48 protein-coding genes (1 of these 48 cut by a window edge) are annotated in these 44,226 nt (G+C 63.5%); 17 read left to right on the top strand and 31 right to left on the bottom strand.

Annotated elements, in window-relative coordinates:
• The 7 genes from VLT15_10855 to VLT15_10825 form a co-directional block, all read right to left on the bottom strand.
• Nucleotides 1-860, bottom strand: an 860-nt coding sequence (locus tag VLT15_10855; protein ID HSR45708.1) for a lyase family protein, incomplete at its 3' end; no start/stop codon positions are given.
• A 187-nt stretch (nt 861-1,047) separates the two neighbouring features.
• Nucleotides 1,048-2,163, bottom strand: a complete 1,116-nt coding sequence (locus VLT15_10850) for a M20/M25/M40 family metallo-hydrolase (protein HSR45707.1) — start codon at nt 2,161-2,163, stop codon at nt 1,048-1,050.
• A 30-nt stretch (nt 2,164-2,193) separates the two neighbouring features.
• A complete protein-coding gene (locus VLT15_10845) occupies nt 2,194-2,952 on the bottom strand; it encodes an alpha/beta hydrolase (GenBank protein HSR45706.1) in 759 nt (252 codons plus the stop codon).
• 14 nt (nt 2,953-2,966) lie between these two features.
• Nucleotides 2,967-3,773 carry a Fe-S cluster assembly ATPase SufC gene (gene sufC / locus VLT15_10840; GenBank protein ID HSR45705.1) on the bottom strand — a complete coding sequence of 269 codons (807 nt, stop codon included), beginning with the start codon at nt 3,771-3,773 and terminating at the stop codon, nt 2,967-2,969.
• Nucleotides 3,770-4,090: a non-heme iron oxygenase ferredoxin subunit gene (locus VLT15_10835; GenBank protein ID HSR45704.1), complete on the bottom strand. Its 321-nt coding sequence runs from the start codon at nt 4,088-4,090 to the stop codon at nt 3,770-3,772. The genes sufC and VLT15_10835 overlap by 4 nt, the downstream gene beginning before the upstream one ends.
• The gene (sufD, locus tag VLT15_10830; protein ID HSR45703.1) at nt 4,090-5,370 is read right to left on the bottom strand and encodes a Fe-S cluster assembly protein SufD; all 1,281 of its coding nucleotides are present in this window, start codon (nt 5,368-5,370) and stop codon (nt 4,090-4,092) included. Before sufD ends, VLT15_10835 begins: the two co-directional genes overlap by 1 nt.
• 76 nt (nt 5,371-5,446) lie before the next feature.
• The gene (locus VLT15_10825; GenBank protein ID HSR45702.1) at nt 5,447-6,133 is read right to left on the bottom strand and encodes a uracil-DNA glycosylase; all 687 of its coding nucleotides are present in this window, start codon (nt 6,131-6,133) and stop codon (nt 5,447-5,449) included.
• A gap of 121 nt (nt 6,134-6,254) precedes the next feature.
• Here VLT15_10825 and VLT15_10820 point away from each other — a divergent pair, with 121 nt between their 5' ends.
• On the top strand, nt 6,255-7,061 hold the full coding sequence (locus VLT15_10820) for a DUF6159 family protein (GenBank protein ID HSR45701.1): 807 nt from the start codon (nt 6,255-6,257) through the stop codon (nt 7,059-7,061).
• Between the two features lie 18 nt (nt 7,062-7,079).
• Here the strand turns inward: VLT15_10820 and VLT15_10815 are convergent, their stop codons facing one another.
• The gene (locus VLT15_10815; GenBank protein HSR45700.1) at nt 7,080-8,591 is read right to left on the bottom strand and encodes a putative glycoside hydrolase; all 1,512 of its coding nucleotides are present in this window, start codon (nt 8,589-8,591) and stop codon (nt 7,080-7,082) included.
• Between the two features lie 95 nt (nt 8,592-8,686).
• Here VLT15_10815 and VLT15_10810 point away from each other — a divergent pair, with 95 nt between their 5' ends.
• From VLT15_10810 to VLT15_10795, 4 genes are read left to right on the top strand one after another with little or no spacing between them, the layout of a single operon-like run.
• Complete coding sequence (locus tag VLT15_10810; GenBank protein HSR45699.1) at nt 8,687-9,643, top strand: sigma-70 family RNA polymerase sigma factor; 957 nt, start codon at nt 8,687-8,689, stop codon at nt 9,641-9,643.
• 4 nt (nt 9,644-9,647) lie between these two features.
• The gene (locus tag VLT15_10805) at nt 9,648-9,914 is read left to right on the top strand and encodes a hypothetical protein (protein HSR45698.1); all 267 of its coding nucleotides are present in this window, start codon (nt 9,648-9,650) and stop codon (nt 9,912-9,914) included.
• A gap of 41 nt (nt 9,915-9,955) precedes the next feature.
• Nucleotides 9,956-10,225, top strand: a complete 270-nt coding sequence (locus tag VLT15_10800; protein ID HSR45697.1) for a GlsB/YeaQ/YmgE family stress response membrane protein — start codon at nt 9,956-9,958, stop codon at nt 10,223-10,225.
• 38 nt (nt 10,226-10,263) lie between these two features.
• The gene (locus tag VLT15_10795; GenBank protein ID HSR45696.1) at nt 10,264-11,034 is read left to right on the top strand and encodes an AMP nucleosidase; all 771 of its coding nucleotides are present in this window, start codon (nt 10,264-10,266) and stop codon (nt 11,032-11,034) included.
• Between the two features lie 39 nt (nt 11,035-11,073).
• On the opposite strand, the gene sufB is transcribed toward VLT15_10795, so the two are convergent.
• Nucleotides 11,074-12,486, bottom strand: coding sequence for a Fe-S cluster assembly protein SufB (sufB, locus tag VLT15_10790; protein HSR45695.1), 1,413 nt, complete (start codon nt 12,484-12,486; stop codon nt 11,074-11,076).
• A gap of 168 nt (nt 12,487-12,654) precedes the next feature.
• Here sufB and VLT15_10785 point away from each other — a divergent pair, with 168 nt between their 5' ends.
• Entirely contained in the window at nt 12,655-13,107 is a 453-nt protein-coding gene (locus tag VLT15_10785) for an NAD(P)H-binding protein (GenBank protein HSR45694.1), read from the top strand.
• Here VLT15_10785 and VLT15_10780 read toward each other — a convergent pair whose 3' ends face one another.
• The 3 genes from VLT15_10780 to VLT15_10770 form a co-directional block, all read right to left on the bottom strand.
• Nucleotides 13,108-13,695 (bottom strand): M23 family metallopeptidase, encoded by a 588-nt coding sequence (locus VLT15_10780; GenBank protein ID HSR45693.1) that lies wholly within the window; start codon nt 13,693-13,695, stop codon nt 13,108-13,110. It abuts the gene before it with no gap.
• Nucleotides 13,696-13,825: 130 nt separating this feature from the next.
• The gene (locus VLT15_10775; protein ID HSR45692.1) at nt 13,826-14,440 is read right to left on the bottom strand and encodes a hypothetical protein; all 615 of its coding nucleotides are present in this window, start codon (nt 14,438-14,440) and stop codon (nt 13,826-13,828) included.
• Between the two features lie 118 nt (nt 14,441-14,558).
• Nucleotides 14,559-15,482: a YihY/virulence factor BrkB family protein gene (locus VLT15_10770; protein HSR45691.1), complete on the bottom strand. Its 924-nt coding sequence runs from the start codon at nt 15,480-15,482 to the stop codon at nt 14,559-14,561.
• 84 nt (nt 15,483-15,566) lie between these two features.
• On the opposite strand from VLT15_10770, the gene VLT15_10765 reads away from it, so the two are divergent.
• Nucleotides 15,567-17,108 (top strand): PQQ-binding-like beta-propeller repeat protein, encoded by a 1,542-nt coding sequence (locus tag VLT15_10765; GenBank protein HSR45690.1) that lies wholly within the window; start codon nt 15,567-15,569, stop codon nt 17,106-17,108.
• A gap of 28 nt (nt 17,109-17,136) precedes the next feature.
• Here the strand turns inward: VLT15_10765 and VLT15_10760 are convergent, their stop codons facing one another.
• From VLT15_10760 to VLT15_10750, 3 genes are read right to left on the bottom strand one after another with little or no spacing between them, the layout of a single operon-like run.
• Entirely contained in the window at nt 17,137-17,751 is a 615-nt protein-coding gene (locus VLT15_10760) for an HAD family phosphatase (GenBank protein HSR45689.1), read from the bottom strand.
• Nucleotides 17,748-18,365: an LON peptidase substrate-binding domain-containing protein gene (locus tag VLT15_10755; protein HSR45688.1), complete on the bottom strand. Its 618-nt coding sequence runs from the start codon at nt 18,363-18,365 to the stop codon at nt 17,748-17,750. Before VLT15_10755 ends, VLT15_10760 begins: the two co-directional genes overlap by 4 nt.
• Nucleotides 18,366-18,371: 6 nt before the next feature.
• Nucleotides 18,372-18,854, bottom strand: coding sequence for a hypothetical protein (locus VLT15_10750; protein ID HSR45687.1), 483 nt, complete (start codon nt 18,852-18,854; stop codon nt 18,372-18,374).
• Nucleotides 18,855-18,920: 66 nt separating this feature from the next.
• On the opposite strand from VLT15_10750, the gene treS reads away from it, so the two are divergent.
• A complete protein-coding gene (treS, locus tag VLT15_10745) occupies nt 18,921-20,513 on the top strand; it encodes a maltose alpha-D-glucosyltransferase (protein ID HSR45686.1) in 1,593 nt (530 codons plus the stop codon).
• A gap of 35 nt (nt 20,514-20,548) precedes the next feature.
• On the opposite strand, the gene VLT15_10740 is transcribed toward treS, so the two are convergent.
• Nucleotides 20,549-22,165, bottom strand: a complete 1,617-nt coding sequence (locus tag VLT15_10740) for an alpha-amylase family glycosyl hydrolase (protein HSR45685.1) — start codon at nt 22,163-22,165, stop codon at nt 20,549-20,551.
• Nucleotides 22,166-22,305: 140 nt separating this feature from the next.
• Entirely contained in the window at nt 22,306-24,147 is a 1,842-nt protein-coding gene (locus VLT15_10735) for a long-chain fatty acid--CoA ligase (GenBank protein ID HSR45684.1), read from the bottom strand.
• A gap of 157 nt (nt 24,148-24,304) precedes the next feature.
• Between VLT15_10735 and VLT15_10730 the strand changes: the two genes are divergently transcribed.
• Entirely contained in the window at nt 24,305-25,492 is a 1,188-nt protein-coding gene (locus VLT15_10730) for a hypothetical protein (protein ID HSR45683.1), read from the top strand.
• On the opposite strand, the gene arfB is transcribed toward VLT15_10730, so the two are convergent.
• Together arfB and VLT15_10720 are read right to left on the bottom strand one after the other, a co-directional pair.
• Nucleotides 25,489-25,917, bottom strand: coding sequence for an alternative ribosome rescue aminoacyl-tRNA hydrolase ArfB (arfB, locus tag VLT15_10725; protein ID HSR45682.1), 429 nt, complete (start codon nt 25,915-25,917; stop codon nt 25,489-25,491). The two genes, VLT15_10730 and arfB, sit on opposite strands and share 4 nt — an antisense overlap.
• Nucleotides 25,914-27,344, bottom strand: coding sequence for an AMP-binding protein (locus tag VLT15_10720; GenBank protein HSR45681.1), 1,431 nt, complete (start codon nt 27,342-27,344; stop codon nt 25,914-25,916). The genes arfB and VLT15_10720 overlap by 4 nt, the downstream gene beginning before the upstream one ends.
• A 42-nt stretch (nt 27,345-27,386) precedes the next feature.
• On the opposite strand from VLT15_10720, the gene VLT15_10715 reads away from it, so the two are divergent.
• Together VLT15_10715 and VLT15_10710 are read left to right on the top strand one after the other, a co-directional pair.
• Nucleotides 27,387-28,265, top strand: coding sequence for a 1,4-dihydroxy-2-naphthoyl-CoA synthase (locus VLT15_10715; GenBank protein HSR45680.1), 879 nt, complete (start codon nt 27,387-27,389; stop codon nt 28,263-28,265).
• Nucleotides 28,265-29,152: a 1,4-dihydroxy-2-naphthoate polyprenyltransferase gene (locus tag VLT15_10710; protein ID HSR45679.1), complete on the top strand. Its 888-nt coding sequence runs from the start codon at nt 28,265-28,267 to the stop codon at nt 29,150-29,152. Before VLT15_10715 ends, VLT15_10710 begins: the two co-directional genes overlap by 1 nt.
• On the opposite strand, the gene VLT15_10705 is transcribed toward VLT15_10710, so the two are convergent.
• Nucleotides 29,149-29,934, bottom strand: coding sequence for an alpha/beta fold hydrolase (locus VLT15_10705; GenBank protein ID HSR45678.1), 786 nt, complete (start codon nt 29,932-29,934; stop codon nt 29,149-29,151). The genes VLT15_10710 and VLT15_10705 overlap by 4 nt on opposite strands.
• Before the next feature lie 52 nt (nt 29,935-29,986).
• Here VLT15_10705 and menD point away from each other — a divergent pair, with 52 nt between their 5' ends.
• A complete protein-coding gene (gene menD, locus VLT15_10700) occupies nt 29,987-31,693 on the top strand; it encodes a 2-succinyl-5-enolpyruvyl-6-hydroxy-3-cyclohexene-1-carboxylic-acid synthase (GenBank protein HSR45677.1) in 1,707 nt (568 codons plus the stop codon).
• A gap of 59 nt (nt 31,694-31,752) precedes the next feature.
• Here the strand turns inward: menD and VLT15_10695 are convergent, their stop codons facing one another.
• From VLT15_10695 to VLT15_10675, 5 genes are all read right to left on the bottom strand, one after another.
• On the bottom strand, nt 31,753-33,060 hold the full coding sequence (locus VLT15_10695; GenBank protein HSR45676.1) for an isochorismate synthase: 1,308 nt from the start codon (nt 33,058-33,060) through the stop codon (nt 31,753-31,755).
• Nucleotides 33,061-33,098: 38 nt separating this feature from the next.
• Nucleotides 33,099-33,944 (bottom strand): alpha/beta hydrolase, encoded by an 846-nt coding sequence (locus VLT15_10690; GenBank protein ID HSR45675.1) that lies wholly within the window; start codon nt 33,942-33,944, stop codon nt 33,099-33,101.
• Entirely contained in the window at nt 33,937-34,548 is a 612-nt protein-coding gene (locus VLT15_10685; protein ID HSR45674.1) for a DUF3105 domain-containing protein, read from the bottom strand. Before VLT15_10685 ends, VLT15_10690 begins: the two co-directional genes overlap by 8 nt.
• A 60-nt stretch (nt 34,549-34,608) precedes the next feature.
• Nucleotides 34,609-35,262, bottom strand: coding sequence for a CBS domain-containing protein (locus VLT15_10680; GenBank protein ID HSR45673.1), 654 nt, complete (start codon nt 35,260-35,262; stop codon nt 34,609-34,611).
• A 113-nt stretch (nt 35,263-35,375) separates the two neighbouring features.
• A complete protein-coding gene (locus VLT15_10675) occupies nt 35,376-36,044 on the bottom strand; it encodes a response regulator transcription factor (protein ID HSR45672.1) in 669 nt (222 codons plus the stop codon).
• A 125-nt stretch (nt 36,045-36,169) separates the two neighbouring features.
• Between VLT15_10675 and VLT15_10670 the strand changes: the two genes are divergently transcribed.
• Entirely contained in the window at nt 36,170-37,285 is a 1,116-nt protein-coding gene (locus tag VLT15_10670; protein HSR45671.1) for a GAF domain-containing sensor histidine kinase, read from the top strand.
• Nucleotides 37,286-37,349: 64 nt separating this feature from the next.
• On the opposite strand, the gene VLT15_10665 is transcribed toward VLT15_10670, so the two are convergent.
• Nucleotides 37,350-37,838 (bottom strand): hypothetical protein, encoded by a 489-nt coding sequence (locus VLT15_10665; GenBank protein ID HSR45670.1) that lies wholly within the window; start codon nt 37,836-37,838, stop codon nt 37,350-37,352.
• A 161-nt stretch (nt 37,839-37,999) separates the two neighbouring features.
• Between VLT15_10665 and VLT15_10660 the strand changes: the two genes are divergently transcribed.
• The gene (locus VLT15_10660) at nt 38,000-38,398 is read left to right on the top strand and encodes a DUF302 domain-containing protein (protein HSR45669.1); all 399 of its coding nucleotides are present in this window, start codon (nt 38,000-38,002) and stop codon (nt 38,396-38,398) included.
• A 401-nt stretch (nt 38,399-38,799) separates the two neighbouring features.
• Here VLT15_10660 and VLT15_10655 read toward each other — a convergent pair whose 3' ends face one another.
• The 5 genes from VLT15_10655 to VLT15_10635 are packed head-to-tail and all read right to left on the bottom strand — an operon-like array spanning nt 38,800 to nt 42,392.
• Nucleotides 38,800-39,303, bottom strand: a complete 504-nt coding sequence (locus VLT15_10655) for a DsrE/DsrF/DrsH-like family protein (GenBank protein ID HSR45668.1) — start codon at nt 39,301-39,303, stop codon at nt 38,800-38,802.
• 24 nt (nt 39,304-39,327) lie between these two features.
• A complete protein-coding gene (locus VLT15_10650; GenBank protein HSR45667.1) occupies nt 39,328-39,645 on the bottom strand; it encodes a TusE/DsrC/DsvC family sulfur relay protein in 318 nt (105 codons plus the stop codon).
• Nucleotides 39,646-39,650: 5 nt separating this feature from the next.
• Nucleotides 39,651-40,361, bottom strand: coding sequence for a DUF1641 domain-containing protein (locus VLT15_10645; protein HSR45666.1), 711 nt, complete (start codon nt 40,359-40,361; stop codon nt 39,651-39,653).
• A 4-nt stretch (nt 40,362-40,365) separates the two neighbouring features.
• Nucleotides 40,366-41,604, bottom strand: coding sequence for an FAD/NAD(P)-binding oxidoreductase (locus VLT15_10640; protein ID HSR45665.1), 1,239 nt, complete (start codon nt 41,602-41,604; stop codon nt 40,366-40,368).
• Nucleotides 41,601-42,392, bottom strand: coding sequence for a PocR ligand-binding domain-containing protein (locus VLT15_10635; GenBank protein HSR45664.1), 792 nt, complete (start codon nt 42,390-42,392; stop codon nt 41,601-41,603). Before VLT15_10635 ends, VLT15_10640 begins: the two co-directional genes overlap by 4 nt.
• Before the next feature lie 260 nt (nt 42,393-42,652).
• Here VLT15_10635 and VLT15_10630 point away from each other — a divergent pair, with 260 nt between their 5' ends.
• The 3 genes in view from VLT15_10630 to VLT15_10620 are tightly spaced (at most 53 nt apart) and all read left to right on the top strand, a layout consistent with a single transcriptional unit that may run on beyond the window.
• On the top strand, nt 42,653-43,588 hold the full coding sequence (locus tag VLT15_10630; GenBank protein HSR45663.1) for a hypothetical protein: 936 nt from the start codon (nt 42,653-42,655) through the stop codon (nt 43,586-43,588).
• Nucleotides 43,589-43,641: 53 nt separating this feature from the next.
• Complete coding sequence (locus tag VLT15_10625; GenBank protein ID HSR45662.1) at nt 43,642-43,830, top strand: PLD nuclease N-terminal domain-containing protein; 189 nt, start codon at nt 43,642-43,644, stop codon at nt 43,828-43,830.
• Nucleotides 43,827-44,226, top strand: the beginning of a protein-coding gene (locus tag VLT15_10620; protein HSR45661.1) for an ABC transporter ATP-binding protein. The gene runs 479 nt beyond the window's last position; the window shows 400 of its 879 coding nt (coding positions 1-400); its start codon is at nt 43,827-43,829; its stop codon lies beyond the right edge, outside the window. The genes VLT15_10625 and VLT15_10620 overlap by 4 nt, the downstream gene beginning before the upstream one ends.

The following is a 44,226-nucleotide window of genomic DNA, read 5'->3' as shown; positions in this document are numbered from 1 at the left end:
AGCCAGCGCAGGTCGTTGACGACCTTGAACAGGGACTGGGCGATCGTCTTCAGAACGCCGGACGTCGCGACCACTGCGTCTTTGGCAGCCTGGGCTTCAGAGTGGTTGTCGGCCTCGCGGAACGGGAAACCGGTCTTGTCGGCCATCACCGCGATCACCTTGGCTGCGAACCCTTCCGGGCAGTTGATGCCGGTCCCGACGGCGGTACCGCCGAGAGGGAGTTCCGCTAGTTCCGGAAGCACCTTCTCCACCCGTTCGGCGGCCTTGCGCATCTGCGCCGCCCAGCCCGAGAACTCCTGGCCGAGCGTGACGGGAACCGCATCCATCAGGTGCGTGCGTCCGGATTTCACGACATCGGCGAACTCGACCGCCTTCGTCTCGAGCGAGCCGGCCAGCAGATCGAGCGCCGGAAGGAGCCCGGACTTGAGGGCCTCCACCGCGGCGAGGTGCATCGCAGTCGGGAACGTGTCGTTCGACGACTGACCGAAGTTCACGTGGTCGTTCGGATGAACCAGCTTCGAGCCCGGTTCGCCGCCGAGGATCTCGGTGGCCTTGGTAGCGATGACCTCGTTCGAGTTCGTGTTCGTCGACGTGCCGGACCCGGTCTGGAAGACATCCACCGGGAACTGGTCGTCGAGGGCTCCCGACATGACGAGGTCGGCGGCTTGCTGGATGGCATCGGCCTTGTCGGCATCGACGTAGCCGTCGGGTCCGGAGACTGCAGCTACCGAGCCCTTCATGAGTCCAAAAGCCCAAATCAGTCGACGGCCGACGGTCAACCCCGAGATCGGAAAGTTATCCACTGCGCGCTGAGTCGATGCTCCGTAGAGGGCATCCGCCGGTACCAGGACCTCGCCCATCGAGTCACGTTCGGTGCGGTATTCCACGCCCGTTCCTCCTGTTGACAGTTCGTTTTCAGAGTAGGTCGGCGATGCACAGGCCGTGCGGGCCGAAAGTCACAACGTTTCGAGTTTTCTCAGCAATGCTGTTGCTCCCCAGGCACCTCAGTATTGCTGAGAAAACAGTGTGAGGTTGTGACGCCGTCCGTCAGTCGAGGACCAGCCGCTCCGATTCGTAGATCGCGTCGAGCCGTTCCAGCAGCGAGGCCTCTCCCGCCTCGCCGAGGCGAGGGGCGACGTGGGCGAGCAACTCGACGAGTCCGTGAAAGTCATCCAGGGAAACGAACTCGGGGGCCACCCGGGCGGGGCGGCTTCCGTCCAGAACGCCGCCGATATCGACCATGTTGTGATAGTTGCCGAGCGGCAGGCTCAGCGATGTCGCCCGATATCCGTAGGCCCCAAATGCAGTCGCTTCACAGGAGCCTCCGTCCATCAGTTTGCGCTGCCAGCGGGCACCCGGGCGGCCGTCGGCGTAGGACCGGACCAGCCGGGTCAACTGGTTGGTCAGCTCTCGATCGAAGACCGTCGATGCATCTCCCACCCGGACCACCGGCCCGTTCCCGACCGGATACGCGGCAAATGCCCGCGAGTTCTCAACGACGATCAGTTCTGCTCGTTCCGGGATCGTCCCCGCCTTGCAGGCGGCGATTGCCCCGATGAAGCCAACCTCCTCGGCTCTGGTCAGAAGAACCCGCACCTGCGGAGCGTTCTTCCGCACCTCGTCGAAGGCCGCCAGCACGGCGGCGGCGCCCGCCAGATCATCACAGCCTGCGGCATGCAGCCTTCCGTTGCGTACCCCGAGCGACCTGGACCCGAACGCCCATCTTCCGATGTCCCCCGCCGCCAGCGAACCCGAACGCCGGTCGAGGCGAACGGCGCCGGTCGAAGTCCTGTGATCGAAATCGGTCACAGTCCCGCGATGCACCCGATCGTCGCCGTCGAACAGATCCACACGGGCATCGTCGAAGTAGGGAGCGTGAACACCGCCCCGAAACTCCACCCCTACCCGCCGCGACCGGTCGACGGATGTCACGACGAATCCGGGATGGTCGATGTGGGCAGTCAGGAACACGGGGGTCTTGCGGGTGCGCACTGTGGATTTCAACAGCACATTGCCGGCGGAATCCCTGGACATCCGCACGTCCCGGCGCCGCGCCGCCCACCGCTCGATCCACTCGACAACCCGGTCCTCGTGACCGGCGACGGTGGGCAAGGCGGTCAGCTCGACCAGCCATTGCTCGTGGCGATCAGTCTTGACACTCATACACAGATGGTAGGAGGACCGGCGCCGCGATCACGGCAAGAAGTCGACCACCCGCGCCCAGAACGAGTCGAACTCATCACGATGCATCGAATGCGAACTGCCGGGAATCTGATGGAAGGTCAGGTTCGGGTTCATTCCCGCCAGGTAGCGGCCGAACTCGGCGGGGACGACCGGTTGGATCTCGGCACCCAGAATCAACGTCGGAACCTCCAGGGCAACAACCTCTTCAACCAGGTTCCAGGGGACGTTTTGGCGAATGGTCTGCTCAACCATCACCGGGCGCGACTCGATGATCGCCGACACCTTGATCCGGCAGTCCTCGGTGTTCCAGGTCGGGTTTCGCCGCGCCACCTCCTCTTGGGAGATCGGTGCCGTGTACGACTTCAAGAGGCTCTCGATCGCCAACTCCGGAGCCGGGATGGCTATGGCCGGATCTTCCAGAATGAGGACCGGCGTCAGGCCCGGCCGCTCCTTCAGAGCCAGCACGGCAACAGCTCCGCCGAGCGAATGGCCGAGGATCAGATCCCACCCGGGGCGGATCGCCAGCACGTCGGCTGTGTACGAAGCGAGTGTCAGGTCGGCCGAGGTGGGGCTCATCCCATGGCCCCGGAGATCCGGGGCCGTCACGGTGTATCCGAGTTCGGCGAGCGCCGGGCCGACTCTCCACCATCCTTCGGCGTTGGAGGAAATACCGTGAAGCAGGAGAGCGTGCCTGGGACCTGCGCCCCAGGAGCGAATAGAGAGATCCAGGGACGAAGCCCGCGGTTCCAGGTTCCAGGTTCTGACCAACCCGCGACTCGCGACTAGAGGTCGAACGGGGTCTCGGTGAAGAAATCCGCCGGGCGTTTCTCGGCAACTCCCTGAACCGGCGCCTCGATGCCCAGTCTCTCGCGAATGCCCTCGTACCCTTCCTCTTCCAGGCGGGCCGACAACTCGGGCCCCCCGGACTCAACGATCCGACCACCGATCATGACGTGGATCCGATCCGGCGTCACGTATCGAAGGATCCGGCTGTAGTGGGTGATCATCAGCACACCCACCTCAGGCCCGCGCATCCGCTCTATGCCTTCGGCAACCTCACGCACCGCGTCGATGTCCAGCCCGGAGTCGATCTCGTCGAGCACTGCGACCTTCGGTCTCAGAACTGCCATCTGGAATACCTCGGAACGCTTCTTCTCGCCTCCGGACAGGTCGTTGTTGACAGACCGGTCGAGGAATCGATCCATGTCGTATTGCTCGCCCGCTTCAGCTATCCGTGCATCGATCTCGTCGGAGTCCCATCCACGTTCCTCGCCGCATTCGCGCATCAGAGTGGCGAGAGCCACACCGGGCACCTCGACCGGGTATTGGAACGCCTGCATCAATCCCATCCTCGATCGGGCGTCGACCGCCTTGTCGAGCAGCGGTTCACCGTCGATGAGAGCCTCTCCGGAAACCGTGTACTCGGAACGGCCGGTGAGTACGTGACAAAGCGTCGATTTGCCCGATCCGTTCGGACCCATGATGGCATGCACCTCACCGAACGGAACCTCCAGGTCGAGACCCTTGAGGATCTCGATTGTCCCAACCGAGGCTTCGAGATTGTTGATGTCGAGGGCGAGTCTGCTCACGATGCCTCCTGGAGGGCGAGATATACGTCGCCGTCTGTGATTCTGACTTCGTACTTCTTCTGGGGTTTCGTCGCCGGCAAGGTGCGGGCCTGCCCGGTTGCGAGTTCGAACGTCGCGCCGTGGCGCGGGCACTCGACCTCATCGTCGAAGACCTCACCTTCGGCCAGCGACGCCTCCGCGTGGCTGCATCGATCGGCCAGGGCGTAGACGGCTTCACCGATACGGAAGAGGGCGATCCGATTCCCCAGAGCTTCGACACGCACCCCTCTGCCGTCCGGCAACTCCTCGAGGGGGGCGATTCGGACCCACTCGTTCATCACAATCGGCCTTCCGACTGGGCACCGACGAACTTGGCGGTGACCGCGTCCCGAACAGGAACTTCGAGGCCGGATACCGGAAGTCGCTGAATCATCTCGTCGAAGAACCCCCGGATGAGCACCCGCTGAGCACGTTCGTGGGAGAGTCCGCGGCTCATCAAGTAGTACAGGTGCTCTTCCTCCAGCGGACCAACGGTGGAACCGTGGCCGCAGACGACGTCGTCACACAGGATCTCGAGGTTCGGAACCGAATGTGCCTTGGCCCCGTCGGAGAGAACGAGGTTGCGATTGGTCTCAAATGTCGAGGTTCGAGTGGCATCGGGCCAGATCTTCAGCAGTCCGGAAAACACGGACTCGGCTTCGTCCTCGACGGCACCCTTCAGGAAGACATCGGAGCGGGTGTTCTTTCCATGATGATTCACGACGACTCGATAATCGAAGATCTGTTGTCTGTCGCCGAAGTACAGGCCGACGAGCTCCGAACTGGAGCCGTTGCCGATCAAGTCGACCGTCAGGTCGAGCCGGCCGAGTTTGGCGCCGAGGCCGACCTCGCCGAGCCGGCCGGTCGAATCCCTGCCGAGCACCATCTTCTGGTGGGCTATGGCGGTGGTTCCATCTCCCCAGTGCTGCGACGTGACGAGGTTGAGGCGGGCCCCGTCACCGACCGACAACTCGAGCTGCGGCACAACGACGTTGCGTTGTCCGTCCGGCGAGCGCATTACGACGATGACCGAAGCCTCCGAGTTGCTTTCCATGACAACGCTGAGATGCGGGAAGGCGATGGTGTCGGCCTGAGTCACCTGCATGTCGACGACGATCGGCCGATCGAGGGCAATACCACGGCCGAGGTGCAAGAGAAGGCCGTCGGTGGCGAACGCCTGGTGAGCAGCCGCGAAGATGTCGACATCCGGCTTGATCACCCTGCCGATCGACTGCTCCAAGAGCGAGTCGTCGTCGACCCGGCCGGCGAGCCCGACAAGCGTGACACCGGGCGTATCGCAGAAGGTGTCGACCACGAACCCGTCGACCAAGCGGGCGATACCTGCGTAGTCGGTCAGTGCGGAGAGATCCGAGTCACCAACTATGGGGACGCCGGCGACGTCGGGCACCCCGAAAGCGGCGATGTCGAAATCAAGATCGACGTAGCGCCATTCCTCTTCGGCACCGGTCGGCATCGACAACTTGTCGAAGTACTCGAATCCATTCTGACGGAGGTCCGCCAGCCACGAGGGTGCCGTTTCCGCGGCAAGTTCAACAGTCGTGTGGTCGAGGGGTCGCACAGTGAAAGTCTCCTGGAGAACGCGGTCGAGACATCGTATTACCACTACGGAGATAGGGCGAATTATCCGGGTTCGATCAGACGGGGAACAGCCCCGACGCTCGCGCAAACACATCATCGAGCATCTGCTCTGTCAGGCGGCCGGTGAATGTGTTCTGCTGGCTGGGGTGGTAGCTGGCCAGTATGACGGGACCGCCCGGACCCAGATCCACCTCCGCACCGTGACCGAACCTCGGCCGCGGCTTTGGAACCGGAAGTCCCCGATCGGAGTAGACCCGCAGGAGTTGCGTGAATGCCAGGCCGCCGAGCGGGACGACCACTCGCACACGGTCCAGAAGGTCGATCTCTGCTTCGAGCCAGGGCCGGCACAAGGCAAGTTCCTCGCCGGTCGGCTTGTTGGCTGGAGGTGCGCAGCGGCCGATGGCCGTGACGAAAGCATCGGTGAGCACGAGTCCGTCGCCACGGGAGATCGACTCCGGTTGTGAAGCGAACCCGGCTCTGTGCAGCGCGGCGAAGAGCCAGTCCCCCGACCGGTCACCGGTGAACATCCGTCCTGTTCGATTGGCACCGTGGGCGGCCGGGGCAAGGCCGACGACCAAGAGCCGCGCTCGCGGATCGCCGAACCCCGGGACCGGCCGGCCCCAATACTCGGAGTCTCGGAAGGCGGCCCGCTTCTCCACGGCAACGCGCTCGCGCCACTCCACGAGCCTCTCACACCGCCGGCAACCGCTGATTTCTGAGCTGAGCTTCTCGATCTCCTCCACGGCGGGGAGCGTAGCTCACCCGTTCTTGCATCGACGATGCCCCGAACGGGACCGCATCGACATCGGGGCTCCGGCGGGAGGTCCTTCCCGTTTCGGGGAGAAACGTCGATACTGAATCGGCATGGGACGAATCAGCAACACCGTGACCCTCGCCAGACAATCCTGGGAAGTCCTCAAGGCAGACAAGGAGCTCCTGGCACTTCCGATCCTGTCGTTTGTCGCCAGCACCATCGTGGCCGCCAGTTTCGTTGTCCCCATGTTCTTCATCGGAGACGACCCGGGGGCGATCGGATACGTCTTCATGTTCGCCATGTATGTGGCGCTCGCCTTCGTCACGATCTACTTCAACACCGCCCTCGTCTCCGCCGCCGACGAACGCCTCCAAGGGGGCGATCCGACCATTGGGAGCGCTCTGGCCGGGGCCAACCGGCTCGTCGGCCGCATACTCCCCTGGGCCGTGATCTCGGCGACGGTTTCGATCGCTCTGCGGGCGGTCGAGGAACGGGGCGGCATGCTGGGCCGCATCGCATCCGGCATCGCCGGACTCGCCTGGACCCTGGTGACCTTCCTGGTGATCCCCATCTTCGTCGTCGAGGGTCTGACCGTCGGCGCCGCCGTCAAGAGATCGGCGGAGCTGTTCAAGAGGACCTGGGGCGAGAACATGGCGGCCCAGTTCGGATTCGGGATCCTCGGCTTCCTGATGAGTCTCCCGGCGATCCTGGTCATCGTGCTGGGAGCGGTTGCCGGCAGCGGTGTCGCCCTGGGTATCGCCATACTGGTCGGCGTCGTATGGATTGTGGCAGTCGCTGTGACCCTTGCCGCGCTCAATGCGATCTTTCAGACCGCTCTGTTTCATTACGCGGCCGGCGGGCAGACTCTCGGCCCGTTCGGGCATGGTGCACTGGCGACGGCGTTCCGGCGCAAGTAGGCGGAGAAGCAACCCCGGTCAGTCGGCGGGCAGCAGCGCGCCGTCCGTGAAACGGCTGCGAGCATTCCACAGCATCCAGCCCAGGCCGCGCTCCTCCGCCGCGTCGATCTCTGCTCGCACCTGCGCGGCGTTGTAGTAGAAGTCCTGTATCCAGGGTCGGAAGATCGCCGTCGAGTCGAGCCTCTCGAGCCCGTCGTCGAGAGCCCGACCGACCACCTCTCCCGGATGGTCGTTCGGAACGTCGAAACCGAACCAGCCCTCGGAGTAATGGCTTGGGTACAGCATCGGTGACAGCACATCGACGACCGGGCCCAGATCCTCCAACTGCTGACCGATTCCACCATCCCCCGATGTTGAAGTTATGAATCCGAATATGTCGGCGGCTACCGCGCACCCGGCGGGTCTGAGAACGGCCGATGCTTCCGCCAGGAAGTCACGGATGATGCTCGGGCGAACCTCCGGACCCGATCCCGCGTCGAACAGTGCGGAAGCGCCGAACCCATCGGGATAACGTACGTAGTCGAACTGAATCTCGTCGAAGCCGGCCGCACATGCTTCGGCGGCCAGTTCGAGCGCATAGCCGCGAGCCTCCGGATCGGTGGGATCGAGGAAGTACTGCCCGTTCTTTCGAAACGGCCCACCGGTCGAGGAATCCCAAACGGCGATCTCAGGCAAAGCCCGGGCCGCGATCGGATCCTGGAATGTCACGATTCGACCGATCAGATAGAGCCCTCTCCGGGCGGCGGCGGCGACGACCCCGTCGAGTTCGAACTCGGGGTTGATAGCGCCGACTTCTCCGGCCAGAGGAACGGTGGTCGGGTAGAACACGAGTCCTGATTCGTCCTTCAGGTCGACGACCAGCGCATTGATCTCGGTAGCAGCGGCCAGGGCGAGAATGCGCTGCCAGTGGTCGGCATTCCCGACAGCCCATCCCGAGATGTGCAGCCCCCGGACGATGATCGGCTCCAACTCGATCGGAACCCAGCCGTCGCTCCCCAACCACTCGACCTCTGCCGGCGCCCAACCCGGCGCATCGACGCGAATAGCCGACCCGGTCGGAGCAATGAACTCAAACCAGCCGGAGCCGTCGGTGAGAACCTCGAGTCCGCCGAGTGCAACCGGCACCCCTTCCAGGCCGTCACCCGCCGAGGTTCGCACCATGCCCCGCACGATGACGGGTTCGAGGGTCACCTGAACCTCGCCTTCCTGCCAATCGGACACGAATCGGGAGACGTAGCCATCTGCATCCAGCGTCACGCCGCCGATCGGTGTCCGGAAGACGAGCCGACCGCCGGCGTCGGTGTGTCCGAAGTCCCCGACGCTCACCCCGGCAATCGGAGCGGCTTCCGCATCGACGACCACGAGGGCGGTGACGGGACCGGCGATCGTGGTCGTCGTACTCGACGTCGACGGAGCAGCAGATGGGTCCGCCTGCGAAGGGCCGGCCGGCAGCGGCTCGGCCTGCCAGGAGACGCATGCCGAAAGCAGCAGAGAGGCCGATAGCAGCAGTGTGGAAGCCTTCCGAACCATGCCTGCAGCGTAACGGGCCGCACGTCACATCCGGTTTGGCAAAAAACCCCATTGCGCCGATCCGGTGCCGGTGATACGTTGGGCTGCGCGGGTTCATGGAGTTAGGGGTAAAGACCAACGTGGGCAAGCGAAACCGTGACCAGGCCTCCATCGCCGACACCGTCGGCATCTATCTGGAGGAGGTTTCGTCGCATACGCTGTTGACGGCGGATGATGAAGTAGCGCTGGCACGGGCGATGGAGTCCGGCCGGAAGGCGCAGCGCCGCCTGGAGGCCGCCGACGACCTCACACCCGAGCAACGCGCGACTCTCTACCGCCTCATCCACGAGGGCGACGAGGCCAAGATGGAGTTCATCCGGGCCAACCTCCGTCTCGTGATCTCGATCGCCAAGCGCTACGCCGGCCGGGGACTGGATCTCCTGGACCTAATCCAGGAGGGCAATCTGGGCCTGATCCGGGCCGTCGAGAAGTTCGACTGGCGCAAAGGCTTCAAGTTCTCAACCTATGCGACGTGGTGGATAAGGCAGGCGATCACACGCGGACTGGGCAATCAGGCCCGCACCATCCGGCTTCCCGTTCACATGGTCGATGTCGTCCGCTCGGTACAGGAGACCCGCCAGAACCTCGCAGATGAGCTGCGGCGGGCGCCCACATTGGAGGAGATCGCAGCCGTCAGCGGGCTCGATGTGGAGCGCGTCGAGGCAGCGCTCTCTGCGCCGTCGGACACTGTTTCACTGGACCGGCCGGTCGGTGAAGAGGGCGATGCCGAACTCCAGGATTTCGTGGAAGACGAACGAATGCCGGATCCGTTCCGTCACGCCGCCGAAGTCCTCCGTCAGCGTCACGTGCAGGATGCGCTGGAAGTGCTCGACAGGGAAGAACAGCAGATCATCGCGCTTCGATTCGGATTGGACGGCGGCGAGCCGCGCACATTGTCCGATGTCGGACGGATATACGACCTGACCCGCGAACGAGTTCGCCAGATCGAGGCCCGGGCGCTGGCCAAACTGCGCCATCCGTCGTCGGCATTCGAACTCGAGTCGCTACTCTGACACCGTGATCGAAACCACTGCGACCAATTCACTGTTGATAGTCGGCGCCGTCGCCGGATTCGGAGGGCTCGCCGGCGGCATGCTGTCGGGTCGGCGGGCCACCGTTATCGGGTCGATTCTCATGGGGATAATCGGCGGACTGGTTACCACCGTGATCCTCTCGGCCCTCGAGAGCGTGCCCAACTACCTGGCCGTCGGTGACTACTCCGCAGTCTGGGCTCTGGCCGGCGGAGCCGCCATCTCGTTCATGGTCGGTTATACGAACCGGTGACGCGACTCGGGTTGCCGGGCCGAGAGCGTTAGCCTGGGCACGTGTTCGAATTCTTCCTTCTCCTGATCATTGCCTCGCTGGCCGGATCGATCGGTGCATCCCTCGCCGGCCGTAAAGGGCTCGGCTGCCTGACGTCTCTGGCGCTCGGATTCGTGGGTGCGTTGCTGGGCCGCTGGATCGCCGAGCAGCTCGACCTCCCGCTCCTGTGGACCATCCGCGATTTCCCGGTCATCTGGTCGGTCATCGGCGCCGCGCTCTTCGTCGCTCTACTCAATCTCTTGAGCGGCCGGGGCCGTCCTCGTGATCAGTGATCCTCGCTCCGAGTCACACGGCCGATAGGCTGCTCACCATGGAGAAACTCGAGATCGCCCGCAACTGGCTCCCCCGCTACACGGGGATGCCGCTCGAAGAGTTCGGTGACTACATCCTCCTCACCAACTTCAGCGACTACCTGGCCCGGTTCGCGGAACGGTCCGGCTGTTCGATCCGCGGCGAAGGCAACTACATGCAGGCCGCCACCAACGACGACGGCTTGACCATGATCAACTTCGGCATCGGCACTGCCAACGCGGCAACGATCATGGACCTCCTCGTGGCGGTGCAACCCAAAGGGGTTCTGCTACTGGGGAAGTGCGGAGGCCTCAAGGCCTCGACCGAGATCGGTCACTTCATTTTGCCGATCGCGGCCATACGCGGCGAGGGCACGAGCAACGACTACTTCCCGCCCGAGGTGCCGGCACTGCCGTCGTTCAAGTTGCACAAGTTCGTTTCCGAGAAGATCGTGGGGCGCGGACTCGACTACCGGACCGGGGTCGTCTACACGAGCAACCGGCGGGTGTGGGAACACGACGAGGTATTCATCGAGCATCTCCGGAATCTCACCGCGCTTGCCATCGACATGGAAACCGCCACGATCTTCGTGGTCGGCCACCACAACGAGATTGCCCGGGGGGCGCTGCTCCTGGTCTCCGACGTGCCGATCACGCCGGAGGGCGTGAAGACCGAAGAGAGCGATGCGGCGGTCACCCGCGACTGGGCAGACATACATCTCGATCTGGGGATAGAGGCGATGACCGAGATCGCAACGCAGGGCGAGGCGATCAAGCACTTCCGCTTCTGAGCGTTTCGCCGGGCAACGGGCCCCGGATGGGCTATTCGCTCAACCGACTGCGCCGGCCTCGATCATGTTCAGCTCGATGAGGCGGTTCATCTCGACCGCGTACTCCATCGGGAGTTCCTTGACGATCGGTTCGATGAACCCGGCGACGATCATCGACGTCGCTTCCTCCTCGGAGAGGCCGCGGCTCATCAGGTAGAACAGCTGCTCCTCACCGACTTTCGACACCGTCGCCTCATGGCCGATCTCGGCGTCTGCCTCCTCGATCTCCATGTACGGATAGGTATCGGACCGGGAGTCCGCGTCGAGAATGAGGGCGTCGCACCGAACGAATGATTTCACTCCGGTCGCACCCGGCTCGACGCGTACCAGGCCGCGATATCCCGCCCGGCCGCCGTCCTTGCAGATCGACTTGGAAACGATCGTCGACGTCGTGTCCGGTGCGGCATGAACCATCTTGGCGCCGGCGTCCTGATGCTGCCCGTCACCGGCGAAGGCGATTGAGAGAACCTCGCCGTGAGCCCCGGGCTCCATCAGCCACACGGCCGGGTACTTCATCGTCAGCTTGGAACCAAGGTTCCCGTCTACCCACTCCATCGTGGCGTCTGCATAGGCTGCAGCTCGCTTGGTCACCAGGTTGTAGACGTTGTTGGACCAGTTCTGAATCGTCGAATAACGGCAGCGGCCGCCTCGCTTGACGATGATCTCGACCACGGCCGAGTGCAGGGAATCGGTGGACCAGATCGGAGCCGAACATCCCTCTACGTAGTGAACGTAGGCGTCCTCGTCGACGATGATCAGGGTCCGCTCGAACTGACCCATGTTCTCCGAGTTGATTCGGAAGTAAGCCTGAAGAGGCTGGTCGAGATGCACGCCCGGCGGCACGTAGATGAACGAACCCCCCGACCAGACGGCCGAGTTGAGTGCTGCGAACTTGTTGTCGTTGGGGGGGATGACCGTCCCGAAGTATTCCTTGACGATCTCCGGGTACTCCCGTACGGCGGTGTCCATGTCGGTGAAGAGGACGCCCAGCTTCTCCAGATCATCGCGATTGCGGTGGTACACCACCTCGGATTCGTACTGTGCGGTCACACCGGCCAGGTACTTGCGCTCGGCTTCAGGAATGCCGAGCTTTTCGTAGGTGGCCTTGATCTCCTCGGGAACCATGTCCCAGTCTTTGGACTGCCCTTCGGTCGGCTTGATGTAGTAGTAGATGTCATCGAAGTCGATGTCGTCGAGCGCGCCGCCGCCACCCCAGGTCGGCATCGGGCGGCGCAAGAAGCGTTTGTAGGCCTTGAGCCTGAAGTCGAGCATCCAGTGCGGCTCGCCCTTCATCTTGGACATCTCGCGGATGATGTCTTCGTTCAATCCTTTGCGCGGCTTGAAGACATAACCCTCTTCTGAGTCATGCCATCCCAGTTGATAAGCGCCGAGGTCGAGTTCGACAGTGGCCATAGGTCACCCCTGAATAATTAGCACTATCCGGATAGGTGATAGTAGCAGTGATTCGGTGTACGCACTCAACCCGGCATGGAACCGAGGTCGGGGCAAAGCGACGGCAACTCCCTGCCACCGGCCGCCAACCCGGCACAGCCGACCGGCGGGACGTGATAGTTTCGCGGCGTGCCGGTCATCGTCGTTGGAGCAGACACCCCCATAGGGGCCGAGATAATCGCCGAACTCGCGGGCTATGCGGGCGAAGTGCGGGCATTCATCACCGACCCCGCGCCGGCAGACCGATTCCGCCGTATGGGATGCAAGGTGGCGATGGGCGACTTGTCAGACGGGTCGCACCTGGAAATCGCCGCCTTCGAATGCTTCACGGCCGTGCTGATCGCCGAGGCTGCCGGCGACCGGCGCGAACGATCGTTTGCCGATACTCCGGAGCGAGTGGCGGCCGCCTGGATGGAGGCCGTGCGGGATGCCGGCGTTGCCCGTCTGATATGGATCGGATCCGACTCGCTGCCCGAACCGCCGGATCCGGCAGTATGCCCGGAGGTCGCCGTTCTGGCAGCCGGCGAGCGAGGCGTTCCACAGGAGGTTGCCCGTCTCAATGAACTCGAGACGTTGGACTGATCAGCGAAACGGGACTTCTTCGCGCTCGACCTGAAGCTCGAGCTGCCAGCGCTCCCAGGCTGCCTGCAGGTACCTGTACGGATTGATGATCCGGCCGTTGTGATGCAACTCGAAGTGGGTGTGGTGGGTGGTCCCTTCTGCATTGCCACTGTCACCGGCGAATCCGAGTTGTTGCCCGGCCACCACCCGGTCCCCGACCGCCAGGCCGACCATGAAGGTGTACTCGGGAGCGCCGAGCCCGTCGTCGGTTCCCGGTGTGTCGTTGTTCAGGTGCATGTACCAGGTCTCGTAGCCGTCCTGGTGGCTGATCACGATGTAGTAGCCGGAGCGAGGGCCGTATCCGAACTTCTCGATCACCCCGTCGGCTGCCGCCACCACCGGCGCCATCTGCGGGCCGAGGATGTCGGTGCCCTGATGGCTTCGACCGCCCGACCGGTCGTTGCCCCAGGTGTTGGAGAACTCGGTCGCCTCGCTCGGCTGCGGGAACACGATCGTGAACTCACCGTCGTCCGCGTCGGCCGGCACCGCGAACACCGCCGCCGAGAGGACGACGACGAGAAAGAACGCGCGCAGAGTTTTTGGCTTCATGGGGAAGGTTCCAATAGAAAAGCCTCGGTCGTGCCGAGGCGTAGACCTGAACCCTACCGATCGATTGGGATAATGCAAAAGGGCGGGGTGCCGAACACCCCGCCCTCTGCGGATCTAAGCGTTGTCGGAGCTACTTGTTCTTCTTCGGCTTCTTCGAGTTCTCGTTGGGGCCGTGATCGTCGTCTTCGACATCGTCGGCGTCCAATGTGGTCGGTTCGGTCGACCCGAGTTCTTCGTTGGCCTTGACCTTCAGATCACCTTTGCCGATGTCTCCATCATGCTTGATCTCTTTTAGGAATTGACCGAAAGGACCGAAGGCTTCCTTGTCATAACTCTTCTTGAGCTCGTGAACCATGGTCGAAACAAACTGGCCGTGGTTGACCTGTCCGTTGGGACCTTCGATAAGAACAGGGATGCAGTCTGCGGACAATTCGAACGGAGGATCGGCCGCACCCGGATCGGTCACTTTGACTTCAGTGATCTCCCCCTCGTCGCCGAATACGACTTCCAGCGTGGCGTCGTCTGGAATCTCACAATCCAGGTCAGCGGACTCATCAGCCCCGATTCCGTAGAAGACGACGTGCGAATCTTCGTCGTAGCCGTAGGTCAGATAGGGAACTTCCTGGTCCACCGTAACCTCGGCAGTCTCGGGCTCGTCGCCTATCAGTGCCTGCGCCGCTGCCGGAAGCACAAACAAGGCCAGCACCAGACCCACTACCACGAGGGTGATCGTTCTTCGTCGCATCAATCCACTCCTACTCTCACTCCATAGGCAGGTCTCGCCACCACACAAAGCGTTACACGGCACTTACAGTGACCGTATCGACGGACGGCGCGAAACCTTGAGACCGACCCCCCTCCCGCTACCTGCGAAAATCGGCTATCTCCGACTCCATGGTCTCGAGACCCAACGAAAGCTCTGCGGTCCCGTTCCCGTTTGCCCTCCTCTTCACCCACCCGCGCGACACCGAAGCGCCGAAGGCCGCCGACAGAATGATGACGTACGACATGAGCAGCAGCCAAAGCAGCAGCACGGCCACCGTGGCGAAGGCCTGGAAGGTGACCCCGAGCCCACCCGAGTTCTCGAAAAAGAGACGGAACCCGAGGCTCACGGTGATCGTCCCCACTGCGCCGAAACCCGCCGCAATCCAGAATCCGGGCAGGCGTTGCGGAGGGCCCCACCGGTAGAGCGCAGTGAGAAAGGCGAACAAGCCGAGGGCGCCCACGGGGAGCGAAAGGCGCTCCCAGGCCGTCACGATCCACTCGATGTCGGTCAGTTGCGCAAGCCACTCCGCCACTCCGGCCCCGGCGACGATCAAGACGACGGTCAACAAGAGCATCCCGCCCGCCCCGAGGCTCAAGGCGATGGCGACCAGCCTGCGCCGCCACCAGGCGCGACCGTCGGTCATACGCTCGATCCGAGCCAGCACCCGCATGATCGTGTTCACCCCGCGCGAAGCGGCCCACACCGAAACAACCAGGCTGACCACGACCACGACCCCGTGCGCTCCTTCTACGGAAGCCCAGGCAACGGCCAGCGCATCGGAGATCGACGATGCGGTGTCCGCCGGCAAGACCTGCTCGAGAAAGTCGACCATCTGCTCCTTCGCTTCGGCATTGCGGCCGAAGAAAGAGGCGGCCATCACCAAAGTGATGGCGGCGGGCACCAGCGCGAAGAACAGGTTGAAGGCAACGGCGGCGGCGAGTACACCGGGACCGGCGGCGGCGAACCTACGCCAGAAGCGTATCGGGCTCGAGTTGGCGATGGTTTGCAGCGGGTCGACCACGAGAACTCAGGTTAGGAGCGAACGCCCGGTGATCGGCGGCACCCGAACACTCTCGAAGTGCCCGGCCGCGCATACACTGCCCGAATGCGCCGGACCCTGGCCATCGCGATCGTTACGCTCGCCGGAGCTTCGGTGCTCGTCGGCCTGTATGTGGCGGGCTCTTCGGGTGCGGAACCGGTAACCGCGCAGGCGACCTCCCCGTCGACCACCACCTCAGCGGCGCCGCCGACCACAACAGCTCCGAGCACGACAACCACGACAACCACGACAACACCCTTCGCCCGGTTCGTCGACCCCAGGACGGTTGGTACCGCCTGGGGAGTCACGGAGGGCGTGCTTCAGTTCAGGGGCAACCCAACGCGCACCTGGTATGGGCCGAGCCGGCTCCCGGACAATCCCCGGAGGCTGTGGAGGTTCCCCGATTCAGGAATGTGCGGCTCGTCTTCGGTGGGGGGCGAGACGACCAACTGGTGCGGCACCGGCTGGACCGGCCAACCCGCCGTCTGGATCCGCCCGGACGGGATCACCGAAGTTGTGTTCGGCGCCTACGACAAGGCAGTGCATTTCCTCGACGCATCGACCGGCGAACGAACCCGCCCCGACTTCCAGGTAGGCGACCTCATCAAGGGATCGGTCACCATCGACCCCGACGGCTACCCGCTCCTCTATTTCGGGTCACGCGACAACAAGCTGCGGGTCGTTGCCCTCGACCGGGAGCAGCCGACCGAACTCTGGGCGATCGACGCATCCGAACATCCCGGCGTCTGGAACAACGACTGGGATGGGAACCCGTCGATCGTCGAAGACATCATGTTCGAAGGAGGCGAGAACGGGATCCTCTTCGCCACCAAGCTGAACCGCAGCTACGACCCGAACGGGAAGGTCCGGGTGGACCCGGTGATTCTCGTGAAGGTCGAGGGATGGAATGATGAGCTGTTCAGATCGGTCGGGGACAGAAACGCCTCGATCGAGAGTTCGGTGGCGATCCTGAACGGCCGGCTCTACTTCACGAACTCGGGAGGCCGGGTAGTCGGCCTGGACATAACGAACGTTGAGGCCGGCGAGGCTCCGATCGTCTTCGATTTCTGGGCAGGCGACGACATCGACGCTTCACCGGTGATAGACGCCGACGGGATGCTCTACCTGGCCATCGAACTCGAACGGCGCCTCCCGCGCTCCGCCGAAGTGGGGCAAATCATCAAACTCGACCCGTTTGCCCCCGATGACCCGCTCGTGTGGAGCGTTGCCGTTCCTGCCCTCAACTCGCAGAGCGACGGAGGAGCGTGGGCGACTCCGGCACTCGGCGACGGGGTCTTGTACGTTGCCACACACACCGGTGAGGTGCTGGCCATCGACGCGGTGACCGGTGACGTCTCATGGCGTGACGACATCGGGTTCCACGCATGGTCTTCACCGTTGGTGATCGACGGTCATCTCCTTCTCGCGGTCGACTGCGAGGCAGGTGGAGGTCTGCGCGCCTACTCGCTCGCCGATCCACGGCAGCCAAGCGAAGTGTGGGAGATGAATCACGGCGGCGGCTGCATCGAGAGCACGCCAACGGTCTGGGACGGGACGATATTCGTGGGCAGCCGAGACGGCTACTTCTACGCGTTCGGTGACCGGTAGCCCTACTGCAACAGCCGGACCTACCCCTTCACAACTCGATTCCCAGCAAGTTTCCCAGCTCGGCGAGGGCCGCTTCCGGATCGGTCACTTTGATCGTCGTCATGCCCAGTTCACGAGCGGTCTTCAGGTTCCGACCGATGTCGTCGAGAAACACGCACTCACCGGCCGCGGCACCCAACCTCTCGAGCAACCGCAAGTAGATCGCAGGGTCGGGTTTTCGCACCCCCTCGACCCACGACTCGACGAAGACATCGAACAACGCCTGGAATCCGGCGACGTCCCAATCAGCTGCGGGAGACTCCCAGTTGTTGGTGAGGGCAGCCGTCCGCAACCCGATCGCCCGCAGCCGGCGGATCGCCTCGACCATCCTCGGCCGGGCCTGCGCGTAGGTCTCAATGGCGTCGAGCAGCTCCCCGGCATCGATTCTTCCTCCGCGCTGCCCGCACTCCTCCTCGAACTGTGTGATGAACTCTTCCCGCGCAAGGACCCCCGTTTCGTGCAGGGCCCAGGCCCCGGCGGCACGGGAGGCCACCCGGTTGAAGAACCCCTGCTCGAGACCGGCTGCCCTCTCGGCGTCGGCGATGACGTCCATCGGCGAATCGAGCACTACCCCGCCCAGATCGAAGACAATCGTGTTGATCATCCTTCTGACAGACGCAACTGGATCAGCTCGACCTCGTCGTTGAGGTAATCGATGATCTGCCGGAGACGCACCGATGCCGAATCCTGCTCGAGCAGTTGCTGAGCGTCCAGCGGACCGATAGGGATCATCTGGGCGAGGTGGAACCCGGCAACCACCGGATCATCCGACATCTGGGGAACGAAGTTGGCCGTGTCGGCTCCGAGTTCGGCGGCCACGGCGAGAAGGCGGTGGAGTCCCTTGGTCGCTTCGATGAGGAGGTCCCCATCTCCGGGACCTGCATCATCCTCGTCGAGAATCGTTACCTCGGCCACCGGATACGGATCATCCGATATCCAGCGGTCGACCCGGAGCCTTTGCAGGCCGGCCGCAACAACGGCCTTGTGCCCGCCGTCGAGTTCGGAGACGGCACGAACCTCCGCAAGGGTTCCCACATCAAACCGAACATCGCCGCCACCAACCTCGCTCCCGCGCTCAATGAGGACGACTCCGAAACGGCCGTCGCCGCCCTGCACATCATCGAGCAATCGAAGATAACGCTCTTCGAAGAGGCGCAGCGGGATAACCGAGTAGGGAAAGTGAACTCCGCCGAGCGGAAACATGGGAAGGGTGGTCATGGGAATCTACTCAACCGGACGGGGATGCTGGAAGACGTTGAACCGCAGGCGATCGACCTCTTGTTCGTTGAGCGAGATCGCGAACGCGTATCCACCGGCGCTGGGAAACGGGACGTGGTTGAACGTGAAAGCCCTGACGAGACCGATGTCGCTCCCTTCGGGAGCGCCTTGCGGTCTCCCCACCTCGAAACCGTGACGCAGTGGACCCGACGTGAACAGGCTGCCCCCATCCTCGTCCTGCAAGTCGATCGAAAGGGTCATCGGTCGGCCCGTCCACGTCCACGGAATGCGAACCCGCAGGCCGATGGCCATCGTGTGATGGCGGGCCGGAAAGCCTCCGACGCGCAGCGTGTCCCAACCGCCGCCAAGGAGAAAGAGCTTGCCTGAGATGGCCTGCGCAGCATCGGCCAGAATCGCAAAATCGACCGACGGCTGGAAGGCCGGGCCGTCGAACGCAGACGAATCGAACTCTTGCGGGTCGAAATCCATGGGCCCACTCTAGAAGTCTGTTCCCCCAGCGCCGGAAACCCGCTTCCGCCGATCTACGATGTCTCGATGGTGAGAACTCACGATTGGTACAAGGATGCCGTCTTCTACGAAGTGCCGATTCGTTCCTTCTGTGATGGCGACGGGGACGGGTTCGGGGACTTCGACGGACTGATATCGAAACTCGACTACATCGCCGACCTGGGCGTTACCGCCGTCTGGGTATTGCCGTTCTACCCATCTCCCCTGCGGGACGACGGCTACGACATCGCCGACTATCACTCGGTCGATCCCCGCTACGGCGGCATGGAGGATTTCCGCCGGTTCGTCACCGAGGCACACGAGCGGAACCTGAAGGTCGTAACCGAACTGGTCATCAACCACACATCGGTGGATCACGCCTGGTTCCAACGGGCCCGAATGGCCCCGAAAGGCTCGAATGAGCGCAACTTCTACGTGTGGAGCGACACAGCCGATCGATTCCCCGACGCGCGAATAATCTTCACCTTCACCGAGGACTCGAACTGGGCATGGGACGAGACCGCCGGAGCCTTCTACTGGCACCGATTCTTCTCCCACCAACCCGATCTCAACTACGACAACCCGGCGGTGCACGCTGCGGTGTTCGAGATCCTCGACTACTGGCTCTCGATGGGGGTGGACGGACTGCGCCTCGACGCTGTGCCCTACCTCTACGTTCGTGACGGCACCAACGGTGAGAACCTCCCAGAAACGCACGCCTTCCTGAAGAAACTGCGGTCGTATGTCGACGAGCGCCACCCGGGCACGATGTTGCTGGCTGAGGCAAACCAATGGCCGGAAGACGCGGTTGCGTATTTCGGCGACGGGGACGAGAGCCACATGAACTACCACTTCCCGCTGATGCCGCGACTCTTCATGGCGGTGGCTCTCGGCGACCGCAAACCGGTCCGGGAGATCCTGGCCGGAACGCCGGCCCTCCCCGACGGCGCCCAGTGGGGAATCTTCGTGCGCAACCATGACGAGTTGACCCTCGAGATGGTCACCGACCAAGAGCGGGCTCTCATGCTGGAGACGTACGCCAAAGACCCGAGAGCCCCGATGAACGTCGGCATCCGGCGCCGCCTGGCACCGTTGATGGAGAACGATCCACGCAAGATCCGGTTGATGCTCTCACTCCTCTTCTCGCTCCCCGGATCGCCTTTTCTCTACTACGGCGACGAGATCGGCATGGGTGACGACCTCGACCTGCCCGACCGCGACGGCGTCCGCACGCCGATGCAATGGGACGCATCCGACAACGCCGGGTTCTCGACCGGCGCCTCTTCGGCACTGTACGCACCACCGATATCAGATGAGATCTACGGCTACGCGTCGGTCAACGTGGCGGCGCAGGAAGCCGACCCCGGTTCGCTGCTCAACTGGGTTCGCCAGATCATCGCGGTCCGCAGTCGATACGCGGCGTTCGGAAGAGGAACCGTCGAGTGGCTCGACGCAGCAGACTCCGCGGTGCTGGCGTTCCGGCTGAGTCACGGAGAGACGTCGGTTCACGTGGCGATCAATCTCGCCGACAGACCGGCGGAGTGCGACCTGCCGGCCGGCTTCGATGCGTTCACGGGCGGAGCCGTAGCCGGACCGACCGTGCTCGAGGGATACGAATTCCGCTGGGTGACGGCTCGATAGGTTTTCTCGGCAATACTGTTGATCTCCACGCGCCACTACATTGCCGAGAAACTCTCCAACCTGATGACGACCCCTTCATTCGGCCTGAGAATCAACCGCCGACGAATCGATCCGTCACGATCGAGACCGGTCGACAAGAGGACCTCCCCACGGCCCGTACTCACCACCCTTTCCTCGTCGGTGAAGTTCAAAGCGACCAGAAGCTGATCGGCGCCGAGAGTCCGCGAATAGGCGAAAACCCCTTCCGCGGTGGTCGCGGACTGGTAGTCGCCGACCCGGAGCGACTCGTGGTCCCGCCGGAGCCGAAGAAGCTGCCTGTACAGCTCCAGGATCGAACGGGGGTCTTCGAGCTGGGCGGCCACGCTTGCAGCCCGGTGCTCCTCCGGGATCGGCAGCCACGGATCGGCTGAGTCCGGCGGCGAGAACCCGGCCGTCGGAGAACCATCCCACGGCATAGGGGTCCGGCAGCCGTCCCGGGACTCCACGGCGGGCTCCTGCAGAGCCCACGGATCCTGCTGGAGGTCTCTGGGAATGTCGACGTTCGTGAGCCCGAGCTCATCGCCGTAGTACAAGGTAGGCGTACCTCTCAGCGTCAGCAGGAGCATTGCCGCGACCCGGGCCTGCCGCCTTCCGTATCTCCCGACCAGCCGCCGCTCGTCGTGATTACCGAGGACGTAGTTCGGCCAGCCGGCGTCCGGTACGGCTGCCTCAACGGCGCCCACCAGCTCGCGAAACCGCCCGGCGTCCCACGGTGCCCAGACCAGCGAAAAGTTGAAGGGCATGTGCAGCTCGTCGAGGTTCTTCCCGTAGTACTCAGCCCATTCGTCCAGATCGAATACATGGATCTCACCGACCGAGAATCGATCGCCTTCGTAGCCGTCCAGGAGAGCCCGAAAATCCCTGAAGACCCGATGTGCGTCCGCATGGCCTTTGTCGTGCAAGTGCAGCTGCGAGTCGTACTCGCCCATCGACTTGAACGAGTCATCCGCAGTGACGGAAGGAGGGTTGTCGCGCCACTCGGGATCTTTCATGATGAAGTGGGCTACGTCGAGACGGAACCCGTCCACTCCCCGATCGAGCCAGAACCGCACGACATCGAACATCGCCTCCTGAACCTCGGGATTGCGCCAATTGAGATCCGGCTGTGATGTGAGGAATGAGTGAAGGTAGTACTGCCCGGTCTCTCCATCGAGTTCCCACGCCTCACCGCCGAAAGCGGAGAGCCAGTTGTTGGGCGGTGATCCGTCGGGCTTGGGATCCCGCCAGCAATACCAGTCGCGTTTGGGATTCGCGGGCGAGGACCGCGACTCCACGAACCACGGATGTTGATCGGAGGTGTGGTTGGGAACCAGGTCGATGATCATCCGCATACCGCGCTCGTGGACCGCGGCGAGCAGATGGTCGAAGTCGTCGAGCGACCCGAAGACGGGGTCGACGTCGCAGTAGTCGGAGACGTCGTAACCGAAATCCTTCATCGGCGACGGGTAGAACGGAGACAGCCAGATAGCGTCTACGCCGAGCGTGTCGGATAGGTAGTCGATCCGTCCGGCAATGCCACGCAAGTCGCCGACTCCATCACCGTTGGAGTCGGCGAAGCTCCGCGGGTAGATCTGATAGATGACGGCGGTTTGCCACCACGGCAGATTGCTCATCGAACGAGGCTTCCTGATGGTTTCTCAGCAATGTAGTTGCGCGTGGAGAGCAACAGTATTGCCGAGAAATCCTTCGTCAGTTTCTTAGCAATGCTGTTGCGCGTGGGGGACAACAGCATTGCTGAGAAAACCCTCGAGGCTCAGGTGTAGAGCGACTCGATCTCTGCCTCGTACCTCTCGTGAATCACCCGCCGCTTGATCTTCAGCGTCGGCGTCAACTCGTCGGTTTCCGGGGTCCATTCATTCGGTAGAACGGTGAAGCGCTTGATCTGCTCGACCCGGGCCACATGCTCGTTGGCATCATCGACTGCCTTCTGTACTTCAGCCTGAATCTCAGGCAACTGAGAGAAGGACCCCATATCGGTGAAGGCGATCCCCTGACGCTCTGCCCAGGCCGGCGCCATGTCGCCGTCGAGCACGATCAGCGCAGCCAGGTACTTCCGTCGATCACCGATCACGCAGACCTGACCGATCAACGGGTGGTTCTTTATCAAACCTTCGAGTTTCGTCGGAGCAATGTTCTTACCGCCGGCGGTGATGATGATCTCTTTCTTGCGGTCGACGATCGACACGAATCCGTCCTCGTCGATCTCCGCGATATCTCCGGTCAAGACCCATCCATCCTGGAATGTCTCGGCCGTCTCATCCGGCATCTTGAAGTACCCGGAGGTGACGTTGCCACCGGCGAACATCAACTCGCCGTCATCGCCCAGCTTGACCTCCGAACCGGCAATCGCGCGACCGACGGTGCCGATCTTGTTGGCTCCGGGCACGTTGGTCGTTCCGGGGCCACTCAACTCACTCATACCCCATAGCTCGAACAACGGAAGCCCGATGGCCTGGAAGAACTCGAGCAACTCCGGGGCGATCGGGGCGGCGGTCGATATGGCCACCGTCACCTCACCCAGCCCCAGTCCGTCGAGGATCTTGGACAACACGATCTTCTCGAGCACCTTGTTCTGCAAACCGATCAGGAAGGGAATCGGCTTGCCCTGCTGCCGCAGCCGCACGACCTCCTGGCCGTTCTTGATTGCGGCCATGGCCAGGGTGCGCTTCAGCCCCTCTTGCGCCTCCAGTCGGGCCATCAGCCCGGCCTGAAAACGCTCGTAGACACGTGGGGCAGCCACGAAGGCACTCGGCTTGGCCTCCTGCACGTACTCGAGGACCTGGGTCATGTCGGGGCAGTACCAGACCTCTCCCACATACCACATGCCCAGGTAGTGGCTCGCCACCCGCTCTGCGATGTGAGCGAGCGGGAGAAACGACACGAGCCGGGGATGTCGCGGGATGGAAAGCGTCCGCTCCATCGATTCGACCGTCCACAACACGTTGTAGTGAGTTATCACCACGCCCTTGGGTGTGCCGGTCGTCCCTGACGTGTAGATGAGGGTGGCGATGTCGCCCGGGGTCAACTCAGAGCTGCGCGCATCCACAACATCCGGATCCGCGGCCAGCCGCGCCTTGCCACGGGCGACCAGGTCATCCCAGGACAGGACCCAGTCGGTCGTGGCGTAGTCCTCGGCGCCCTCCATCAGGACAACGTATTCGAGGTTGGGCAGCTGCGGTTTTGCCTCTTCCCACCGCTTCATGAACTCGACGTTCTCGAGGATCGCCACCCGCGCCTCGCAGTGGCCCCCGATGTAGGCAACCTGCGGGGTGGCAAGCGTCGAATAGAGCGTCACCGGAGTGGCGGCGGCGTGCATGGCTCCCAGGTCGGCGATCAGGTGCTCCGGCCGGTTGGCGGCCATCAGGGCCACGAAATCCCCCCGGCCCACTCCCAGATCGATCAGACCGGCGGATACTTCGACCACCTGCGCCCGGTACTGCGACCAGGTGAGCTCTTTCCACTCGTCGCCCGAACGCCAGTGGACGGCCGGGACCGACGGATGCTCGCGCGCGTTTCTGGCGAACACGTCGACGACTGTACGCCCTTCAACCGCGGCGTCGATATCGGCTCTCTCTTTGGCAGCACTGCCGGCCATGATCTTCCTCCTGAGGCGGGCGCCTTCGGCGACGGCCCACTATGTCGCGACCCTAATTGCCCGGATCGAGTAACCGACACGATACCGGAGGTAACCTCCGGCAAGACAACTGGACGAGCACCGGGCGTGATCCGTCATGGTGCATTCGGAGGGCATGGTGAAGACACGTGTGGTCGTCGTAGCACTGAGCCTCGTTGCAGGCGCCTGCGGATCTGCTGCCCCAACGACGTCGACGGCCGTTCCGGCGGCTCCGACGACCATGACAACCGGCTCAATCAGTACGACAACCCTCGTCGAACAGATCGAACCCGCTCCCTGGATGGGCCCGGCACTGGACCTCTCCGATGTCGAACAAGTCCTGGCCGACCAATGGAACAGCGCCGCGAATCGCCGGTGGTGCTCGGCGCTCTTTCCCGCCGACGTGGGCGCAGTCGACACCGGCGCCAGGATAAGGCCCGCCAACTTCAGCGGCGGATGGGCCGTCGCCTGGGACCGCGACGCCGGCCCGGGACGCGAGCCATCGGGCGACTACTGCTCTGACTGTGGACGGGGAGCTTTCGGCATCGCCGGCGCCGGTCTGCGGGCATCAGGCGACGAGGCGTCGATAGGTCCGGAGACTCTCGTCTGGGCGGATGGGAGCACCGGCGGGTTTGGACCCGAAGGGGGCCCGGATGCACCGAGCGGAGCCCCCATCTCGATGACACTGCTCGTCAACGGCGAGGGTTGCGTCTACAACGTTTGGTCGTTCTTGGGTGAAGAGCACCTGCTGTCGCTGACCCGGCAGCTCCGGTTTGTGGAGACCCTCCGGGGAGAACCCACCCTGTGGACCCGGGATCTGCCCGCCGTAGAGGTCGTGTCGATGGGGTCCCCGCCGTGGGATGAACCGCCGCTGCCGCGCGCGGCCCTTCCCGAAGAGGCCTACCTCGAGTGGGCGGAAGAAGCCGGTGCGCCACCGGCATGCCCCGTTCTCTACTTCGCCGACCTGGGGGCCGCTGAGGGCGCGGCAGTCAGGAGAGCGTCGAACGCAGGTGAGATGCTCGTCGCCTGGGACCTCCCGGCCGGCCCGGGTCATGAAGGATCCGGCGAACCTTGCAACGACTGCGGGCGGGGAGTGATCGGCCTGGGCACCTTCCAGGGGGATACCCGGGCCGCCGGCATTCCGGCCGTCTACGAGTGGGATGACGGCAGCTTCGCCTGGACCATTGCCGAGACCTACTCCTACGGAATCGAGGCGATGGTGAGAGTCACCGGATTCGATTGCAGCTACTGGCTCTGGTCACACCTCGGCAGGGAGCATCTGGAGTACCTGTTGGGACAGCTTCGCAGGGTCGACGGGCTTCCCTAGTCGGGCTCCGGTTTCCCGCGCAATCGTTTCGTCTCACCCCGCCGGCGCTTCGACTCGAGCCGCCGCCGCCTCGCCGCCCGTGATGGCTTGGTCGCGCGTCGTTCCGGCGCAGGAGGCCGGGCCGAATCGTCGAGCAAGTCGGCCAGGCGACGCCTGGCCAGAGCCCGGTTCCTCCACTGTGAGCGTGTGTCGTCGGCAACAACGATCAGTACACCGTGCACGAGCCGGCTCCCCAGTCGGTCCACCATGCGAGTCTTGAGGGCAGGGTCGATCGAGGCAGTGGCTTCGAGATCGAAACGCAGCTCAACCCGGGTATTGGACCGATTCGCATGCTGGCCGCCGGGTCCTCCCGACGTGCTGAAGGTCCACTGCAGCTCATCGCCCGGTACAACGATCTGCGGACTCACCACTATGTCTTCGGTCATCGCTCCGGTCCCCCGTCGGTGAACCACTCCACGACCTCGGAACGCGCCACCTTTCCAAGAGAGTTACGCGGCAACTCATCCACGAACCGCCAGCGCCGCGGCACCTTGAAGCCGGCCAGATGTAGCCGCACGTGGGCTTCGAGGTCCCTCACCTTGGGGCCTGCGGATCCCACGACCGCTCCGGCCACGATCTCCCCCCACTCCGGATCCGGCAAGCCGACCACGACGACGTCGTCCACGTCCGGATGGTCCAGCAGAATCTGCTCGACCTCGACCGGATGGATGTTCTCACCGCCGCTGATGATGATGTCGTCGGTCCTGCCGATGACGGTCAACCGGCCGTCCGCGTCGATTCGCCCGAAGTCCCCGGTGTGAAACCAGTGGGAGGGCAGATGCGCCGGTTCGCCCAAGTACCCGGCCGACACCATCGGCCCGTGAACCTCGATGGAGCCCAGCTCGTTGGCCCGCAGGCGGTTGCCTGCTCCCGAGACCACCCGCAACCGGACGTTGTCGAGAGGCGGGAGCTCCAGCGTCGGTTCCAGCCCTTCGGCGAGCGGCAGAGTGGCAACCTGTGAAGCCGTCTCGGTCATTCCGTAGGTAGGTAGAACTGGTAGCCGTGCTCGTGCGGACCGATCGAGCAGATCCTGAGTACTTGGACCTCCACCGAGCAATACGGCCCGAACACCCCAGTACGGTCCCGGCTCGATGTCGAGGATCCGCTCGAGCATCATCGTCACCAACGACACGAGAGTGACCCTTCCCTCGCGCATCAGCAGACCGGCGCGGGCGCTTTCGAAGCGAGGCTCGAGAACGACGGCGCTCCCCTCCCGGGCGGAGCGCACGATGATCGACCAGCCCCCGACATGAAACACGGGCAACACAGCCAACCAACGATCCTCACGGGTATGGCCGAGATGCCGCGCCGAAGCTGCAGCAGAAGCTTCCAGGTTCGCTCGACTCAACCTCACGCACTTCGGTTGCCCCGTCGTTCCCGAGGTGAACATCAGCATGAATCCATCATGTGGAACAACCTCACATCGCCGGTCGGCGGGGCCCCCGGCCAGCGCCTTCAAAGGCAACGTCTCCAATCCGAGCTTCGGAGCATGGGCCGAGGAGAGAACCTTCGTCACCCCGGCACGTTTGACAAGCGCCTCGACTTCTTCTTCGGCCAGGCGCGTATTCAGCGGGAGGACCAGCGCACCCGTCCGCGGGACTGCCAGCATTCCCACAACGGTATCGACATCGTTCTCACCCCAGACGGCGACGATTTCGCCCCTCTTCACGCCCAAGCGCCGCAAAGCGCCGACGGCGCGGCAGACGAGCTCCTCCACCTCGCCAAACGACCACGTTTGTGCAGGGGTTATCAGGAACGGATCGGCAGGCGCCCGTTCGGCGCTCGCCGTCAACCAATCGCCCATCTGGTTCATTAGGCCTTAGAGTATCGGCGGTTGCCGAGGAGATGACCAACCATGGTTTCAGAACTATTCGATGCTTCCGTGTGGGAACCGGTTCCGGAGTTCGACTTCTCCGATATCACCTACCACCGCGCGCGCCAGGGTGGGACCGTTCGCGTCGCCTTCGATCGGCCGGAAGTACGCAACGCCTTCCGGCCGCAGACGGTCGATGAGCTCTATCGCGCGCTCGATCACGCTCGAACGACCCCGGCGGTCGGCACCGTTCTCCTGACCGGCAACGGGCCGTCCCCGAAGGATGGCCGGTGGGCTTTCTGCTCCGGCGGCGATCAGAGGATCCGCGGGAAGGACGGCTACCGGTACGAGGACGGCACCACCAGCCCGGGTCGCTTGCACATACTCGAGGTCCAACGGCTGATCCGCTTCATGCCCAAGCCGGTCATTGCCGTGGTTCCCGGCTGGGCGGTGGGCGGCGGTCACTCACTCCACGTCGTGTGCGATCTCACCATCGCGAGCAGGGAACATGCGATCTTCAAACAGACCGACGCCGACGTGGCCAGCTTCGATGCCGGCTACGGGTCGGCGTACCTCGCCAATCAAGTAGGCCAGAAGCGCGCCAGGGAGATCTTCTTTCTCGGTCGGGATTACTCGGCGGACGAAGCGGTGGCGATGGGAGCGGCCAACGCTTCGGTGCCGCACGCCGACCTCGAGCGGACTGCCCTCGAGTGGGCCGAGGAGATCAACGCCAAGAGCCCGACCGCCATCATGATGCTCAAGTATGCGTTCAACCTCCCCGACGACGGTCTGGTAGGCCAGCAACTGTTCGCCGGTGAGGCGACGCGGTTGGCCTACGGCACCGAGGAGGGCAGGGAGGGCCGGGACGCCTTCCTGGAGAAGCGGGATCCCGACTACACGAAGTATCCCCGCCACTTCTGATGAGCAGACGTCGAGCCTGGTGGCAGGCGGCCCGACCCCACACACTCCCGGCGGCGGCAACTCCGGTGCTGGTCGGCGGTGGCCTGGCAATAGGAGACGGAGTGTTCCGCTGGGGTCCGTTCCTGGCTGCGATGATCGGAGCGCTGGCCATCCAGGTGGCGGCCAACTACACGAATGACCTGTCGGATGCCAGAAAAGGCGCCGACACCGAGCAGCGGATCGGGCCGCAGCGAATGGTGGCCAGCGGGGTCATCTCCGAACGGCAGATGGCCCTGGCAACGGTTGCCGCGTTCGCCGCGGCGTCGGTCGCCGGTGTCTATCTGATCGTCGAGGCCGGCTGGGTCATTGCCGTTGTCGGGATCACCTCGATCGCCGCAACGGTCGGATACGTCGGCGGGCCGCGCCCCTACGGTTACCGGGGCCTCGGCGAGGTTTTCGTTTTCGTCTTCTTCGGGCTCGTGGCGACGGTCGGAAGCCGCTACGTTCACGACCGGACCGCCCCGCTCGATGCCTGGCTGCTGGCCGTCCCGATCGGACTCCTCGTTACCGCCATCCTCGTTGCCAACAATGTTCGGGATATCGAGACGGACGCCTCTGCCGGTAAACGCACGCTGGCGGTGATCATCGGCAGGGAGCGGACGAGAACCCTCTTCGCGCTGCTCGTGTTCGGCTCTTTTCTCTCAACCGCATTGTTCGGAGTGGCCGGATGGACGGCGACCCCAACGATGTTCGCAATCTTCCTGATGCCGTTCGGTGCCGGGCTGGTCAGAACGGTGTACTCGAAAACGGAAGGGCCCGCCCTCATCCGGGTACTCAAGGGCACGGCCAGACTCCACCTATTGGTCGGAGTGGTGCTTGCGGCCGGAGCTGCAGTGGGGGCCGCTTAGGTCCGGGCCCGCTCGATCCCGCCGGCCCGCAGGAAGGCCCCGATCAGATCGGCCAGCACCCCGGGAGCTTCTCCGACGACGGCGTGGCCGGCACCAGGCACGACTCTCAGGACACCGTGCGGGGCCAGGCCGTGCATCTGCTCCGCGTACTCGACGTATCGCCGATCCTCACCACCGGCAATGAACAAAGCAGGGGTGGAAAGCCGGACGAGCTGCGCTCCCAGGTACGGCTGAGCTCCCTGGCCCATCCCGCGCAGAGCCCCGGCAAGGCCGGCCGCGGTGTTCTCGAGGCGCAACTCCCTGTCGTGCGCCCGCCATCCCGCCGGCCGGCGGCCGAGCCCCGCAAACATGTCCAGGGCCAGCCACTCGTCGACGAAGGCAGCCAGACCGATCTCCTCGATCCGCCCGGCCAGGGCGTCATCGGCCGCCCGACGGGCCGCACGAACTGCCGGATCCTCAATGCCCGGCGAAGTCGAAATGAGCACCAGTTTCTCGATCAAGTCGGGTCTGGCCAGAGCAACTCCCAGGGCAACCCGACCGCCCTGGGAGTATCCGACCAGACTCGCCTTCGACGGCCGGGACTCGAGAACCGCGACGACCACATCGACTGCGACGGCAAAGGTCGCCGGTTGAGCGTCCGTCGACCCGTGTCCGGGCAGGTCGGGAGCGAGAACGGAGATTCCGAGGCAGGAGGCCAGCTCTTCGAAGGCCGCACCGTGCTGGGTGAATCCGTGCAGAGCGACGAGGTTGGCCGGTTCGGTGCCGTGGAGCCTGAGGCTCACCGGGCCGTGCTCAGTTTGTGTTTGCTTCACAAGCGTTAGTGTGGCCGTGTTGATGCACACTTCCAACCGCAACTATGCAGCCACAGTGCCGTTCGTTGCCGCCCTGGCAAATCTGGGCCTCCGGCACGTCGCGATCACTCCCGGTTCTCGTAATACTCCGCTGACCTTCGCGTTCGCGGCCCACCCCGACATCGAGGACTCTTCGCACCACGATGAGAGGTCGGCAGCCTTCTTCGCCCTCGGGATGGCCAAGGCCACCCGGATACCGGTTGCGCTGGTGTGCACCTCCGGCACTGCGGCCGCTGAATACTTCCCGGCGATCGTCGAAGCCCGATTCGCCAGAGTGCCTCTGATCGTGATGACCGCCGATCGTCCGCAGGAGGCTCGCGATGTTGGCGCACCCCAGGCGATCGATCAACAAGGCATGTACGGCCGTGCAGTCAAATGGTCCTACGAGGCTCCTATTCCGGAAGCGCGGCCCGACGTCCTGGCCGCCTTCACGGCCCTTGCGGCACGCGCCTGGTCTGCAGCTCTGGAAACACCAATGGGCCCCGTCCATCTCAATCTTCCGTTCCGGGAGCCGCTGGCGCCGATCGATGTCCCCGGAGATGTCCCGGAGAACCTGCCGGCTCCCACTCTCCCATCGTTCACGGGGGCACCTCCGGTGGCTCCGGTCGCCGAACTGGTCGAACGGATCTTCACGATGGTCCAGGCCCACCCGACGATGGTGGTGGCCGGCCCGAACGATGACCCTGCCTTTCCGGAAGCGGCCGCCAATCTCGCAATCAGGGCGCGGATTCCGCTGATCGCCGACCCGCTTTCCGGCCTGCGTGCGGGGCCGCATCACCCGGCCAACGTGATCACAACCGGCGACTGGCTGGCGCGACGCGGCGACCTCGACGACGAACTGCGTCCTGAGTTCATCATCCGGTTCGGAGCGCCGCCGACGTCCAAGGGAATCAACCGCTGGCTGTCGGAGAACTCGCACATCAGCCAGGTGCTATTCGATGAGTCTGGGTGGCGGGACCCCGGCGCCTCTGCGACTCATCTCATCAGGAGCGATACTGCTTCTGCGGCGGCGGTCCTTGCCGCCCGCATGAACGAACCCGGCTCCGAAGCGTGGGTGGAGCGCTGGCGGCGGGCGGATGCTGCGATCATGCCGTTGCTCGAGATCCCCTTCCCGTCGGAGCCGGCCGTGGCCCTGGCGCTGCGAGACAACCTGCCGGCCGGTGCCGGGCTGTATGTGGGATCGTCGATGCCGATCAGGATCATCGATGCCTTCTTCACGACCGTCGACCGCCGGATCTCCTTCTTCGGCAACCGTGGAGCCAACGGCATAGACGGACTGATCTCCTCCGCCCTCGGAGCGGCAGTCGGGTCCGGGGCACCGATGTACGCCTACCTGGGTGATCTGTCGTTGCTCCACGATCTCACCGCACTGACAACCGCACGGCGACTCGGTGTGCCGCTGACGATCGTTCTCGCGAACAACGACGGCGGAGGCATCTTCAGCCTTCTCCCTCAGGCGGACTTCCCTGGATATTTCGAACGCCATCTGGGAACTCCGCACGGGCTCGATTTCGCAGGAATCGTCCGTGCCTTCGGTGTCGAGCACCATCTGCCGGCAACAGTCGAGGAACTGGGCGGGCTGATAGCCGCCCCGACCGACGGTCCGCGCGTCATCGAGGTGCGCACCAATCGATCGGAAAGCGCCGCGCTTCTGCGCTCGATGTGGGAGCGTGTGGCGGCCGGCCGCTAGACATCACGAGCCGGCGACGACAGGGGCTCGGGCGCCGAACGCCCCCCGGGTTCGGACTCTCACGCCTCGGTCAGCAGGGAAAGCATCGGGCCGAACTTGAGTCGCGTTTCCTCCAGCTCGGATTGAGCATCGGATCCGGCAACTATCCCTGCTCCGGCGAAGAGCCGTGCGGTGGATCCCCTCAGCAAGGCGCATCTCAACGCGACGGCCACATCACCATCGCCATCGGGTCCGATCCAGCCGATTCCACCTGAATACCAGCCCCGATCCATCATCTCGAGTTTGGCGATCGCGGCGAGAGCCTCATCGGCCGGCGATCCTCCGATGGCGGGTGTTGGGTGCAGTGCTTCGACAACATCGAGTATGCCGATACCGGCATGTAGCACTCCCCGGATTCGCGTCGAGAGGTGCTGAATGTTGGTCATGCGGCGCAGCATCGGCGTCGATGGGATCTCCAGGTGATCCGTGAGATCGTCGAGCCGCCTCACGATGTCGTCGATGACGATGCGGTGCTCATGCCGATTCTTGGAACTGGCCATCAGCTGCTCACCCAGTGTTCGATCGTCGTCTTCGCCCTCGCCGCGAGCCGTGGTTCCCGCCAACGGTTCGGAGAAGACGCCCGTTCCTCGCACGGAAGCCAGCAACTCGGGTGACGCACCTACGAATGAACCCGACCCGGTCTCCCATGCATAGGTGAAGCATCCCGGGTATCCGGACCGCAGTCGGACGGCCAGGTCGAAAGGGTCGGTTGCCACGTCGGAGGAGACGACAACCGACCGGGCAAGCACGACTTTCTCGAGAGGCCCGCGTCCGATGGCGGCAACGGCCTCTTCGACCGAATCCATCCACTCGCCCGGGGCGGGCACCGACTCGATCGACCGGACGGCGGCATGGCGCCGCCGCCGCAGTCCGGCAGGCCGGAGAGATCGCAGCAGGGGAACTACCCCGGAGGCAGGATCGCCGTCGACCGCCACGACCAGTTTCGTTGAGCCTCCCTCGCGCACCACGGCTGCGCTGGGGAGAACCAGCCTGACGGGTCCGTAGTCCGCCCATTCCGCCCCGGTTGGACCGTCGGCCTCGAACGAGTACCCGAGCAGGAACCGGGCGCCGGGCAGGTCTGGAACCTGTGCGGCAAGCCGGCGCAGACGACCATCACCCGAAGCCACAGCGGCTTCCCAGACCGACCCGATGGCGCCGATCTCGAATCCGCCGGGCCGGCCGAAGAACACCGACGACGAGGCAGAGTCGTGTGCAGCGCGGACGAACTCGAGCGGATCGACATCTACGCCGACCGACGCGAGACGCAAGCCCGCGGTGCCCGCGAGCCCCTTTTCCAATTCGTCGAGAACATGGTCGGGAAACAGCACGAATCGTTGATTCTACGGCCGTCCGGGCGAGGGCACCGTCACGTGAGCCGGGAAGTGAAGTCGAGGATCAACTCGGCGACCGTTGCCGGCTTCTCCATCGGAAGGAAGTGTCCGGCGTCCGGCACGATGACCGCCGAACCGGAGACGAGTTGGGACAACAGAATCTCGACGAGGTCCTCGTCGTGAGTCGTCGAGTGTTCTCCCGCCAGCAGGAGAACGGGTATCCCGATTTCTCCGAGGCGATCGAATGCTCCGTGGGCAGAGCCTCCCCTGTACACCTCGGCCTCATGGTGCGGGCTGCAGGAAAGAAGCCAGGCATCGTCGACGACCCTGAGGCCACCCCGGATGTAGGCCTCCATTGCTCTGGAATCCCATGCAGAAAACGCAGCCTTGCCGGCGAAGTTTGAATGTGCTTCCTCCGGGGAGGCAAAGAACGAACGCCGCTTGCGCGCGACCTCCGCCATCATGTTGTCGAACCGCCCGAACGGCGGGGGAAACACGATCGGCTCGATCAGAACCAGACCGTCGAATGTACCCGGTCGCAGGATTTCGGCCATCGCCAGCGCCGCACCGCCCATCGAGTGTCCGACTCCGACGCGGATTCCGAGGTCGATCGAGTCGACTACCTCGAGAGCGTCCCGCCCGAAATCCCACCAGTCGAAGGGAGGGGTGCCCGCCGACGAAGCCCCGTGAGCGCGACCGTCCCACGCCACGATCGACCCCGCGATGTAAGGACGAAGGTGGGCAACGACCGGCTCCCACACCTCCTTGCAAAACCCAGTCGCATGGGCGAGGAAGAGACCGGTCGCCCCGTCGCCCGGCCACGTGATCGTCGCGAGATCTCCTACTCCGCCGGGCAGCGAGACGGATGCGGCGTCAGGCACCGACGTGGTTGTTGATTCCCTCGAAGCTGTCGATGAATGCTCGGAGGTCTTTCTCGGTTTCGGGGTCGGAGAAGTCGTCGAAGTAGAAGACACGTCCCCACGCTACCGCGGCGCCGGTGCGTGCAACACCGTCGGGGTCGACGACGTCGTCGTAGGGGAACATGAGGACGCTGTCGTTCTGGTAATCGGCCAGCACAGATCGAAGAGTGCCGACAACACCGTCGCATCCCTCCGGGCAGTTGTACGTGAGTGCCACCCCACCGTCCTCCAGGTTATGCACAAAGGCTTCCGGCGGGATCTGTTCGGAATGCTCCTCCCATCCGACGAGACCCCCTATGTGAGGGCCGGACGAAGGAGGAGAGCTGTTGTAGGCGACGTGAGGGTCGCCGATGGCTTCGATGTGATCGTTTCCGACGCTGTCGAAAGCGATCCAGGGGGGTCCCGGAGCGAGGAAGATCCAGCCGACTCCCAGAGCCAGCGTGGCGACGGCGGCGGCGGCGATCACCAGCATGCGCCGGCGTTCGGCGGAACGTTTGCGTTCCTGCTGCTCGGCTTCTTTTCGCTGGCGCTCCTGAATGAGACGTTTTCCACGCGCCTGTGCCATGAGGTCCCCTCGTCTTCGATCGGTGTGAAAGCGTACCCGATCCTGGTGGTTGTGTGCCGGCTAATCGACCGGCCGCTGGTCGTCGACCTCATAGGCGACATCGCTCTTGAGCCGCACTACCCCGTCGAGCCGCCTGGTGAGCTCCTCCAGGAGACGGGCATCGCTCTTGGTCGGCACCGATCCAGACAACGTGACGACCCCATCGACCACGGACACGTTCACCGCCACCTCCTCGAGGAAGAGTATCCGGCGAATCACGTCCTCACGGATTTCATCCTCGATGACGTCGTCGGGGCGAGTGAATGCGGCGACGACGTCGGCACGGCTTATGACGCCGCGCAGGTTGCCGTCCGCGTCGACAACGGGCAAACGCTTCACGCCGTGATTCACCATCACACGGGCCGCTTCGGTCAGGCTTGCCTCCGGGTAAATGACGACCGGATCGTGTGTCATGACCTGTTCGACTGTCTCCGCCTCAGCCACCTGCGGCGCGCTGAATAAAGCGTCCAGAAGTCTTCTCTGGCGTGGCTCGACACGGCCGGCTTCGCGAGCAAGGAAGTCTGCTTCGGTGATGATGCCGACGAGTCGTTCGTTCTCGTCGAGCACGGGGATTCCACTCACGCCGATATCGGTCATCAGGCGCGCCGCTTCTTTGAGGCTCACATCGGGAGTAACCGTTGCTACCTCGGTTGTCATGAGGTCGAGAACCCGCATGTCATGCTCCCTTCAGCGCCGGGAAGAAGCGTTCGAGAGTCGCCTCCGCGAACGGCATCCGACCCGACAAAGCCGGATCCTACATCAGCGTAATCGCCGGAACCGACGGGCACTCACTTGCCCGCCCAGACCTCCGGCGGGTAATCCTGATCGCGACGCGCCGAGAGTCGAGCCGCGTAGGCGGCAGCCTCGCTTCGCCGGCTCATCTCCAACTTGGCAAGCAGGTTCGACACGTAGTTCTTCACCGTCTTCTCGGCGAGGAACATCTCCTCAGAAATCTCGCGGTTGGTCAGACCTTCGGCGATGTGGTCCAGGATCTTGCGCTCCTGGGGAGTGAGACGAGCCAGCAACGGATCATCAGGCTCGTCACCGCGCAGCTTCCGGAACAGGCGATCCGTCATCTCGCCGTCGAGTAGAGACTCTCCGGCGGCCACTCGGCGCAGGTTGTTGACGAGATCGTGCGAGTCGATTCGTTTGAGAACGTAGCCGGAGGCGCCGGCGACGATCGCCGACATCAAAGCCTCCTCGTCTGCGTAGGAGGTCAGCATGAGTACCTTGACGCTCGGCCAGCGAGACCTGATCTCACGACAAGCCTCAACGCCCGAACCGTCCGGCAGCCGGACGTCCATGACGACCACATCCGGAGATTCGTAGCCCACCCTTCGAACGGCTTCGGCGACCGAACCGGCCTCACCGACAACACTGAAATCCTCCTCGGCTTCGAGCAGGGCTTTCAGACCTTGGCGAACGATCTCATGATCATCCACAACCACGATTCGCATAAATGGCTTCTCCCAGACCTCAGAGTAACCGGAATGTGACTTTCGCCTCTGGACCTTCCGCCCCGAAGAACACCGACGAAGGTCCCGAGTTCGGCAGTATCGAAATTCTCGGATATCCTTTCGCCATGGTCGACGCAAAGCTCCCGGCGAGCAGACTCGCCCAAATGGTCGAAGGCGCAGCCGCGGTCGCAGGGCAGACCGACCTGACGGCCGTCCTCTGGACCACCGTCGAGACGGCAATGGACCTCACCGGGGCCAAATACGGCGCCCTCGGCGTCATCGGCGAGCACAGCACCCTCATCCAGTTCCTTCATGTGGGAATCGACCCCGACCTCGCCGCCAAGATGGGCGATCCACCGCGCGGCCGCGGAGTTCTGGGCACGATTACGCGCGTGGCGACCACGATGCGCCTCGACCGCCTCTCCGATCATCCGGATTACATTGGTTTTCCAGATCACCACCCACCCATGGAGTCGTTTCTCGGAGTTCCGATCAGGATCGGCGACGCGGTCTTCGGCAACCTCTACCTGACGGAGAAGAAGAGCGGATTCACAATCGACGATGAGGCTCTCGTGGAGGCGCTGGCAGTCATAGCGGGCTCGGCGATTTCGACGGCGCGGCTGCAGCGAAGGCTTCGCCGGGTTGCGGTGGTCGAAGACCGGGAGCGCATCGCCAGAGATCTGCACGATGCGATCATCCAGGATCTCTTCGCGGTTGGTTTGTCTCTGCAAGCGCTCGGTCACAACATCAAGGACGAGGCCGTTCACTCCGGACTGGACGAGGCGGTCGGCCGGCTCGATGAGTCGATCGCGGCACTTCGACGCTACATATTCGACCTGCGCCCGCCCGTATGGACCCGTCGCAATCTGCGCCTCGAGCTCGCCGACCTGGTCGGCCAGCTGGCCGGACCGTACGGAGCCGATGTCGATGTTCATGTCAGCAAGGAGGCAGCCGAGCTACCCGGAACGGCGGTCGACGACGCCCTGCAGATGATCCGCGAGGCGCTCAGTAATGCCCTGCGCCATTCCGGAGCGACGAAGATCTCCGTGACGATCGAAGAGGGTGCCGACTGTGTCCTGATCTCGGTCACCGATGACGGCGACGGATTCGATCCCTCCACCGTTTCCAAGGGTATGGGACTCGATAATCTCCGATCGCGGGCCGACAAAGCCCGGGGTTCCACGACGATCAACACATCACCCGGCCAGGGTACGACCGTCCTGATAAGCCTGCCGCTCTAGGCCCTGCCGGGCCGGTTGGGCACTTCGCACGCGGTTTTCCGCGCCGGCCGAGCGCCGACTGCGATCAGCTGCCGACTATCTCCCTCTCGGAGTTCGCCGGACCATCGGCATCACTCAGCGCAGACGCGATTCGATCCATGAAAGCCTTGACACTGGCCTCGGCGACGCGATGCAGCAAAGCCCGATCGAGAACTTCACCGACGGGTCCGAGTGGTGGGTCGTAGGAACCCCTGAAGGTCAGCTGAGCCCTCGATGAGCCGAGCGGGGCGACAATGAGGTCGGCCAGCATCCTCGGGAACAGGCCCGGTGAACCGGTGGCGTCCCACATCAACGGCAGGGTGGTGTGGGCATGCGCTCGAATGGGCTCACCAACGTGGAGCGAGACCTCCTTCGCCAGCAAAGGCGACTTGCCGACGGCCATTCTCGCCCGGATATTCTCCCCATCCCGGTAGGCCTCCGAAGCCCACACGTCCAACTCCTCGAATCGATCGAGAAGTTCTCGCTCGACCTTCCGGAACGGTCGGTCGACGTAGACGAAGTAATAGACAAACAACCTGCTCTACGCCTCTCACCTAGTGTGGAAACCATCCCACGCCGCGGAGAAAACGACTAGGGGCCAACGTCCCCGACTGACCGCCGAACCGCACGCCTGGGCGGCGGCAACCGAGATATACTCCGGGGGGTATCAATGGCCCATCGGGGGAAAGAGGAGCAATGGAGCAAAGGCCCTATGGACTGAGAGTGATTCTCGAAGTCGGAGTAGAGGAAGCAGAGACCCGGACGCGCGCCGCCCTGGCGGTGGAGGGATTCGGGGTCCTGACCGAGATCGACGTGCAGGCAACGCTCAAAGAGAAGATAGGCGTCGATCGGCCCGCCTATAAGATTCTGGGCGCCTGCAACCCGGTTCTGGCCAATCGAGCCCTGGGCGCTGAAGAGGAAATCGGCCTGCTGCTCCCCTGCAATGTCGTCGTGTACGAGAGCGAATCGGGCACGATCGTGGAAGCGCTGGACCCCGGAATCATGAACTCGGTCACCGACGCGCCCGAGATGGAGATCATTGCCGCGGAGGCTCGCGAGAAGCTGGCAAGAGCGATGGAGATGCTGGAAGCGTGAGTAGCGGGCGGTAGGCGGTAGGCAGTAGGAGCAGGCAATTGGCAATTGGCCCCGCCAGACCTGGGGGATTCGCGTTTCTCCCCCCGCCACCGGCGGGGGGAGTGCCCGAGTCTTCGAGGGCGAGGGGGGCTGTCTTGCGCCTGCCCCCACCGCTCCCAGTCCTTCGGACCCGCAACCACCTCCCCCATCAGGCGCCCGGAGAGGAAAGCAAACCTGTTTCTCCCCCCGCCGCCGGCGGGGGGAGTGCCCGAGTCTTCGAGGGCGAGGGGGGCTGTCTTGCGCTTGCCCCCTCTCCCTTCGAAGACTCAGGGATCTCCCCCGCTCGTGCGGGGGAGAAAACGCGATTGGGCCGCCCTCGTGGGCGGCCCAAGTCGTTGCCAGTCGTACGAGGTACGTTTTCCTCAGATGAAAATGATCTGTGCGCCTTCGGAGAGCTCCATGAAGTCGGTAGCCGAAATCACATCTTCGACCCCATCCCAGAGATCCTCCCGAGTCAGCTTAAGCATGTCGTAGGTCAACCGACACGCCCAGAAATGGGCGCCGGAGTCGTGGACCATCTGCATGAACTCGCGATGCGGGGGCACATCGAGAGCCTTCATCTCCTTGGCCATCATGTTCGATGCAAATGCCGTCATGCCCGGCAGGCCGGCCAGCATGTTGGCCATCCCGATATCGGTGCCCGGGATCTTCATCGATGGGTTGGCCACCGGGGAGATCTTGAGCTTGTCCATACGGCGATCGACGATGGCGTCCAGGCCCCAGAAGGTGAAGAACACGTGCAGTTCGATGCCCTCACCGATCGCGGCGTTGCCGAGAACCATGGCGGCCGTCGACCATTCCATGGTCCCCTTGCTCACGATGATGCAGAGTTTCCGATCGCCGCCGTCGTCGTCAAATTTCGGCACTAGTTGTGCTCCTTCCCTCTTCCACTACACGCAGCCGGTCGGCTTCTGCAACCCGGCGACATACGACATCTTCTTGGCGGGCTTCTTCGGGAAGAGCTTGTAGAGATCCTTTGTCGGAACGCCGGCCATCGTCGAAACACGCCGCAGCGTGGCCGTCTCGCCCTGAGCTTCGAAATCGGAACGCAGGAAGCGAATTACCTTCCAGTGCTCGTCGGTCAGCTCATCGATACCGATCTCCTTGCCGAGCGCAGGAGCGAGTTCCTCACTCCACTGACTCGGATCAGTCATGAAGCCTTCGTCGTCGACTTCGAGTTCGATGCCACCGATCAGTTCGGTTGCCATGGTTTCTACCTTTCTGAGCCTTGTTGCCCTTGTTGTTCTGAGAAATCGCCCGAAACGGACCGCAGCGCGCTGAGCGCCCTGGACAGCCCTCGCTTCACTGCCGGGTCGCGCATCTGCTTGATGAGGGCGAACAGTGAAACGTCTTCGGGTACCGGTTGCTCCCGGACGGTCGTCGCCGTGTTGCGAAGCATGGTCATCACTTCGGGCTGGGTCATTTCCCGCACCGCCTGAAGAATCAGGACCACGTTATCGCCGAGTGCATTGACGTCCTCCGTCGTAAACGACGTGACTACGTTGTCGATGACACCGAGCGACCCTTTCGCGAAGGCGAAGTAGCCCCGTTGCTCCAGGCCGTTGAGAACCTCCATCAGCTTGTAGACGGCGTCGCCGGTGAGCGGCGAAAGAGTGCCGATCAGGTCGGATGCGCTCTCCAGTTGCTCGAGCAAAGCCTCCAGAGTGCCTGCGTTGCGCATCAAACGCTTGAGCAGATGGGCGATCTGCTCGAGCGACACATCGTGCTCGACCTCGGCCAGTTCCCGCGCGGCATACGAGTACATCTCACCCAACAGCGGAGTGACGTCTGCTTTCAACTCGTCCCACTCCTGCCGCCGTCTCCGTGCCTCGATCGCCTCATCGGCAAGAAACTCGACCTGCGCGGTGAGCCGGTCGATCTTGTCGTTCAACTCGGCGATGGTGATGTCGGTCGCGGTGGTCATGTGCTCAGCTCCACTTGCCGGCCATCGACATGAGCGCCGGGACGGGCATCTCCTTGCCTTTGAGCAGGATGTTCCAGTAGATCCAGCGGAACATCATCTTGCCCCAGTGGTTCATCTCGGATTCCTGCAGGAGCGAGAAGGGCCCGACTCCCGGAAGCGGGTACTTGCCCGGCAGCGGCTCTGTTTCGTAGTTGAAGTCGATCAAGAGGCCCTTGCCGTGGCCGCTCTCGATGAAGCAGTTGGCATGACCGTCGAACTCCTCCACCATCTCGAGTCCGTCTATGTAGCGCAGGAAGTTCTCGGTCCAGATGTCGACGGCGAAGTGGGCAACCGATCCTGCCTTTGAGGTCGGGATGTTCGAGGCGTCACCGAGCGCAAAGATGTTGTCGTAGTGAGTCGAGAGGAAATTGCCCTTGTCGACCGGCACGTGGTTGAGTTCGTCGCCCAGACCCGACCTGCCGACGAAGTCGGCGCCCATGTTGACGGGAACCGTGACCAACAGGTCGTATTCGACCTCCTCCTCGTCGAAGGCCACGAGCTTGTTGTTCTCAGCGTCCACGCGCTCCACCATGAAGTCCGCTACGAGGGACACCTTGCGTTCGTCGAGCATCCCGCCCAGAGCTCTCGATGCAACCGGTTTGGTGAAAGCCCCGGGCAGCGGGGTCACATACTCGATTTCCACCCGGTCGCGCATGCCCTGTTCTGAGAACCACCAGTCGGCCAGAAACGTGAACTCGAGCGGGGCGACGGGGCACTTGAAGGGCATCTCCATGATGTTCATCACCATCTTGCCGCCCTCCCAGCTGCGCAGGTACTTCTGCAGACGGCAGGCACCCTCGAGGGTGTAGAACGTGTGAACGTTGTCAGGCATGGTCCCGTCTTCGTTTTGAAGTCCGGGAGTCTCTTCGAGACGCGGGTGCGTCCCGGTGGCGATTACCAGGTAGTCGTAGTCGAGCCAGCGGTCGCCTTCTACGATCTTGACGCGGTTGTTCTCGGGTTCGACGATCTCGATCGCCGAGGTGATCATCTTGACGCCGGCGGGCATGAAGTCCCGCTTGGCCTTGATCACATCATTTCGTCCGTAGATCCCAAACGGGATGAACAAGAAACCCGGCTGGTAGTAGTGGGTCTCGTCTTGATCGACGATCGTTATGTCCCACTCCTCGCCGTCGAGGTGGTGGCTCAGCTTGTTGACGACCATGGTGCCGGCCGTGCCGGCACCGAGGACGAGCAGCTTTCTCATTGATTCTCCTTGGTTGTTGCATCCGCCCCAACCAGGGTCGCGATCGCGTCCAGTTTGGCGAGGTGGTTTGTTCTTTCAGTCGCGAGATGAGACAGCATCTGCGCTATACGGGGCAGGTAATCCAACACGCGGTCGAGGTCGGATTCGTCGAGTCGGTAGACCTCATTCACGCGGTCTTCCACCACACCGTGGGGCACGCCGAAGGCATCCGCGATACGAGCCAGTTCACCCGGCGCCGGCGGCCACGGGTCGGGAGCTACTCCGCCGACCATCACCATCCCCTTCAGCTCCGAACCGACCCGCACAAAGCTTCGAGCGCAGAGGAGTCCCATGTGGCTGGCCATGAAGCGAGGCCGAAGATCGGCCTCGTCGGCCAGGCGTTTCCAGCTGACCACACACCCTGCAACGGCTTCATCGGTCTCGTTGATTGCCTCAAAGAGACCGCACGGATTGGCTGCCTCGGAGATAGGTTGTCCGTCCATGTCGGTCACCACGACCATGACACCGAGCAGCTGGCCCAGTAGCTCGGTCATGTCCTCGACGTATTCTCTCGGAAGAAGGCTGATGAGGGCCCCGTTGCCGCCCGGCGGAGGGACGTTGACGGCGGAGACCCTCGATGAGATCCCGCTCGAGGTACCGAGCCAAGCATCGACCTGGGCGGACGGGAAACGCCACTGTCTGCCGACCTTGATTGCCGGAAGACGGCCGGACTCGGCCATCCGGTAGATCGTGGATCGATCGACCTGGAGGACTTCCTGCAGTTCCTTGGCGGTGAGAAGTGAGGTCACCGTCGGTCCGATCGAGTGGGGTGGGCGGTGTTCTGCATACCATTCACAATACGCCGCGCAGAGTTTGTGAAGCAGGGCACAAGGTCCCATTCCGGAGACCGTACTTCCCGACTATGCAGACCGTGCAGATTATGCAGCATTATGCAACACCCCGTAATGCGCACAATGCTGCACCCACGGCTCGAACACGGAGCCGGAGCATCTGGGCCGGGGCCGTCCTCGGACCGTCCCGCGGCGGGGTCACGTAGTATCGAGACGAGATGACCGCAGCGTGGATCGTCGCCGGCATCATCGGACTGGTCGTCGCTCTGGGAGCCAGTCGCCGAGCAGTACACCACGCCTCCGCTCTGGCATTCGGCAGTCGGCTTCCCCCGTTCGTCATCGGACTCAGCTTGCTGGCGATCGGGACCGATCTCCCTGAAATCGCCAACTCGATCATCTCCTCGGTGCGCGATCAGGGCGACGTCAACGTCAGCGATTCCATCGGATCGGCGGCCACCCAAATGACCCTCGTACTCGGCCTTCTGCCGTTCGTCGGGGGCACACTGGTGCTGGGCAAGAGGCGCGTCCGTCTGGTTGGAGGTCTAACGATCCTTGCTCTGATCCTGGGAATCTTCCTAGTGGCAGACGGATATCTGAGCAGACTCGATGGCGGGGTCCTCGTGATCGCATGGATGGTCGCCTGCGCCGCCGTCTGGAAGTATGCGCCACCAACATCCGGCCCTGCACTCCGCGTACCTTCCCGCCGGAAGTCGAGACACATTCTTCTTGCGTTGGGAGCTCTCGGTCTCGTTGGAGCAGGATCCTGGCTCGCGATCGAAGCCCTCCTGCGAATCGCCGAGCTCGTAGAAGTACCCGTCTACATCATCGGATTCCTGGGTGTGTCACTCGGCACCTCGCTGCCCGAACTCCTGGTGGACGTGACGGCGCTCCGACAGGGCCGACGGGACCTTGCGGTTGGCGATGTGTTTGGATCCAGCCTGGTCGATGCCACACTTTCTATCGGAATAGGGCCCCTCGTCGCCCCGGTGGCAGTCTCCGCCGACCTGGCGCTCACGGGCGGAATGGGAGCGTTGGGAGCCGCCGGCGTGGTGACCCTCCTCCTGGGAACGCTGAGGCGTCACAACAGGATCACCGGAACCGGTCTCCTGCTCCTCTACGCAGCTCTCTACATGATCCTGCTGAACGCCTTCTAAAACCAGGACGAACCGACCCATTGATCGGCATCTGCTTTGCTAGCTTCCCCCGTATGAGTTCTACCCTGATTGCCGCCCTCGTTCCACTCGCCATCTTCGTAATCGCCTGGATCGGCTACTGCTGGTACGACATCTCGAGGAGATCGGTACGGCACCTTCCGAAGTGGGCATGGGCCCTGATATGCCTGTCCGTTCCTATTGGAGGAATCGTGTACTTCCTGGTGGGGCGCGGACCCGAATGATTTCGACCAAGTCGCTCACCAAGACCTACGGGCCCAAGCGTGCGCTCGACGAAGTCTCGATTGTCGTTCCCGAGGGTTCCGTATACGGCCTGGTCGGGCCGAACGGCGCCGGAAAGACGACACTGCTCGGAATCCTGGCGGGACTGAGACACCCGGACTCCGGAGCCGTCGATATCGGCGCCCCCCGGTCGCGGACGGCCGTGCTACCGGACACACCCCAGTTCGAGCCCTGGCTCACGGCGCGCGAGGTGGTCGACCTTGCCCGCAACCTCGCCGCCCCGGACGTTCCCGTCGAACGGGTAGAGGAGGTGCTGGCGGAGACCGGACTGGGAGATTCCACGGACGTTCGCGTCGGCGGCTTTTCGCGAGGAATGCTCCAACGCCTCGGTCTGGCGG

The organism is Acidimicrobiia bacterium (genome assembly GCA_035471805.1).
GTDB lineage: Bacteria > Actinomycetota > Acidimicrobiia > Spongiisociales > JAHEDJ01 > JAHEDJ01.
Note: the sequence above shows the minus strand (reverse complement) of the source record. Positions and strands in the feature narration are given on the sequence as shown.

Bases quoted from the DNA above. Each gene is read 5' to 3' on its own strand.
- VLT15_10760 (HSR45689.1), bottom strand. From the start codon at position 17,751: ATGATCAACACGATTGTCTTCGATCTGGGCGGGGTAGTGCTCGATTCG.
- sufB (HSR45695.1), bottom strand. From the start codon at position 12,486: ATGGCCACTGTCGAACTCGACCTCGGCGCTTATCAACTGGGATGGCAT.
- VLT15_10670 (HSR45671.1), top strand. From the start codon at position 36,170: ATGGTCGACGCAAAGCTCCCGGCGAGCAGACTCGCCCAAATGGTCGAA.
- VLT15_10675 (HSR45672.1), bottom strand. From the start codon at position 36,044: ATGCGAATCGTGGTTGTGGATGATCATGAGATCGTTCGCCAAGGTCTG.
- VLT15_10795 (HSR45696.1), top strand. From the start codon at position 10,264: ATGGAGAAACTCGAGATCGCCCGCAACTGGCTCCCCCGCTACACGGGG.
- VLT15_10660 (HSR45669.1), top strand. From the start codon at position 38,000: ATGGAGCAAAGGCCCTATGGACTGAGAGTGATTCTCGAAGTCGGAGTA.
- VLT15_10720 (HSR45681.1), bottom strand. From the start codon at position 27,344: ATGAACCAGATGGGCGATTGGTTGACGGCGAGCGCCGAACGGGCGCCT.
- VLT15_10755 (HSR45688.1), bottom strand. From the start codon at position 18,365: ATGACCACCCTTCCCATGTTTCCGCTCGGCGGAGTTCACTTTCCCTAC.
- VLT15_10750 (HSR45687.1), bottom strand. From the start codon at position 18,854: ATGGATTTCGACCCGCAAGAGTTCGATTCGTCTGCGTTCGACGGCCCG.
- VLT15_10685 (HSR45674.1), bottom strand. From the start codon at position 34,548: ATGGCACAGGCGCGTGGAAAACGTCTCATTCAGGAGCGCCAGCGAAAA.
- VLT15_10765 (HSR45690.1), top strand. From the start codon at position 15,567: ATGCGCCGGACCCTGGCCATCGCGATCGTTACGCTCGCCGGAGCTTCG.
- VLT15_10625 (HSR45662.1), top strand. From the start codon at position 43,642: ATGAGTTCTACCCTGATTGCCGCCCTCGTTCCACTCGCCATCTTCGTA.
- VLT15_10645 (HSR45666.1), bottom strand. From the start codon at position 40,361: ATGACCACCGCGACCGACATCACCATCGCCGAGTTGAACGACAAGATC.
- VLT15_10740 (HSR45685.1), bottom strand. From the start codon at position 22,165: ATGAGCAATCTGCCGTGGTGGCAAACCGCCGTCATCTATCAGATCTAC.
- VLT15_10680 (HSR45673.1), bottom strand. From the start codon at position 35,262: ATGCGGGTTCTCGACCTCATGACAACCGAGGTAGCAACGGTTACTCCC.
- VLT15_10710 (HSR45679.1), top strand. From the start codon at position 28,265: ATGAGCAGACGTCGAGCCTGGTGGCAGGCGGCCCGACCCCACACACTC.
- VLT15_10780 (HSR45693.1), bottom strand. From the start codon at position 13,695: ATGAAGCCAAAAACTCTGCGCGCGTTCTTTCTCGTCGTCGTCCTCTCG.
- VLT15_10820 (HSR45701.1), top strand. From the start codon at position 6,255: ATGGGACGAATCAGCAACACCGTGACCCTCGCCAGACAATCCTGGGAA.
- VLT15_10715 (HSR45680.1), top strand. From the start codon at position 27,387: ATGGTTTCAGAACTATTCGATGCTTCCGTGTGGGAACCGGTTCCGGAG.
- menD (HSR45677.1), top strand. From the start codon at position 29,987: ATGCACACTTCCAACCGCAACTATGCAGCCACAGTGCCGTTCGTTGCC.
- VLT15_10640 (HSR45665.1), bottom strand. From the start codon at position 41,604: ATGAGAAAGCTGCTCGTCCTCGGTGCCGGCACGGCCGGCACCATGGTC.
- treS (HSR45686.1), top strand. From the start codon at position 18,921: ATGGTGAGAACTCACGATTGGTACAAGGATGCCGTCTTCTACGAAGTG.
- VLT15_10650 (HSR45667.1), bottom strand. From the start codon at position 39,645: ATGGCAACCGAACTGATCGGTGGCATCGAACTCGAAGTCGACGACGAA.
- VLT15_10810 (HSR45699.1), top strand. From the start codon at position 8,687: ATGGAGTTAGGGGTAAAGACCAACGTGGGCAAGCGAAACCGTGACCAG.
- VLT15_10815 (HSR45700.1), bottom strand. From the start codon at position 8,591: ATGGTTCGGAAGGCTTCCACACTGCTGCTATCGGCCTCTCTGCTGCTT.
- VLT15_10630 (HSR45663.1), top strand. From the start codon at position 42,653: ATGACCGCAGCGTGGATCGTCGCCGGCATCATCGGACTGGTCGTCGCT.
- VLT15_10735 (HSR45684.1), bottom strand. From the start codon at position 24,147: ATGGCCGGCAGTGCTGCCAAAGAGAGAGCCGATATCGACGCCGCGGTT.
- VLT15_10850 (HSR45707.1), bottom strand. From the start codon at position 2,163: ATGAGTGTCAAGACTGATCGCCACGAGCAATGGCTGGTCGAGCTGACC.
- VLT15_10835 (HSR45704.1), bottom strand. From the start codon at position 4,090: ATGAACGAGTGGGTCCGAATCGCCCCCCTCGAGGAGTTGCCGGACGGC.
- arfB (HSR45682.1), bottom strand. From the start codon at position 25,917: ATGACCGAAGACATAGTGGTGAGTCCGCAGATCGTTGTACCGGGCGAT.
- VLT15_10775 (HSR45692.1), bottom strand. From the start codon at position 14,440: ATGCGACGAAGAACGATCACCCTCGTGGTAGTGGGTCTGGTGCTGGCC.